Genomic DNA, 55905 nt, shown 5'->3' with positions numbered 1-55905 from the left:
GACCAGTTCATCACCAGTGGCGAGCACAAGTGGGGCCGTCTGTGCGGTCTGACCATGCTGCTGCCGCACGGTTATGAAGGTCAGGGTCCGGAGCACTCCTCGGCTCGTCTGGAGCGTTACCTGCAGCTGTGCGCCGAGCACAACATTCAGGTGTGCATGCCGACGACGCCGGCTCAGATCTACCACTTGCTGCGCCGTCAGGTGATTCGCCCGCTGCGCAAGCCACTGGTAGTCCTGACTCCGAAGTCGCTGCTGCGCCACAAGCTGGCCATCTCGACGCTGGAAGATCTGGCCGAAGGTTCGTTCCAGACCGTTATTCCGGAAATCGATGCCCTGGACCCGAAAAAGGTCGAGCGCGTTGTTCTGTGTAGCGGCAAGGTCTACTACGACCTGCTGGAAAAACGCCGTGCCGAAGGCCGTGACGACATCGCCATCGTGCGTATCGAGCAGCTGTACCCGTTCCCTGAGGACGACTTGAAAGAAGTCCTGGCTCCTTACACCAACGCCAAGCATGCCGTCTGGTGCCAGGAAGAGCCGATGAACCAGGGTGCCTGGTACTGCAGCCAACACCACTTGCGTCGCAGCGTCGCCAACCTCAACAAGTCTCTCGTACTCGAGTACGCGGGCCGTGAGGCTTCTGCTGCACCTGCATGCGGTTACGCATCGATGCACGCCGAGCAGCAGGAACAACTGCTGCAAGACGCCTTTACTGTTTAACGCCTTCGCGCACCTGAAACCGAATTTAAGGAACCACAGATAATGGCTATCGAGATCAAAGCCCCCACTTTCCCGGAATCGGTTGCCGATGGCACCGTTGCCACCTGGCACAAGCAACCGGGCGACGCGGTCAAGCGCGACGAACTGATCGTCGACATCGAAACCGACAAAGTCGTGCTGGAAGTGCTGGCTACCGCTGACGGCGTGCTGGGCGCAATCGTCAAGAACGAAGGCGACACCGTTCTGTCCGACGAAGTCCTCGGCTCCATCGTTGAAGGCGGCGCTGCTGCTGCCGCTCCGGCTGCCGCTGCTGCTCCGGCCGCTGCTGCCGCAGCTCCAGCTGCCGGCGCTGACGAAGACGCTATCGCAGCTCCAGCCGCTCGCAAGCTGGCCGAAGAAAACGGCATCAACCTGGCGTCCGTCAAAGGCACCGGCAAAGACGGTCGTGTAACCAAGGAAGACGTGGTTGCCGCTGTCGAAGCCAAGAAAGCCGCTCCTGCTGCAGCACCTGCCAAGGCTGCCGCTCCGGCTGCCGCTGCTCCTGTGTTCGCCGCTGGCGACCGCATCGAGAAGCGCGTACCGATGACCCGCGTTCGCGCCACCGTGGCCAAGCGTCTGGTTGAAGCTCAGTCGAACATGGCGATGCTGACCACTTTCAACGAAGTCGACATGACCGAAGTCATGGCGCTGCGTTCGAAGTACAAGGATCTGTTCGAGAAGTCCCACAACGGCGTACGCCTGGGCTTCATGTCGTTCTTCGTGAAAGCAGCCACCGAAGCGCTGAAACGCTTCCCGGCTGTCAACGCCTCGATCGACGGCGGCGACATCGTTTACCACGGCTACGCTGACGTCGGCGTTGCAGTTTCCAGCGATCGCGGCCTGGTTGTACCGGTCCTGCGTAACGCCGAACTGATGAGCCTGGCTGAAATCGAAGGCGGCATCGCCACCTTCGGCAAGAAAGCCCGCGACGGCAAACTGTCGATGGACGAAATGACCGGTGGTACTTTCACCATCACCAACGGCGGTACTTTCGGTTCGATGATGTCGACCCCGATCGTCAACCCGCCACAAGCAGCCATCCTGGGCATGCACAACATCATCCAGCGTCCTATGGCCATCAACGGTCAGGTCGTTATCCGTCCGATGATGTACCTGGCACTGTCCTACGATCACCGTCTGATCGATGGCAAAGAAGCTGTGACCTTCCTGGTGACCATCAAGAACCTGCTGGAAGATCCGGCTCGTCTGTTGCTGGATATCTGATAGAAGCAGCCATGAGCTGCAAGCCCAGGCTGTCGGAAAACCCGCAGCCTGGCTTGTCGCTCGCGGCTCGAAGCTTTTCGCTAAAGAGGATTTTTTGAATGTCGCAGAAATTTGACGTAGTAGTGATCGGTGCGGGCCCTGGCGGTTACGTCGCTGCCATCAAGGCCGCGCAGTTGGGTCTCTCCACTGCCTGCATCGAGAAGTACACCGACAAGGAAGGCAAACTGGCTCTGGGCGGTACTTGCCTGAACGTCGGCTGCATTCCATCCAAGGCCCTGCTGGACAGCTCGTGGAAATTCCACGAGGCCCAGGACGGTTTCGCGATCCACGGTATCAATCACGCTGGCGTGACCATGGACGTGCCCGCGATGGTCGGCCGTAAAGCCAACATCGTCAAAGGCCTGACCTCTGGCGTTGCGACCCTGTTCAAAGCCAACGGTGTGACCTCCATCCAGGGTCATGGCAAGCTGCTGGCCGGCAAGAAAGTCGAAGTCACCAAGCCAGACGGCTCGGTTGAAGTCATCGAAGCCGAAAACGTCATCCTGGCTCCAGGTTCGCGTCCGATCGACATTCCGCCAGCTCCGGTTGACCAGAATGTGATCGTCGACTCCACCGGCGCCCTGGAATTCCAATCGGTACCCAAGCGTCTGGGCGTGATCGGCGCTGGCGTGATCGGTCTGGAACTGGGTTCGGTCTGGTCGCGTCTGGGTGCAGAAGTGACTGTCCTGGAAGCCCTGGACACCTTCCTGATGGCAGCGGACACCGCTGTTTCCAAGGAAGCGCTGAAAACCCTGACCAAGCAGGGTCTGGACATCAAGCTGGGCGCTCGCGTAACCGGTTCCAAAGTGAACGGCGACGAAGTCGTTGTGAACTACACCGATGCCAACGGCGAACAGAACATCACGTTCGACAAGCTGATCGTAGCCGTTGGTCGCCGTCCGGTGACCACTGATCTGCTGGCTGCCGACTGCGGCGTGACCCTGGACGAGCGCGGTTTCGTGCACGTTGACGATCACTGCGCCACCACCGTACCGGGCGTCTACGCCATCGGCGACGTGGTTCGCGGCATGATGCTGGCGCACAAGGCCTCGGAAGAGGGCATCATGGTCGTCGAGCGCATCAAGGGCCACAAGGCCCAGATGAACTATGATCTTATTCCTTCGGTTATTTATACTCACCCGGAAATCGCATGGGTTGGTAAAACCGAGCAGGCCTTGAAAGCTGAAGGCGTTGAAGTTAACGTCGGCACCTTCCCGTTCGCAGCCTCTGGCCGTGCCATGGCTGCCAACGACACCGGTGGTTTCGTCAAGGTCATCGCAGATGCCAAGACAGACCGCGTTCTGGGCGTCCACGTGATTGGCCCAAGCGCTGCAGAACTGGTTCAGCAGGGCGCGATCGGTATGGAGTTCGGCACCAGCGCTGAAGACCTGGGCATGATGGTTTTCTCCCATCCGACCCTGTCTGAAGCCTTGCACGAAGCTGCTTTGGCAGTGAATGGCGGCGCCATCCACATCGCCAACCGCAAGAAGCGTTAAGACAATAAGAAACCACGGCGGAATGGCCCGTCGTGAGCCTTGCATGCAAGACTCACCGCGGAATATCCGCTGGACGCAGTCTTGCATAGCTGCACCGGGTATCCGGAAAGGCTATGCAAGCAGCAGTCACAGGTGGTGCGGCACTTGAATGAGTGCAGCACCGAATGCGCAGTACCTAACGAAGACGGTAATAAGCATGAATCTTCACGAGTATCAGGGTAAGCAGCTGTTCGCTGAATACGGCCTGCCAGTTTCCACCGGTTACGCGGTAGACACCCCGGAAGCAGCAGCAGAAGCTTGCGACAAAATCGGCGGCAGCGAGTGGGTTGTCAAAGCCCAGGTCCACGCCGGTGGTCGCGGTAAAGCGGGCGGCGTCAAGCTGGTTCGCAACAAAGAAGACGCCAAAGCCTTCGCACAGCAGTGGCTGGGCAAGCGTCTGGTGACTTACCAGACTGACGCCAACGGTCAGCCAGTCACCAAGATCCTGGTTGAATCGTGCACTGATATCGCTAAAGAGCTGTACCTGGGCGCTGTCGTTGACCGTTCGAGCCGTCGTATCGTGTTCATGGCTTCCACCGAAGGTGGCGTGGACATCGAGAAAATCGCTCACGACACTCCAGAAAAAATTCTGAAAGCCACTATCGACCCACTGGTTGGCGCTCAGCCATTCCAGGGTCGCGAGCTGGCATTCCAGCTGGGTCTGGAAGGCAAGCAAGTTGCCCAGTTCGCCAAGATCTTCGTAGGTCTGGCCAAACTGTTCCAGGATCACGATCTGGCCCTGCTGGAAGTGAACCCGCTGGTGATCAAGGCTGACGGCGATCTGCACTGCCTGGACGCCAAGATCAACATCGACGCCAACGCCATGTACCGTCAGCCTAAGCTGAAGACTTTCCACGATCCGTCGCAAGACGATCCGCGCGAAGCGCACGCTGCCAAGTTCGAACTGAACTACGTAGCGCTGGAAGGCAACATCGGTTGCATGGTCAACGGTGCTGGCCTGGCCATGGGTACCATGGACATCGTCAACCTGCATGGCGGCAAGCCAGCCAACTTCCTCGACGTGGGCGGCGGCGCTACCAAAGAACGCGTTACCGAAGCGTTCAAGATCATCCTGTCCGACACTAACGTCGCTGCAGTACTGGTCAACATCTTCGGCGGCATCGTTCGTTGCGACATGATTGCCGAAGGCATCATCGGTGCAGTGAAAGAAGTCGGCGTGAAAATCCCGGTTGTTGTTCGCCTTGAAGGCAACAACGCTGAGCTGGGCGCTAAAGTACTGGCAGAAAGCGGTTTGAACATCATCGCTGCTACCAGCCTGACCGACGCTGCTCAACAAGTTGTCAAAGCTGCGGAGGGCAAATAATGAGCGTCCTGATCAATAAAGACACCAAAGTTATCTGCCAGGGTATTACCGGTTCGCAAGGTAGTTTCCACACCCAGCAAGCCATCGAGTACGGCACCAAGATGGTTGGTGGTGTAACTCCAGGCAAAGGCGGCACCGAGCACCTGGGCCTGCCAGTGTTCAACACCGTGAAAGACGCCGTAGCTGCCACTGGCGCCACCGCCAGCGTGATCTACGTTCCGGCTCCTTTCTGCAAAGACTCGATCCTGGAAGCTGCCTTCGGCGGCATCAAGCTGATCGTGTGCATCACCGAAGGCATTCCTACCCTGGACATGCTGGACGCTAAAGTTAAGTGCGACGAGCTGGGTGTTACCCTGATCGGCCCTAACTGCCCAGGCGTAATCACTCCAGGCGAATGCAAGATCGGCATCATGCCAGGTCACATTCACTTGCCAGGCAAGGTCGGTATCGTTTCCCGTTCCGGCACCCTGACCTACGAAGCTGTGAAGCAGACTACTGACGCCGGTTTCGGTCAGTCGACTTGCGTCGGCATCGGTGGTGACCCGATCCCGGGTTCGAACTTCATCGACATCCTGAAGCTGTTCCAGGAAGACCCGAAGACCGAAGCGATCGTGATGATCGGCGAGATCGGCGGTTCGGCTGAAGAAGAAGCGGCTGCCTACATCAAGGCACACGTGACCAAGCCGGTTGTTTCCTACATCGCTGGTGTGACTGCTCCTCCGGGCAAGCGCATGGGCCATGCTGGCGCAATCATCTCTGGCGGCAAAGGCACTGCAGACGAGAAATTCGCTGCTCTGCAAGACGCAGGTGTTAAAACCGTGCGTTCGCTGGCAGACATCGGCAAGGCCCTGGCCGAGCTGACTGGTTGGGCTGTCAAGTAAGCCTCGTGCTTGGCTGACGCTTCACCAAACAAAGGCCACCTTCGGGTGGCCTTTGTCGTTTTCGAGGTCATGCGGTGTCAGGACCGGCCCCTTCGCGGGCAAGCCCGCTCCCACAGGGAGTTGTGCCGTATGCAATTTTTGCGAACGACCCGGTCAACTGTGGGAGCGGGCTTGCTCGCGAAGACGGACTTACAGGCGCCAACCATTTACATGCGAAAATGCGACACGCAAATGTCGTAGATCGGATAGTTCGCCCTCTAACAGTGCGTTTATCGGCCAAATTCGTTAATCTACGCGCCATTTTTGCGTCCGCGGCCCACAAGGCGGCAACGCGCTAAAAGGGTCGGTCTTATACGGACTGACAGCATTTCCCTCACCCATAGGGAAATCCCTCTCTAAATTCCGATTCAGTAGTGTGGTATTTCCTTAATGAAAGTGTTGAAAGGCCAGGACATCCTGGCACTTGGTTTTATGACGTTTGCCCTGTTCGTCGGGGCCGGCAATATCATCTTCCCCCCTATCGTCGGTTTGCAGTCCGGACCTAATGTCTGGATGGCGGCGCTGGGTTTCCTGGTCACCGCGGTCGGTCTGCCGGTGATCACCGTTGTGGCCCTGGCCAAGGTCGGTGGTGCAATGGATGCGTTGAGCAGCCCGATCGGTAAAATCGCCGGCGGCCTGTTGGCGGCGGCGTGCTACCTGGCCGTGGGCCCGCTGTTCGCAACGCCACGTACCGCGACGGTATCGTTCGAAGTGGGTCTGGCGCCGCTGACCGGCGAGAGCCCGCTGGCATTGTTCCTGTACAGCTCGGTGTACTTCCTGCTGGTGTTCTTCATCTCGCTGTATCCGGGCCGTCTGCTGGATACCGTAGGGCGCTTCCTCGCTCCGCTGAAGATCATCGCCCTGGCGGTGCTGGGCATTGCCGCATTCGCCCTGCCGGCCGGTGACATTGGCCAGGCAACCCCTGAATATGTGGCGGCGCCGTTTTCCCAGGGCTTCATCAATGGTTACCTGACCATGGATACCCTGGGCGCCCTGGTGTTCGGCATCGTCATCGTCAACGCCATCCGTTCCCGTGGCGTTGAGTCGCCAGCACTGATCACCCGCTATGCGATCATCGCCGGTCTGATTGCCGGTGTGGGCCTGGCGCTGGTGTATGTCAGCCTGTTCCGTCTCGGTTCGGGCAGCCATGAAGTGGCCGCAGGCGCTACCAACGGCGCGGCGGTACTGCATGCTTACGTGCAGCACACCTTCGGTTCGCTGGGCAGTGGTTTCCTCGCTGTGTTGATTTCGCTGGCGTGCCTGGTGACCGCGGTCGGCCTGACCTGTGCCTGCGCCGAATACTTCAGCCGAGTGCTGCCACTGTCCTACAAGACGCTGGTCATCATCCTGGCTGCATTCTCCCTGCTGGTGTCCAACCTGGGCCTGACCAAGCTGATTGCGTTCTCGATCCCGGTACTGACCGCGATCTACCCGCCGTGCATCGCCCTGGTGGCCCTGAGCTTCTGCAAGGACTTCTGGCACGAACAAGGTCGCATTGTCGGTCCGGTAATGCTGGTATCGTTCCTCTTCGGCCTGATCGACGCCCTGAAGGGTGCAGGTCTGGCGGACTGGATGCCGACGCAATTGGCCCACCTGCCGCTGAGCGAGCAGGGCCTGGCCTGGCTGGTGCCATCGGTGATGACACTGGTCGTCGCAGTTGTCTTTGATCGTCTGCTGGGCAAGCGCGAAGAAGCCTTGGCTTAAGTCGCTCCACGGCCCGCCACAAGCGGGTTTCGAGCAGAAACGGAAATGCCCCGTATCAATCGATACGGGGCATTTTTTATGGGCGTGAGGCAGTGTCTTTTTCCTTAAGCTAACGTCGAAGCACTTTGTGGGAGCGGGCTTGCTCGCGAATGCGGTTTATCATTCAACATGGATGTCGACTGACACTCCGCTTTCGCGAGCAAGCCCGCTCCCACAGGTTTTCGGTATTTCGCCCTTACATCACAAGGACCTGCATGTCGTTCATCCAAGCCAACCTGATCCACATTCTTGCCGCCGTCTGGTTCGTTACCTGCTGGGGCGGGTACACCCGTTATGCCACCTGGAAAGGCCGTGACACCGCGTGTCTGGCCAGTGTGCTGCACTTGTACCGTGAGGACTGGATGCGCCGCATGCTGCTGCGTGACAACCGCATCGCCGATGCCAGCGTGATCGGCAATCTGGAGCGCAATGCGTCGTTCTTCGCCTCAAGTACGCTGATTATCCTGGCCGGTATTCTCACCGTGTTGGGGGCTTCGGAGCGGGCGGTATCGTTGCTGGCAGATATCCCGATGGTGCAACAGGCGTCCCAGGGCATGTCGGAAATCAAGTTGCTGTGCCTGGCGCTGGTGTTTGTCTATGCGTTCTTCACGTTCAGCTGGTGCATGCGCCAATACAACTTTGCGGCGGTACTGGTGGGGTCGGCACCGATGGCCGGCGAGCGCCATGTGTCGGAGCAAGAGCGCAAGGCGTTTGCCTCCCGCGCGGCCCGCGTCATCTCCATGGCTGCCAACCAGTTCAACTTCGGGCTGCGTTCCTACTACTTCGGCATGACCATGCTGGCCTGGTTTGTCAGCCCATGGTTATTCATGTTGATGAGTGCCGGCGTCGTGTTTGTGTTGTACCGCCGCGAGTTTCATTCCGACGTTCTCGACGTGATGGTCTATACCCCTACAGAGGCGCCGTTGCCGGAGGTAATCAAAGAGGCTGCTTGATGAGTATTCCATTCTGGTGCGTGTTTATCAGTGCCGTGTTGATCTACCTGGCGCGAATCCCCGTTACCAGCGCCATGAAAGAGCAGGGCGGCTACGATAACCACCTGCCGCGCCAACAGCAGTTGCAACTCACAGGCCTGGGTGCCCGGGCAGTAGCCGCGCATCAGAATAGTTTCGAAGCGTTCATGTTATTCGCGGTGGGTGTGTTGATGGCGCATACCACGCAGACGGCGGGATGGCTGATCGACTGTCTGGCGATCATCTTTGTGGTTTCGCGGGTTATTTACCTGGTGTGTTACTGGAAGGACCTGGCCTGGCAACGCAGTATGGTTTGGCTGGTGGGATTAATCTGTTCGCTGTTGCTGATAATTAGTCCGACTTTTCGGACGATTTTGCTCTAACCGCTTTTTTGAAGACAAAAGAAAACCCGCACTTGGCGGGTTTTCTTTTGTCACGCTAAAAACCGGATTAGTTCTTAGGCGCTTCCGGAGCGGCCGGAGCGGCTGGAGCGGCTGGAGCGGCTGGAGCGGCTGGAGCGGTCGGAGCAGCCTCTTTCGCCGCGTCGTTCATTTTTTGCTGGGCTTGCTCAGCATTTTGGTTAGCATCTTGAGCTTTGTCCTCGGTTTTTTTGCCGCAGGCAGCGAGACCGAGGGAAGCGGTCAACATCAAGGCAATAGCTAAAGTCTTACGCATGGGGTGTTTCTCCTGATGAAAAGCATCTACTGGCCTTAAGAGCCCACGCATCAGGGTTAAGTTCCTTAATTCTTTCAGATATATAAGTTTGCTCTAGTGCGGAACTTTTACCCGAACCTCCACCGCACTCTACGAACATCAACAAGAGTTTTAATAAAATGGCTGAAAACCCCGTTTTTGAGCGTGCGATGCGCTTTCTGTCGGCGCTGCGACATTGTCAGGTACTTGGACTAAGCGTACACAGCGCCAGCAGCGAAGGGCTGACGATTGTGTTGCCGTACAGCCCGCAGATCGTCGGTAATCCCGAAACCGGCGTGATTCATGGCGGGGCGCTGACTTCGTTGATGGACACGGCCTGTGGCATGGCGACACTCTGCGTGCTCCCGGAGTTCGAAGTCTGCCCGACCCTCGACCTGCGCATCGACTATATGCACGCTGCCGAGCCGCATAAGAATGTCTACGGCTTTGCCCAGTGCTATCGGGTAACCACCGACGTGATTTTTGCCCGTGGCTTCGCCTATCAGGATGACCCCGGGCAACCCATTGCCCATGTGGTAGGCACTTTCATGCGCATGGGCAAGGGCATCAAAGGTACCAAGGGCTTTGCTGGCGCGGTTGCCGGAGGTGCGCAATGAGCGAGTCTCTGAAGGAGCAATTGCAAAAGGCCCACGAGCAGGGCGATTACGCCTCGCTGCTGGATCTGATTCCTTATGCCCGGCTTATCGGCGTCGAATGCTCAAGGGTGGGAGATGAGTTGCTGTTCAAGCTGCCAGCGAACAAGGACAACATTGGTAACCCTTTGTTGCCGGCGATTCACGGCGGTGTGATCGCCGGTTTCATGGAATTGGCCGCTGCGCTGCACTTGCTGGTGTTTACCGGAACGCCCGGGGTACCGAAGATCATCGACTTCTCCCTGGATTACCTGCGTGCCGGGCAGTTTCGCGATACCTGGGCCCGATGCCAGGTTTGCCGCCAGGGCCGCCGGGTTGCCAACGTGGCGATTACCGCCTGGCAAAGCACCGAGGCCGAACCCATTGCCACGGCCCGTGCACATTTCAAACTCGAGGAGCCCTTGAAATCCTGAACTCAGCCCCAAACTCTGAGAACAACCCGCCGCTGACCCTCAAGGTCGCGGCTTATGCCATCTGATTGGAGTTTGATGACCATGAGTGTGGAAACTCAAAAGGAAACCCTGGGCTTCCAGACCGAGGTGAAGCAACTGCTGCATCTCATGATCCATTCGCTGTATTCCAACAAGGAAATTTTCCTTCGCGAATTGATCTCGAACGCCTCTGACGCTGTCGACAAATTACGTTTCGAAGCCCTGGCCAAGCCAGAGCTGCTGGAAGGTGGTGCCGAACTGAAAATCCGCGTGAGCTTCGACAAGGACGCTAAAACCGTCACCCTCGAAGACAACGGTATCGGCATGAGCCGCGAGGATGCGATCACCCACCTGGGCACCATCGCCAAGTCCGGCACCGCCGATTTCATGAAGCACCTGACCGGCGACCAGAAGAAAGATTCGCACCTGATCGGCCAGTTCGGTGTCGGTTTCTACTCCGCATTCATCGTCGCCGACAAAGTCGACGTGTTCAGCCGTCGTGCCGGCAGCGCCGCCAGCGAAGGCGTGCACTGGTCGTCCAGGGGCGAAGGCAATTTCGAAGTCGCGACCATCGACAAGGCCGAGCGCGGTACCCGCATCGTCCTGCACCTGAAATCCGGTGAAGACGAGTTCGCCGATGGCTGGCGTCTGCGCAATATCATCAAGAAGTACTCCGACCATATCGCCTTGCCGATCGAGTTGCCGAAAGAAGTGGCAGCCGCTGAAGGCGAAGAGAAACCGGCCGTCGAGTGGGAAACCGTCAACCGCGCCAGCGCCCTGTGGACCCGTCCGCGTACCGAGATCAAGGACGAGGAATACCAGGAGTTCTACAAGCACATCGCCCACGACTTCGAAAACCCGCTGAGCTGGAGCCACAACAAGGTCGAAGGCAAGCTGGAGTACAGCTCGCTGCTGTACGTGCCGAGCCGTGCGCCGTTTGACCTGTACCAGCGTGAAGCGCCAAAAGGCCTGAAGCTGTACGTGCAGCGCGTGTTCGTCATGGATCAGGCCGAGTCCTTCCTGCCGCTGTACCTGCGCTTCATCAAAGGCGTGGTCGATTCCAACGACCTGTCGCTGAACGTGTCGCGGGAAATCCTGCAGAAAGACCCGATCATCGATTCCATGAAGTCGGCGCTGACCAAGCGCGTCCTGGACATGCTGGAAAAACTGGCGAAGAACGAGCCAGAGCAATACAAGGGCTTCTGGAAAAACTTCGGTCAGGTCATGAAAGAAGGCCCGGCAGAAGATTTTGCCAACAAGGAAAAAATCGCCGGTCTGCTGCGTTTCGCATCGACCACTGGCGACGATGGCGAACAGGTTGTCGGCCTGGCCGAGTACCTGGCGCGCGCCAAGGAAGGTCAGGACAAGATCTACTACCTGACCGGCGAAACCTACGCGCAGGTCAAGAACAGCCCGCACCTGGAAGTCTTCCGCAAGAAAGGCATCGAAGTGCTGCTGTTGACCGACCGCATCGACGAGTGGCTGATGAGCTACCTCAGCGACTTCGACGGCAAGAGCTTCGTCGACGTGGCGCGCGGTGACCTGGACCTGGGCAACCTGGACTCGGAAGAGGACAAAAAGGCCGCGGAAGAAGTCGCCAAGTCCAAGGAAGGTCTGGTCGAGCGTCTGAAGACTGCATTGGGCGAGTCCGTTGCCGAAGTGCGGGTTTCCCACCGCCTGACCGACTCCCCGGCGATCCTCGCCATCGGCGAGCAGGACCTGGGCCTGCAGATGCGTCAGATCCTCGAAGCCAGTGGCCAGAAGGTGCCGGATTCGAAGCCGATCTTCGAGTTCAACCCGGCTCACCCGCTGATCGAGAAGCTCGACAACGAGCAGAGCGACGAGCGCTTCGGCGACCTGTCGCACATCCTCTTCGATCAGGCAGCCCTGGCGGCTGGCGACAGCTTGAAAGATCCGGCGGCCTATGTGCGTCGCCTGAACAAGTTGCTGGTTGAGCTGTCGGCTTAACAACGTTGTATAAAAACCCGCTTCGGCGGGTTTTTTCATTCTGGTGTTCAAAATCAGGAGTCAGACATGAGCCAAATCACTGTACGTTCCGTTGCTTATCAGATTGACGGCCAGGCTTACGAAAGCCGCCTGGCCTTTGATGCCGACCATAAAGGCCCGCGTCCGGGATTGTTGATGGCGCCGAACTGGATGGGCGTCGGTGCCGGAGCCGAAGAGATCGCCAAATCGGTGGCGGCCAAGGGCTACGTGGTGCTGGTTGCGGACCTTTACGGCCAGTCGGTTCGTCCAACGAACAACGATGAGGCGGGCGCGGCGATGATGCCGCTGAAGAACGACCGGGCATTGCTGCGCAAGCGTATGCAGGCAGCGTTCGAACAATTGCAAAAGCAGGGCGAAGCGGCGGTCGATACGTCGAAACTGGCAACCTACGGTTTCTGCTTCGGTGGTTGCTGCGCCCTGGAATTTGCCCGTACCGGCGCGCCGGTGAAGGCCGCGGTGTCGTTCCACGGCACGCTGGACACGCCGAATCCGGCCGATGCGAAAAACATCAAGGGCAAGGTGCTGGTGTTGCACGGTGCCTCCGATCCACTGGTGCCGAAGGAGCAGTTGCCAGCGTTCGAAGATGAAATGAACGCGGCCGGTGTGGACTGGCAATTGCTGAGCTACGGCGGTGCGTTCCACTCGTTCACCGACCCGCACGCCAAGGTGCCGGGCATGATGATGTATGACGCGAAGATTGCCGCACGGGCATTCACGTCGATGCATAACTTGCTGGATGAAGTGTTCAAGGGCTGACCATGATTTGGTCGGTGTGAGTGCCGGCCTCTTCGCGAGCAAGCCCGCTCCCACATTGGAATGCTGTTCCCCTGTGGGAGCGGGCTTGCCCGCGATGGCGGTATAACTGGCGCCGAAAATTTTAAGGCAGTTCGATCCGCTCAACTTCCCCCGGCACCGTCGGCCAATCCCCCGCCGCCCAGCGCCGGCGCGCTTCATCGATAGCAGCTGGATCGCTCGCGACAAAATTCCAGTTGATCCGCCGTGGCCCGTCCAGTGGCGCTCCGCCAAACAGCACGGCATGACAGTCGCTCTCGGCGAACAGCGTCATCTCTTCCCCGGCCGGCAGCACCACTAGCGTGTAGGGCTCCAGCAGCTCGCCCTCCAGTTGCACCTCGCCGCTCAACACATACAGCGCACGTTCTTCATGTTCGGTGGGAATCAGCAAGGACGTCGCCGTTTGCAGGTGCAATTCTGCGTACAGCGTAGGAGAAAGCACCGGTACCGGCGATTCCAGGCAAAAGCCTGACCCGGCAATCATGCGAATCTTCACCCCCAGGTTTTCGCTGACCGGCAATGTGGACGCCGGATGGTGGCTGTAATGCCCTGGGCCCTGTTCTTTGTCCTTGGGCGAAGCCAGCCAGATCTGCAAGCCGTGCATCGTGAAGCCGCTTTCTTTAAGGGCCTCAGGCGTGCGTTCGACGTGGGCGATGGCGCTGCCGGCCGTCATCCAGCTGACATCGCCGGTATCGACAACCTGATCGGAACCGAGGCTGTCCTTGTGCTGGATCTGCCCCTGGAACAAGTAGGTGAGGGTCGACAGGCCGATGTGCGGGTGCTGGCGGATGTTCATGCCTTTGCCCCGCGGATAACGGGTTTCCAGCATGTGATCAAAAAACACGAATGGTCCGACGCTGCGGCACTTGGCGGATGGCAGCGGGCGGAGAATCGGCTGGCCTTCGACATCTTCGGTGCGGGGGCGGATCACGAGCGGAGTGTTCATGGTGCATTCCAGACTGAGCGGGTGATGCGGTCGAGCATAACCCGCTTGCGCAGCCCTTGCCGCTATTGGCTGAACGCGCCTTCGGACAAGTGCGTTTCGATGCTGACTTCAGTCGTGGTCATCAGCTTGTGGATCGGGCAGCGATCGGCCACGCGGTGCAGTTCCTCGCGTTGGGCGTCGGTGAGCACGCCCTTGAGGGTCAGCTTGACGTGCAGGGCGTACTTGCCTTTCTGTTCTTCACTGTTGTCGCGTTTGACCTCGACGCCGACACCGGTCAACGGGATGTCTTTTTTCTTCGCATACAGCTTCAAGGTCAGAGCCTTGCACGCGCCGAGTGCAGCGTCGAAGTAATCGTGTGGCTCGGGCGCCGAGCCTTCGCCGCCTGCGGTGGTCGGCACATCGGCAAAGAGTTCATGGTCATCGATTTGCACGCTGTGACGGAAACCTTCGGCGCAGACGGTGTTGACAGTAACGGTCATGGGAAACCTCGTAAGCAACGGGACATTTATTCGATCAAAAAAGACCTTGAAGGTATAGAGCATGGTGCCGGATGTGCGTTCCGGTTTTCTTGTACGGGTGGGTCTTTTCGCTGAATCGTTACCGTAGCAGTAATGGTGTTTTGATATCACTTTTTCGTCTTACGCAAATTTTCAACAGTCCGATACCGTCTAAAGAACCAGCTGCCTGATGCAGCGCTTTTGGAAGGAACCAGGGGAATGAGTATCAGAAGTCTCAATATTGCGCCACGCGCGAGTCTCGGTTTTGGCCTGTTGGCGTTGATGGTGTTTGGCTTGGGGGTGTTCGCTCTGCTGCAAATGTCGAATATGCGGGCGCAGTCCGATCAGGTCGATGACAACTGGCTGCCCAGTGTGATGGCGGTCGGTGATATGAGTCAGGACATGTTGCGACTGCGGGCGCTGACCATGCGTCTGCTGATCAATCGCGAGCCACAGGCACAGGCGCAGAACGTCAACAAAATCAACGAACTCAAAAGTGTTCTCGACGATGCCAAGCAACGTTATGACAAGTTGATCGTGCTGCCTGAAGATCGCGTGTTGTTCGATCGCTTCAAGGCTGCCGAGGGTAAATATCTGCAGTTCCAGAGTCAGGTGATGGCCCAGGCTACCCAGGGACGGGTGGAAGAGGCCGCGGCCATTCTCAATGGCGAGATGAACCCGCTGGCCGATGAGATCACGGTCACCCTCAGGGAGTTGGTCGAACTCAACAAGCACAACGCCAATCTGGCGACTGCAGCGGGACGCCTGGTGTTCAACCAGTCGCGGGTCTGGGTCGGGGTAATGATCGGTGTGACCGCGCTGATCACCATTGGCCTGGCACTGCTGTTGACACGCAGTATCGTGTTGCCGCTGTCACAGTCGTTGAAAGTGGCCGAGGTGGTCGCCGGCGGCGACCTCACTGCAGCTATCAGCATTACCGGCAAGGATGAGCCCGCGCGGCTGCTGCACGCGCTCAAGAGCATGCAACAGAGTTTGCGTGAAACCATCCAGCGTATATCCGATTCATCCAGTCAATTGGCCTCGGCTTCGGAGGAGCTCAGTAGCGTCACGGAAGACGCCACCCGTGGCCTGCATCAGCAGAGCCTGGAGATCGAACAGGCGGCCACGGCGGTCAACCAGATGACCGCGGCCGTGGAAGAAGTGGCGAGCAATGCCGCCGCAACGTCGCAGGCCTCGCGCGAGTCCGACCGCATTGCCCAGCATGGTCGCGAACAAGTGCATCAGACAGTACTGTCGATCGAGTCGCTGGCTGAAGATGTCACCACCAACGTCACTCAGGTCGAAGACCTGGCGCAGAAGGTGTATGGCATCACTACGGTGCTGGACGTGATTCGCGCGATTGCGGAGCAGACCAATCTGTTGGCGCTGAACGCGGCAATCGAAGCCGCGCGGGCCGGGGAGGCCGGGCGCGGGTTTGCGGTAGTGGCCGATGAGGTGCGGGCCCTGGCGCATCGCACCCAGCAATCGACCCGGGAAATCGAGCAGATGATTACCGGTATCCAGCAGGGCACCGATCTGGCTGTCAGCTCCATGCAGCAGAGCAACACCCGGGCGCGCTCGACGCTGGAGGCAGCGAAAGCGGCGGGCGTGGCCCTGGAAGATATCGCCTCGGCATTCACCGTGATCAATGAGCGCAATATCGTGATCGCCAGTGCCTCGGAGGAACAGGCGGCGGTGGCGCGGGAGGTGGACCGCAACTTGATGAATATCCGTGACCTGGCGCAACAGAGCTCGGCCGGAGCGAACCAGACCAGCGCGGCGAGTCAGGAATTGTCGCGGTTGGCGGTAGACCTGAATACGCTGGTGGCGCGGTTTTCGGTCTGAATGACAGGCGAGCGTAATACTGTTCAGTCAAGGATTCTGTAGGAGCGAGCTTGCTCGCGATGGTCGTTAACGATGGCGCGTGTTTACTGACTAAACACAGCGCTCTTGAGTCCATCGCGAGCAAGCTCGCTCCTACATATCGGTCCGGATCAGCTGCCTTTGACAGCCTTGCCGTTGACCGTGCCGTCCAGGAGCATGATGTTGTACTCCTTGCCGTCGGTTTCGACCTGTTGCAGGCGGACCAGCAGGTAATCCCAGTCCTTGGCGAACCACATCACGGTGATGCGTTTGCTTTGTGTCGGGTCGCGCACGCGCTCAACCTTGATCGCTTCGATCTGACCGGCCTTGGTGTCGACTTTTTCCGTGCCGAGCACGCGGAAATCATAGGTGTCGACTTCACCGCCATCGACCACCTGATAGCTCATGGTCTTTTTGCCGGCGGCCACGTCGTGCTGCAGTGCCAGTTGATAGGTCGACTTGTCGACCATGCCGCGGTTCAGTGGAACCTTGACCGGATCGCCACGATCGGTGCCGGTGACCATCTTGGCGTTCCAGTCGAAGTCCAGATCAGCCTTTTTCGCCTTGCCCAGACCACCACGTTCGAAGTGGTACGACTGCGGCAGCAGGGTGTCCTTGTCCAGGGTCAGGGTGCTTTCTTCGGTCAGGCTGGCGATCATCATCGACGCCTTGAAACTCAGTTTCCATTTGCCGTCGCTGGTTTTTTCCAGGCTGCGTTCGGCAGTGCCGCTCATGGGCAGCTGTTTCCAGTCGGCGGTGTAGCTGGCGGAGAAGGGTTGAAGGTCTGCCGCCTGGGCGAAGGGCAAGGCGAGCAGAGCGCAAGCGAAGAGCAGGGCGCGACGCATAAAATCTCCTAGTTTCGAATCAAGTGGCCGCTGGCCGCGAGTAACTGTCCATCCAGTAAAGCACCTTGCTCGCCGAGGGCTAGACGGCCTTCGGCAAACCAGCGTACGGCCATCGGGTAGATCAGGTGTTCCTGAACATGGACCCGCTGCGCCAGACTCTGCGGCGAATCCTGTAACTCTACCGGTATTACAGCCTGTACGACCAGTGGTCCGCCATCGAGTTCCTCGGTGACGAAGTGCACGGAGCAGCCATGCTCGGCGTCGCCAGCCTCCAGCGCGCGCTGATGAGTGTGTAACCCTTTGTATTTGGGTAGCAGCGAGGGATGGATATTGAGCAGGCGACCCTGATAGTGGCGTACGAAACCCGCGCTGAGAATGCGCATGAATCCGGCCAGTACCACGAGTTCGGGATTGAAGGCGTCGATCAGTTCGATCAGTGCGGCATCGAAGGCCTCGCGACCTTCGAAAGCCTTGTGATCCAGGGTGCGGGTGTCGATACCCGCGTCCCTGGCGCGTTGCAGGCCGTAGGCGTCGGCGCGGTTGGAAATCACCGCAGCGATGCGGACCGGGCTGTCGCCGGTCCGCGTGCTGTCGATCAGGGCCTGCAAGTTACTGCCGGTGCCGGACAACAGCACCACGACATCACAGGTCTTAGGCATCAGTGAGCCTTGAGGTTCTTTAGTTCAACCTGAGCCGCGCCTTCGGCGGCGGTGGAGATCTGGCCGATGACCCAAGGCTGCTCGCCCGCTTCGCGCAGAACGTTCAGGGCTGCTTCAACGTGCTCTTGAGCCACGCAGATGACCATGCCCACGCCGCAGTTCAGCACGCGGTGCATCTCGTTCTCGTCAACGTTGCCTTTCTCTTGCAGCCAGTCGAACACGGCCGGGCGGTTCCAGCTTGCTACGTCAACCACGGCTTGTGCGCCTTTTGGCAGCACGCGCGGGATGTTGTCCAGCAGGCCGCCACCGGTGATGTGGGCCATGGCTTTGACGGCGCCGGTTTCCTTGATCAGCTTGAGCAGCGGCTTCACATAGATGCGGGTCGGAGCCATCAGCAGGTCGGTCAGCGGCTTGCCGTCGAGCTGGGTGTTTTCGATGTCGGCGCCGGACACTTCGATGATCTTGCGGATCAGCGAGTAGCCGTTGGAGTGCGGGCCGGAAGACGGCAGGGCGAGCAGGGCATCGCCGGCGGCAACCTTGGAGCCGTCGATGATTTCGGATTTTTCCACGACGCCGACGCAGAAACCGGCCAGGTCGTAGTCTTCGCCTTCGTACATGCCCGGCATTTCAGCGGTTTCGCCGCCAACCAGCGAGCAACCCGACAGTTCGCAGCCAGCGCCGATGCCGGTTACAACCTGGGCAGCGGTGTCGACGTTGAGTTTGCCGGTAGCGTAGTAGTCGAGGAAGAACAGCGGCTCGGCGCCGCACACCACCAGGTCGTTGACGCACATGGCAACCAGGTCGATGCCGATGCTGTCGTGTTTGTTCAGATTCAGTGCCAGACGCAGCTTGGTGCCGACGCCGTCAGTACCGGAAACCAGCACAGGCTGCTTGTAGCCGGCCGGGATTTCGCAGAGGGCGCCGAAACCGCCCAGGCCGCCCATGACTTCCGGGCGCGCAGTGCGCTTGGCGACGCTCTTGATGCGTTCGACCAATGCTTCACCGGCGTCGATGTCTACACCGGCGTCCTTGTAGCTCAGGGAGGGTTGCTTGCTCATGATCCAGGCCTTTAGGGGGGGATTTCTGGGTAACGACCGAGTCCATCGGGACCGCTCAAACAGGCGAAGGCGAGGGCCATACGCGAATTTCAGGGTGCCCGGCTGTTGCCGGTCTGCGAAGGCGCGCGATTTTATCAGGCTTGAGCCGCAGCGGCCATCCTCAGGCCGACAGCAGGGCCATATCCGTTCAAAAAAAACCGTTGATGCGCGCTGTCGATGGCATCCTGCATGGCTGTATAAGGTATCGAGATTAACCGTCTATCGTTATGACAGTGCGAAAACATACCCCGGACGTGTGAATGTTTTGTATCGGGCGATGGTCACAGCCTTGCTCGATCGTCTTCATGCGGTCTGTTCCAGCCGCTCTTGTCGTCAGGAATCTCCCATGCGTTTTTGTAATTTCTTGTTTGCAGGTTGTTTGTCATTGGTCAGCCTGGTCGGTCATGCCGAAACCGTCAAAGGCCTTTACCAGGTACGCGAGCCGGTGAATGGCCAGTCGCCCGAGGAGCGCGACCAGGCCACTCAACGAGCGTTGGACACCTTGGTGTTGCGCCTGACCGGCGACCCCAAGGCCGCCCAGAGTCCGGGGCTGGCAGCGATTCGCAAGGACCCGCAACAGATCATCAGCCAATACGGCTTTGATGCCGGGCCGCCGGAAGTCCTGAAAGTCGATTTCGACCCGGGCACCACCGAGCAGGCCCTGCGCCGCGCCGGACTGGGCGTGTGGGGGGCCAGTCGGCCGTCGATCCTTGGCTGGTGGTTGAATGATTCCGCCGAGGGCTCAAGTCTGGTCGGCGACGGTCAGGCCAGCGCGGCACCGCTGCGTCGGGCTGCACAGCACCGAGGCTTGCCGCTGCGCCTGCCATTGGCGGATTTGAATGAGCAGATCGTCGCGACCGCGCCGAATCTGGAAGGTGCGGATCCCGCGCCTTTGCATGCGGCCTCGGAACGCTACAGCGCCGATGCCTTGCTCGCGGTACACGCCCAGGAAGAGGGTGGGCAGTGGCAAGCCAAGTGGCGTCTGTGGCTGGGCGATCAGAAGGAGGCCGGCACCGTGCAGGGTGCCGATCAGGCCGCGGTGGCCGATGCGGTGATGCTGGCGGTCAACGAGCGCCTGGCGCCGCGGTTTGTCGCCAGACCTGGTGCTTCGAGCACGCAATTGCTGGAAGTGCAAGGCATGAATCTCGAGCACTACGCATCCCTTGGGCGCTTGCTGGAGCCATTTGGCGGGCGCGTTCAAAGCGTCGAGGGCGACCGGATCGTGTACCTGGTCAATGGCAGCGCCGATCAACTGCGTGCACAGCTGTCGCTGGCGAGGCTGCAAGAGGCGCCGGCGGGGCAGGCCCCGACTCCGGCAGTGCCGGTTCAGCCTGCCGCCAGTGGTGCAGTGCCTGCCCCTGCCCCGGCGCCGGCCCCGACACCGCAACTGCGTTTCCGCTGGTAGTTTTTCTTTCTTTATATAGAAGCAATGGAGTGGTTCATGGCCGATACGCGGCGTTGGTTCTGGCTCGGTGGGGTGGTCCTGCTTTGCGCGTTTGTCTGGTTGTTGCACCCGATCCTGACGCCGTTCCTGGTGGCGCTGCTGTTGGCCTACCTGTTCGATCCGCTGGTGGATCGACTGGAGAGGGCGGGCCTGTCCCGAACCTGGGGTGTAGTGGCGGTGTTTACCCTGTTTACATTGATCTTCACCGCGTTGCTGTTGGTATTGGTACCGCTGCTCGCCAGGCAGTTGTTTCGTTTGTATGAACTGGCCCCGCAGATGCTCGACTGGATACAGCACACTGCGTTGCCTTGGGCGCAATCGAAGTTCGGCCTGTCGGACGGTTTCTGGAAGTTCGACAAGCTGAAGGCAGCCATCAGCGAGCATATGAGCCAGACCACCGATGTTGTCGGCGTGGTGCTGAGTCATGCCACTGCCTCGGGGCTGGCGTTGATTGGCTGGCTGGCGAATCTGGTGCTGATTCCGGTGGTGAGCTTCTACTTGTTGCGCGATTGGGACCTGATGATGGCCAAGATCCGCAGCCTGCTGCCCCGTGAGCGTGAAGAGCGCGCGGTGTCGCTGGCGGGTGAATGCCATGAAGTGCTCGGAGCGTTCGTTCGCGGACAGTTGCTGGTGATGGTGGCCTTGGGGGTGATCTACGCAGCAGGCCTGATGCTGGTCGGGCTGGAACTGGGTTTGTTGATTGGCCTGATTGCCGGTCTGGCGGCGATCGTGCCGTACATGGGGTTTATCATTGGCATTGGCGCGGCGCTGATTGCGGGGTTGTTCCAGTTCGGTGGTGATCTATACCCGATGCTTGGCATCGTCGCGGTGTTCATGGTCGGCCAGGCACTGGAGGGTATGGTGCTGACGCCGTTGCTGGTCGGTGACCGGATCGGTCTGCACCCGGTGGCGGTGATTTTCTCGATCCTGGCCGGTGGCGAGCTGTTTGGCTTTACCGGTGTGCTGCTGGCATTGCCGGTCGCCGCAGTGATCATGGTGCTGGTGCGTCATGTGCATGATTTGTATAAGGATTCTGAGATCTACTCGGGCGTCGACGAACCGGAGCTGTAAGGGTTGTCGACGGGCGATGGCGGGCTGCCCGGGTTGGTGCCGGGTCGGCCTGCTTGCATCGTGCGACTGTCACATGCACCGCCAAAGAATCTGTCACCAAACCGGGGCGTTAACGCAAACCTTTGATTTTGCTTGTGGTCTGTCGCATTGTGCGGTCCGCTTCACGGGTATAAACTTCGCAAACTTTACACAGAGGCCACTAACGGTTCCTTTGGAACTGTTCAGTCAGCATGAAACCGATTCAGCTGCCCCTAGGTGTGCGTCTGCGTGACGACGCCACCTTTATCAATTACTACCCAGGCGCCAATGCCGCTGCACTCGGCTATGTCGAGCGGCTATGCGAAGCCGACGCCGGCTGGACCGAAAGCCTGATCTACCTTTGGGGCAAGGATGGGGTAGGGCGTACGCACCTGTTGCAGGCCGCCTGCCTGCGCTTCGAGCAATTGGGGGAACCCGCGGTGTATCTGCCGCTGGCCGAACTGCTCGATCGCGGCATTGAAATTCTCGACAACCTTGAACAGTACGAACTGGTCTGTCTCGATGACCTGCAGGCGGTTGCCGGCAAGGCGGACTGGGAAGAGGCGCTGTTCCATCTGTTCAATCGCTTGCGCGACAGCGGCCGACGCTTGCTGATTGCCGCGTCGACCTCCCCGCGCGAGTTGCCGGTGAAGCTGGCAGATCTCAAATCCCGCCTGACCCTGGCCTTGATCTTCCAGATGCGCCCGCTGTCCGATGAGGACAAATTGCGTGCCTTGCAATTGCGCGCATCCCGTCGCGGGCTGCATCTGACCGATGAAGTCGGGCATTTCATCCTGACTCGCGGTACCCGCAGCATGAGTGCGCTTTTCGAGCTGCTGGAGCGTCTCGATCAGGCCTCCCTCCAGGCTCAGCGCAAGCTGACCATCCCGTTTTTGAAAGAAACCCTCGGCTGGTAAACCCGCTGAAACCGGGGCTTTGGCGGGTTTTGGCATATTTCAGGCGTCAGAAAACCCGCTTTCCTGCACGGTGGCAGGCTGCGTGTGAGTTTTAAATGGGCTTAAGCGCTTAGATGTAAACGAGAAACGGATAAGTCACAAAAAGATCGATTGAATTTGCAAATGAGGTTGATAGCGGGCATAGTCTCGGCTTCTTTACAACTTTCAGCCACGGTCGTGCCCATGCTCAATCGCTTCGCACCCCTCGTGCCTCTCGCACTCGTTACCCTGCTGTTCGGTTGCGCTGCCCACACTCCGGTGTCCCAGCAAGTGCCGCAACAACAGGTTCAAAACTCCGTTACTGCCCAGTCCTCCTCTCTTTTCCAGGAAGAGCTGGCTACCGAAAAAGAGCTCGCAGACTTCGCCGGTGGCAAGTCCTACCAGCTTCCGGTACTGGCCGACAGCATCCTCGAACGTGGCATGTCCCTGATCGGTACCCGTTACCGTTTCGGCGGTACCTCTGAAGCCGGCTTCGATTGCAGTGGTTTCATCGGTTACCTGTTCCGCGAAGAAGCGGGCATGAACCTGCCGCGCTCCACCCGCGAAATGATCAACGTGGACGCTCCACTGGTCTCGCGCAGCAAGCTTGAGCCGGGCGACCTGTTGTTCTTCGCAACCAACGGCCGTCGCGGTCGCGTCAGTCACGCCGGGATCTACCTGGGTGACAACCAGTTCATCCATTCCAGCAGCCGCCGCAGCGGTGGCGTGCGGATCGATAGCCTGGGTGACAGCTACTGGAGCAAGACCTTCATCGAAGCCAAGCGCGCCCTGGCAATGGCGCCTAATGCGTCGCCAATCGTCACTGCCCGCAAATAAGCGCACAGTTTGTAAGGCAAACTTAAAGTCTTACTTGAAGTTTGCCATATAACCGCTAGAATCCTGATGTATGAATGATGGCAAACCGCCTGCGTCCCGCGCAGGCGGTTTTCTTTTCTGCACTCCCGGCAGAAAAAGCCGCAGCCAGATCAGGATGCTCTGCTTATGACGACGTCGGCCCGCCTCGCAATCATGTTCTTCGCAGCGCTGCTCAGCGCTTGTGCCAGCCGTACACCGCCACCAGCGCCGGTGGTTCGTGCCCCCATCGTATTTGGCTCTTCACAAGCGTTTTCGCCCGAGGCGGAAGACGTGCTGTTTCGCGCGCTCGGTCTGGTGGGCACGCCTTATCGCTGGGGTGGCAATACGCCGGATTCCGGATTTGATTGCAGCGGCCTGATCGCTTACGTTTACCGCGATGTCGCCGGCATTTCCTTGCCGCGCACCACTCGCGAGATGATCGCCATGCAAGCGGCGAGTGTGGGCAAGGAAGGCCTGCAAACCGGTGACCTGATTTTCTTCGCCACCAATGGCGGTTCCCAGGTCAGTCATGCCGGCATCTACGTGGGGGAAGGGCGCTTTGTCCACGCGCCGGCCACCGGTGGCACCGTGAAGCTCGACAGCCTGTCCAAGACGTATTGGCAAAAGGCTTATCTGAGCGCCAAGCGTGTTCTGCAGCCTGAACATCTGGCGCGCAACCCGTAACTTCCGGAGCTGGTTGTCATGACTGCTCGCACCCTCAATCTCGACGATTCGCTGTATCAGTACCTGCTCGACGTCTCGCTGCGGGAAACCCCGCTGCTCAAGCGCCTGCGCGATGAAACCCAGGCGCTGCCCATGGCTCGCTGGCAGGTGGCGCCGGAGCAAGGGCAGTTTCTCGCTTTGCTGGTGAAACTGACGGGGGCCAGGCGCTTGCTCGAAGTCGGCACCTTTACCGGTTACAGCGCGCTGTGCATGGCGGCGGCATTGCCCGCTGACGGTTCGCTGATTTGCTGTGATATCCCCGGCGACTACAACGCCACGGCCCTGCGCTATTGGCAGGAAGCCGGGCTGGCCGGACGCATCGATCTGCGTCTGGCGCCTGCCCTGGAAACCCTCGGCAAGCTGGACCAGCCAGGCCAGTTCGATCTGATTTTCATCGATGCCGACAAGGCCAACTATCCGGGTTATCTGGAACACGCCCTGCGATTGCTGCGGGTTGGCGGGCTGGCGGTGTTCGATAACACCCTGTGGAGCGGGCGCGTGCTTGAGACCAATCCAGAGAGCGCGGACACCCGGGCGATCCAGGCGCTGAACCGGGCGTTGAAGGATGATGCGCGGGTGGATCTGTCGTTGTTGCCGTTGGGGGATGGTTTGACCCTTTGCCGCAAACGCTGAACCCCGTGGGAACGGGCTTGCTCGCGAATACAGGCTGTCAGTCGACTGATGTGTTGGCTGATACACCGCATTCGCGAGCAAGCCCGCTCCCACAGGTTCAGTGACTTACTTTGCTGCCGACACTCGCCATACCTTGTTCCCCACATCATCGGCCACCAACAGGTCACCCTGCCGGTCGATCACCACTCCCACCGGCCGGCCCATGGCTTCTTCCTTGTCGTTGAGAAACCCGCTGAGCACTTCAACCGGGTTTCCGACTGGCTTGCCAGCGCGGAAGGGCACGAAAATCACTTTGTAGCCACTGTGGGGCTTGCGGTTCCAGGAGCCGTGCTGGCCGATGAAGGCGCCTTCCCTGAATTGCGCCGGCAACTTGTTGCCTTCGGCAAACGTCAGGCCCAGTGACGCCGTGTGCGGGCCGACGGCATAGTCCGGGGCGATAGCCTTGGCCACCAGGTCCGGGTTTTGCGGCTCGACGCGAATATCGACATGCTGGCCGTAGTAACTGAACGGCCAGCCATAGAACGCACCGTCTTTAACCGAGGTGATGTAGTCCGGTACCAGATCACTGCCGATTTCATCCCGTTCGTTGACCGCTGTCCACAACGCACCACTGCGCGGTTCCCAGGCCATGCCGTTGGGGTTGCGCAGACCTGAGGCAAAGATCCGGTGCTGGCCGGTGGCGCGATCCACTTCCCAGATCGCTGCACGACCTTCTTCCTTGTCCATGCCGTTTTCCGCAACGTTGCTGTTGGAGCCCACAGTGACGTAGAGCTTGCTGCCGTCCTTGCTGGCGATGACGTTTTTGGTCCAGTGGTGGTTAAGCGGGCCGCCTGGCAGGTCAATTACCTTGATCGGTGGTGACTGGATCTGCGTATCGCCACTTTCATAGTGAAAGCGCAGAAGGCGATCGGTATCGGCCACGTACAGGTCATTGCCGACCAGCGTCATGCCGAAGGGCGAATTGAGGTTTTGCACAAACACCGTGCGGGTTTCTGCAACGCCATCGTGATCCTTGTCGCGCAGCAAAGTGATGCGGTTCGCGCTGGGCACGCGAGCCCCGGCACGCCCCATGACTTTCTTCATCACCCAGCCGCGAACGCCTTTGCCGTCTTCGGGTTTCGCTGGTGCGCTGGTTTCCGCCACGAGCACATCGCCATTGGGCAGCACATAAAGCCAGCGCGGGTGATCCAGGTCTTCGGCAAAAGCGGCCACTTGAGTGCCCGTTGCTGCGACGGGTTTCGCACCCTGTGGCCAGCCGATGGCCGGTGCGATGTTCACGGTCGGGATCAGGGTTTTGTTCGGTTCCGGCAGTCGGGGCGAAGGGCCGGTGCCATCGGAGACTTGCAGGCGGGAGGTCTCGCTGCAAGCGGCGAGCCCTCCTGAGAGCGCGATAACGAGAACGAGCGAGGGCGTGCGCATGCTGGTCTTCCCTATGAATGCCTTGTTCTAATCATAGAGAAGCGTTATCGACCGATGGTTCAACCCTTAGCCGCGTGTTTCCTTGAACAGCACCGCAATGCCGGGGTGATAGTTGCCAGCTTCGTTGCGCAATTTGCGGTAGGCATAAGGGAAATACCAGGCGACGGCGCAGGTGTGTTCCTTTTGCAGGTCGTCGACCATGTCCTGGAGTTCTTCCGGCGTTGCGCCTTGCTGGGCTTTTTGCGGGGCGACGAACAGGCAGCCGAGTTTCAGGTCGCTGGCATGGCTCACTCGCTTCGCATCGCTGGCGATGTCGACCAAGGCCTGGGTCAGGTTGAGGCTGTTGACCCGTGGCCAGCGCTGGCTGACCTGGATGTAGGCGCGGGTTTCGGGCGAGGCGAGGAACAGGTCGGCACGGCCGTTGCGGTCGCCTTCTTCGGTCTGTTTGCGGGTGGGGGTCTGTTGCAGCGTGACCATCTCGGCCATCCAGGCCGCGGCAGAGAGCAGTCCGAGATTGGCTTTTTCGTCATGCCAGTACGGTGTGTCGCCATCACCACGGACGGCGTTATAGCGGTCGATGCATTCGAACCAGCGCTCGAGCACCGGACGCAGGAATTCCAGCTTTGGATTGCTGATGATCATGCCTTGCATGGGCTCACCCTTGTTATTGTGTTGTGGGGTTGTGGCTCTTTGATATCACTGCTGCGAGCGTGGCACAAGATTGACGTCAGATTATTGATTGACGACAGTTATTCGGCAGGTGGCCGCCCGGCTTTAATTGACGCTCCACCCCCAACCCTCTAACCTTCGCGGCTTGTTTCAGGTGCTCTGTGACTTGGGTCGACAGAGTGAAACAGGGAAGCCGGTGAGTGAGTCCTTCTGTTTGTCGAAGGCCTGCAATTCCGGCGCTGCCCCCGCAACGGTAAATGAGTGAAAACTGTGTCTTATGCCACTGTGTCGATTCGATGCGGGAAGGCGCACAGTCCGGCCCCGCGGCCACTCATGAGCCCGGAGACCGGCCTGATTCATCCAGCGGCATCACGGTGGGCGATGCCAGGCTTGTTGCCTTCTTTTGCTGTGCCTGCCCGCCGTTATTCCTGCCTCAACGGAGAGCTCCCCCATGACTGATACCCCCGATCGTGACGAACGCCACCTGGCGCGCATGCAGCGCAAAAAAGCCGTGATCGACGAACGCATCGCCAATTCCCCGAACGAATGCGGCCTGTTGCTGGTGCTGACCGGTAACGGCAAAGGCAAGAGCAGTTCGGCCTTTGGCATGCTCGCCCGCGCCATGGGGCATGGCATGCAATGCGGCGTGGTGCAGTTCATCAAGGGCCGCAACAGCACGGGCGAAGAGCTGTTTTTCCGGCGCTTTCCCGAGCAGGTGCGTTTTCATGTGATGGGTGAAGGTTTTACCTGGGAAACCCAGGACCGTCAGCGCGACATCGCTGCCGCCGAAGCCGCCTGGGCGGTGTCGCAGCAACTGCTGCGCGATCCGTCTATTGGTCTGGTGGTGCTGGACGAATTGAACATCGCCCTCAAGCATGGCTACCTCGACCTCGATCAGGTGCTCAGCGACTTGCAGTCCCGGCCACCGATGCAGCACGTGGTGGTCACCGGTCGTGCCGCCAAGCCGGAAATGATCGAGATGGCTGACACCGTCACCGAAATGGGCGTGATCAAACATGCCTTCCAGGCCGGGATCAAAGCGCAGAAAGGCGTCGAGCTGTGAGTCGCACTTTATGAATAGCCCTCGTCAATGCCCGGCGGTACTGATTGCCGCGCCGGCTTCCGGCCAGGGCAAGACCACCGTCACCGCGGCGCTGGCCCGATTGCATCGCAATCAGGGGCGCAAGGTCCGCGTGTTCAAGTGCGGCCCGGACTTTCTCGATCCGATGATTCTCGAGCGCGCCAGCGGTGCGCCGGTGTATCAGCTGGACATGTGGATGGTCGGCGAGCAGGAGAGTCGCCGGTTACTGTGGGAAGCCGCGGCCGAAGCCGACCTGATTCTGATCGAAGGCGTCATGGGGCTGTTCGACGGTACGCCGTCGAGCGCCGATCTGGCGCGGCATTTTGGTGTGCCGGTGCTGGGTGTGATCGATGGCACCGCCATGGCCCAGACCTTCGGCGCATTGGCCCTGGGGCTGGCGCGTTATCAGCCGGACTTGCCGTTCGCCGGCGTGCTGGCCAACCGCGTCGGCACACTGCGCCATGCGCAACTGCTCGAAGGCAGCCTGACTGAAGGTTTGCGCTGGTACGGCGCGCTGTCCCGGGAAACCGGGATCGAACTGCCGAGCCGGCACCTGGGGCTGGTTCAGGCCAGTGAGCTGAACGATCTCGACCTGCGCCTCGATGCGGCCGCCGATGCCCTGGCCAGCAGCTGCGAGGTCGCGCTGCCACCGGCAGTCGAGTTCGCCGCACCGGATGCCATCGCCGCCGAACCGTTGCTGGCCGGTGTGCGCATTGCCGTTGCCCGGGATGAAGCCTTTGCATTCACCTACGGTGCGAGCCTGGACTTGCTGCGGGCGATGGGCGCCGAGTTGTCATTCTTCTCGCCGATCCGCGACCGTGCGTTACCAGAGGCCGACAGCCTGTACCTGCCGGGTGGTTACCCGGAGCTGCACCATGTTGCGCTGGCGCAGAACACCACGATGCTCGATGCGATCCGCGCCCACCACCAGGCAGGCAAACCACTGCTCGCCGAGTGTGGCGGCATGCTGTATCTGCTCGATTCGCTGACCGATGTCGAGGGCACTCGCGCCGAACTGGTGGGCTTGCTGGCCGGTGATGCGGTCATGCAAAAGCGTCTGGCGGCGCTGGCGTTGCAAGCGGTGGAACTGCCGGAAGGTTCGCTGCGCGGGCACACCTACCACCATTCGCTGACGACTACTGAATTGACACCGATTGCCCGTGGCTTGAGTCCTAACGGTGGGCGAGGGGCGGAAGCGGTTTATCGTGAGGGGCGGATGACTGCCTCCTATGTGCATTTCTATTTTCCGTCCAATCCGTCGGCGATTGCCGCGCTGTTTGCGCCTGACCGAAAGGGCGCCTTCGCGAGCAAGCCCGCTCCCACAGGGGATCGAGTTTCATCAGGCCACTCACTTTCAAATGTGGGAGCGGGCTTGCCCGCGAAGAGGCCATGACGGATAACGGATTTTCCGAGGCCGAACGCGCAGCGGTCTATCGCGCCATCGCCGAACGCCGCGACATGCGCCACTTCAGCGGCGGCACCGTCGAGCCTGAATTGCTCCGGCGCCTGCTCGAGGCTGCACACCAGGCACCCAGTGTCGGTCTCATGCAGCCTTGGCGCTTCATCCGCATCAGTGATCGCACCTTGCGCGGGCAAATCCAGGCCCTGGTGGAAGAAGAACGCATCCGCACCGCCGAAGCCCTCGGCGAGCGCAGCGATGAGTTCATGAAGCTCAAGGTGGAAGGCATCAACGATTGCGCCGAGGTACTGATCGCCGCACTGATGGACGAGCGCGAGCAGCATATCTTCGGCCGCCGCACCTTGCCGGAAATGGACATGGCCTCACTGTCCTGTGCCATCCAGAACCTGTGGCTGGCGTCCCGCGCGGAAGGGCTGGGCATGGGCTGGGTGTCGCTGTTCGAACCCCGGGCACTGGCGGACCTGTTGCGGCTGCCGCCGGGCGCCAAACCGCTGGCGGTGCTGTGTCTGGGACCGGTCAAAGAGTTCTACCCGGCGCCGATGCTGGTGCTTGAAGGCTGGGCGCAGGCGCGTCCGCTACATGAATTGCTGTACGAAAATTTCTGGGGAGTGAGTCAATGAGTGTGGCGTTGTTGAGTGTCGCCGCGGTTGCGCTGGATGCGCTGCTGGGTGAGCCCAAACGCTGGCATCCGCTGGTGGCGTTCGGCCGTTTTGCCGAGCGCATCGAGCAACGTTTCAACGGTGGTGGTCGCGGTTGGCGCAGCCATGGCGTCACTGCGTGGGTGATCGCCGTGTTGCCGCTGACGCTGCTGGCCACGGCATTCTCCTGGGCGCCTTATGTCGGCTGGATCGTCGAGATACTCGCGCTCTATTGCGCTCTCGGCATGCGCAGCCTCGGCGAGCACGTCGAGCCTGTGGCCAAGGCCCTGCGCGGTGGTGATCTTGATGAAGCACGCAAACGTGTGAGCTATCTGGTCAGCCGTAAAACCAGCGAACTGGATGAAACTGAAGTTGCCCGTGCCGCTACCGAGTCAGTATTGGAAAACGGTAGCGATGCGGTGTTCGCGGCGTTGTTCTGGTTTGCCGTGGCGGGTGTGCCGGGCGTGGTGCTCTACCGCCTGAGCAATACGCTGGATGCGATGTGGGGCTATCGCAATGAGCGCTTCGAGCGGTTCGGCTGGGCGGCGGCGAAGATCGACGACGTGCTCAATTACATTCCTGCGCGTCTGGTGGCACTGACTTACGCGCTGCTGGGCAAAACCCGGCTGGCGTTGAAATGCTGGCGCACCCAGGGCCCGACCTGGGACAGCCCGAACGCCGGCCCGGTGATGGCGGCGGGTGCGGGTGCGCTGGGTGTCGAACTGGGCGGGGCGGCGATTTATCACGGCGAACTGCATCAGCGTCCGCAGTTGGGCGAAGGCGTGCCGGCGGATGCCGACTCCATTGACCGGGGCTGGCAATTGGTCCAGCGCGGGGTATGGTTATGGCTGCTGATTCTCTGCATGGGGGCTGAGTTTTATGCTTGAGCACGGTGGGCGGCTGCGCAAGGCAGCGCTCGAGTACGGCATCGATGAAGCTGACTGGCTGGACCTGTCCACGGGGCTGGCACCCTGGCCGTTCCCGGTGCCGGATATTCCGCTGCGGGCCTGGGCCCGTCTGCCGGAGACGGACGATGGCCTGGAGCAAGCCGCCTGTGATTACTACGGTACCTTGCAGGCGCTGCCGGTGGCCGGCTCGCAGATGGCGATCCAACTGCTGCCGCGATTGCGTCGGGCGGGCAAGGTCGGCGTGTTGTCGCCGTGTTATGCCGAGCATGCCGAAGCGTGGCGTCGCAACGGCTACATCGTGCGGGAAGTGCTGGAGCAGGAAGTCGACTTCTTTATCGACAGTTTCGACGTGCTGGTAGTGGTCAATCCGAATAACCCCACAGGCCTGAGCCTTACGCCCAGTCGCTTGCTCGACTGGCACACGCGACTGGCCCAACGCGGTGGCTGGCTGGTCGTGGACGAAGCGTTCATGGATAACACGCCGCGACTGAGCCTGGCGCCGTTTGCCCATCAAGTCGGGTTGATCGTGTTGCGCTCCTTCGGCAAGTTTTTCGGCCTGGCCGGCGTGCGCCTGGGCTTTGTGCTGGCGGAGCGCAAGTTGCTCAAGTTGCTGGCTGAACAAGTGGGGCCGTGGGCCGTGAGCGGGCCGACCCGGGTGGTGGGCCACGCCTGCCTGCGCAATACCGAAGAGCAGACCCGGCAACGGATACGCGCGGATGACGCCAGCGAGCGCCTTGCGTCGTTGCTGGAGCAACATGGGTTCCAGCCGCAGGGCGGTTGCGCGCTATTCCAGTGGCTGGTCACCGAACGCGCCGAAGAGCTGCATGAGTTCATGGCTCGGCGCGGCATTCTCCTGCGGTTGTTCGCGCACAACAGCAGCCTGCGATTCGGCTTGCCCGGTGACGAAGCCGCCTGGGTGCGACTGGCGCAGGCGTTCGAAGATTTCGCCAAGGAAAACCAATGACCACGCTGATGGTGCAGGGCACCACGTCGGATGCCGGTAAAAGCACACTGGTGACCGCGCTGTGCCGTTGGGCCACGCGCCAGGGCACCAGGGTGGTGCCGTTCAAGCCGCAGAACATGGCACTCAACAGCGCGGTGACCGCCGACGGTGGCGAGATCGGTCGCGCCCAGGCGGTACAGGCCCAGGCCGCGCACCTTGAACCGCACACCGACATGAACCCGGTGCTGCTCAAGCCCAACAGTGACACCGGTGCCCAGGTGATCATCCATGGTCGCGCCGTCACGACCATGAACGCCGTTGCCTATCACGACTACAAAGCCATCGCGATGCAAGCGGTACTGGCCTCCCACCAGCGCTTGAGCGCGGAGTATCCGCTGGTGATGGTCGAGGGCGCGGGCTCGCCGGCGGAAATCAATCTGCGGGCTGGCGACATCGCCAACATGGGCTTTGCCGAAGCGGTGGATTGCCCGGTCGTGCTGATCGCCGATATCAATCGCGGCGGGGTTTTCGCCCATCTGGTGGGCACCCTTGAACTGCTGTCGCCGAGCGAACAGGCGCGGGTCAAAGGATTCGTCATCAATCGTTTCCGTGGTGATATCGCGTTGCTGCAACCCGGTCTCGACTGGCTCGAAGAACGCACCGGCAAACCGGTAATCGGCGTGTTGCCGTACGTGATGGACCTGCACCTGGAGGCCGAGGACGGCATCGATCAACGCCAGACCGATAAAGCCGACCAGGTACTGAAAGTGGTAGTACCGGTGCTGCCGCGCATCAGCAATCACACCGATTTCGATCCGCTGCGCCTGCATCCGCAAGTGGACCTGCAATTCATCGGCCCCGGCCAGGCGATTCCACCCGCCGACCTGATCATTCTTCCTGGCTCGAAAAGCGTGCGCAGCGACCTCGCGTACCTGCGGGCCAATGGCTGGGAAACCGCAATCGCCCGGCACCTGCGTTACGGCGGAAAACTGCTGGGGATTTGTGGCGGCCTGCAGATGCTCGGCGAGCAAGTGCATGACCCGCTGGGTCTCGAAGGTGCGCCGGGTTCCAGTGTCGGTTTGGGGCTGCTGGCGTTCCAGACTCTGCTCGAACAAGAGAAGCAGTTGCGCAATGTGCGTGGGCGTCTGGCGCTGGAAGATGCGCCGGTTGCGGGTTATGAAATTCATGCCGGCGTGACCACCGGGCCGGCGCTGGAAAATGCCGCCGTGCAACTGGATGACGGTCGCTGTGACGGTGCGCAAAGTTTGGACGGGCAGATTTTTGGCACCTACCTGCACGGGTTGTTCGAATCGCCGGCGGCGTGCAGTGCGCTGTTGCGCTGGGCCGGGTTGCAGGATGTGCAGGCCGTGGATTACCACGCCTTGCGCGAGCGCGATATCGAGCGGCTGGCGGATCTGGTGGAGAAGCATCTGGATACCGGGCTGTTGCGGGAACTCTGTGGAATCTGAGGTGGAAGCTCTGGCCTCTTCGCGAGCAAGCCCGCTCCCACGGTTGACCGCGTTCTAAATGTGGGAGCGGGCTTGCTCGCGAAGACTGAAGTGGCCACACCGCTCATTTGAAAGGATGTAACCATGCTGCAACTGATCCTCGGCGGCGCCCGCTCCGGCAAGAGTCGCCTGGCTGAAAAACTCGCCACCGACAGCGCTCTGGCCGTGACCTACATCGCCACCAGCCAGCCGCTGGATGGAGAAATGAGCGAGCGTGTGGCCCATCACCGCGCCCGTCGTCCTGTCGAATGGGCATTGATCGAAGAGCCCGTGGAACTGGCTCGGGTGCTGCGCGAATCCGCCCGTACCGACAGTTGCCTGCTGGTGGATTGCCTGACCCTGTGGCTGACCAACCTGCTGATGCTCGACGATGCCGAGCGCCTGACAGCCGAGCGTGATGCCCTGCTGGACTGCCTGGCGTCGCTGCCGGGTGAAATCATTTTTGTCAGCAACGAGACCGGAATGGGTGTCGTGCCGCTGGGCGAATTGACTCGCCGTTATGTCGATGAGGCCGGTTGGCTGCATCAAGCTCTGGCTGAGCGCTGTCAGCGTGTCGTCCTGACCGTCGCCGGCCTGCCCCTGACTCTGAAAGGAACTGCGTTATGACTCAATCCTGGTGGCTGAACCCGAGCAAGCCGGTCGATACCCAAGTGGTCGAACAGGCACTGGCGCGGCAACAGCAGCTGACCAAGCCGGCCGGCTCACTCGGTCAGCTGGAATCGGTGGCGGTGCAACTGGCGGGTTTGCAGGGGCGGGTCAAGCCGAGCCTGGAGCACGTATGGATCGCGATTTTTGCCGGCGACCATGGCGTCGTCGCCGAGGGCGTGTCGGCGTTTCCCCAGGAAGTCACCGGGCAGATGCTGCACAATTTCGTCAACGGCGGTGCGGCGATCAGCGTACTGGCGCGGCAACTGGGCGCTTCCCTTGAGGTGGTGGACCTGGGCACGATAACGCCGTCGCTGAACCTGTCGGGTGTACGCCACCTGAACATCGGCCCGGGCACGGCGAACTTTGTCCAGGGGGCGGCCATGACCGGGGCGCAGGGGCAACTCGCCTTGCAGGCCGGCCGTGACAGCGTGCAGCGAGCAATGGCCAGCGGTGCGCAGCTGTTTATCGGTGGCGAAATGGGCATCGGTAACACCACCGCCGCCAGCGCCCTGGCGTGTGCCTTGCTCGATTGCCCGGTGGGCCATCTGACCGGACCCGGTACCGGGCTCAACGCCGAAGGGGTCAGCCACAAGGCCCAAGTGATCGAGCGTGCCTTGGCATTGCATGGCGTGCAGCGTGACGATGCCTTGCAAACCCTGTTCAACCTCGGCGGTTTCGAGATCGCCGCGCTGGTCGGTGCCTATCTCGCCTGTGCCCAGGAGGGTGTCGCGGCGCTGGTGGACGGTTTCATCTGCAGTGTCGCGGCTCTGGTTGCGGTGCGCTTGAATCCTGAATGCCGTCAGTGGCTGTTGTTCGGTCATCGTGGCGCCGAGCCGGGCCATCGTCATGTGCTGGAAACCCTGAATGCGCAACCGTTGCTCGATCTTGGCCTGCGGCTTGGCGAAGGCAGTGGTGCGGCATTGGCCGTGCCGCTGCTGCGTCTGGCTTGCGACCTGCACGGGCAAATGGCGACCTTCGCCGAGGCCGCCGTGGCAGATCGTCCGGCATGACCTTGCACCTGGATCTGTTGCGCCACGGTGAAACCGAACTCGGCGGCGGGCTGCGTGGCAGCATCGATGATGCGTTGACCGACACGGGCTGGGCGCAGATGCGCGCCGCCGTGGTCGGCCGAGGCCCATGGGATCGGCTGGTCAGTTCGCCGTTGCAGCGTTGTGCGCGGTTCGCCGAGGAGCTCGGTGCGCAATTGGCTGTGCCGGTGCAACTGGACAACGACCTGCAAGAGTTGCATTTCGGCGCCTGGGAAGGGCAGAGCGCGGTGGCGTTGATGGAAACCGACGCACAGGCGCTGGGCTTGTTCTGGGCCGACCCCTATTCGTTCACACCGCCTCAGGGTGAACCGGTCGCAGACTTTTCGGCACGGGTGCTGGCTGCGCTGGAGCGGTTGTATGCGAGCTTTCCCGGTGAGCGCATTTTGCTGATCAGCCACGGCGGAGTGATGCGACTGTTGCTGGCACAGGCTCGCGGGCTGCCGCGAGAACAACTGCTCAACGTCGAGGTCGGCCATGGCGCGGTGTTTTCGCTGACGCTGGAATCCGCTGGCTTGTTGAAGGAAGTGCTCTGACCATGCTGCCGTTCTGGATCGCCCTGCAATTTCTCGGCAGCCTGCCGATTCGCCTTCCCGGCATGCCCGAGCCTCGGGAACTGGGGCGGTCGCTGCTGTTTTATCCGCTGGTGGGATTGCTCTTTGGCGCGATTCTGTGGGCAGTGAACTGGCTGTTGCTCGGCACGCCGACGTTGTTGCATGGGGCGTTGCTGCTGAGCGTTTGGGTCTTGCTCAGTGGCGGGTTGCATCTGGATGGCCTGGCGGACAGCGCCGATGCCTGGCTCGGCGGCTTTGGCGATCGTGAGCGTACGCTGACTATCATGAAAGACCCGCGCAGCGGTCCGATCGCCGTGGTGACGCTGGTGCTGGTGTTGTTGCTTAAATTCAGCGCGCTGCTGGCGTTGATCGAGCAACCGCATTCGCTCGCCTTGATCATCGTGCCGTTGATAGGGCGCAGCGCATTGCTCGGCCTGTTCCTGACCACACCGTACGTGCGCGCCGGTGGCCTGGGTCAGGCGCTGGCCGATCATCTTCCGCGTTCGGCGGGCAGGCAGGTGTTGGCGGTCAGCGCGCTGGCCTGTGTGGTGATCGCCGGCGTCAGTGGTGTGCTGGCGCTGGTGCTGGCAGTAGTGGGGTTTGTCTGGCTGCGCCAGGTGATGTTGCGGCGCCTGGGTGGCACGACGGGGGACACAGCAGGGGCAATGCTGGAGTTGCTGGAAGTTGCAGTGCTGGTAGGCTTGGCGCTGTTCTGACTGTTACTCCGGTTCTGTAACTTGATTTAAACGACTCGCGGGTATATACACGCACCATGCTCGATTCCCAATGTTTATGCATCAACCTGCGTCGCGCCGCCCGTGGCGTCAGCAGGCATTATGACGGCGCTCTCGACGGCTTCGGGATCAACGTTGCGCAGTATTCTTTGCTGTGCAATCTGCAGCGTCTGGATCAGCCGAGCATCTCGGTCCTGGCCGAGGCCATGGGTCTGGATCGCAGCACCCTGGGGCGCAATTTGCGGGTGCTGGAGGGGGACGGCCTGGTGACGCTGGTCGAGGGCGAGGACATGCGCAATCGCATCGTCCTGCTGACCGAGGCCGGGGCAGAGCGTCTCAAGGCTGCCTTGCCGGCCTGGGAAGCCGCACAGCAGCGTTTGATCGATCGCCTGGGAGCCGAGAAGCGCGAAACCTTATTGAAGCTGCTGGACGAACTGGCGTGATGCCGGTTTTTCCGATCTTAAGCGGGTATATACCCGCTATTGGAGAATAACAATGACATCGATGTGGCGTACTTGCGGCTGGGTTCTGTTGGGGAGTGCGCTGATCCTTGCGTTGTCTCTGGGGGTTCGACATGGCTTCGGGCTGTTTCTGGCGCCGATGAGCGCCGAGTTCGGCTGGGGCCGTGAAGTGTTTGCCTTCGCCATCGCCTTGCAGAACCTGATCTGGGGCCTCGCTCAGCCATTCACCGGTGCATTGGCCGACCGCTTCGGCGCGGCGAAAGTGGTGCTGATCGGTGGCGTGCTGTACGCGGCCGGGCTGATTTGCATGGGGCTCTCCGATTCCGCGGTGACCTTGTCGCTGAGCGCCGGCCTGTTGATCGGCATCGGACTGTCCGGTACGTCGTTCTCGGTGATCCTGGGTGTGGTCGGTCGCGCAGTGCCGCCGGAAAAACGCAGCATGGGCATGGGCATCGCCAGTGCTGCCGGTTCGTTCGGCCAGTTCGCGATGTTGCCCGGCACACTCGGTTTGATCGGCTGGCTTGGCTGGTCCGCGGCGCTGTTGGCGCTGGGCTTGCTGGTGGCGCTGATCGTACCGTTGGTGAGCATGCTCAAGGACAAGCCGCTGCCAGTCCTGGGTCACGAACAGACCCTTGGCGAAGCACTGCGCGAAGCCTGCTCTCACTCCGGATTCTGGCTGCTGGCGTTCGGCTTTTTCGTGTGCGGATTCCAGGTGGTGTTCATCGGAGTGCACTTGCCGGCCTATCTGGTGGATCAGCATCTCCCGGCGACGGTCGGCACCACGGTGCTGGCGCTGATCGGCCTGTTCAACATCTTCGGTACCTACACCGCTGGATGGCTCGGCGGGCGGATGTCCAAGCCGCGTTTGCTCACCGGTTTGTACTTGCTGCGGGCAGTGGTGATTGCGTTGTTCCTGTGGGCGCCGGTGACCACCATGTCGGCCTACCTGTTCGGCATGGCCATGGGCTTCCTGTGGCTGTCGACGGTGCCGTTGACCAACGGTACGGTGGCGACCTTGTTTGGTGTGCGAAACCTGTCCATGCTGGGTGGGATTGTTTTCCTGTTTCACCAGCTCGGTTCGTTCCTGGGCGGCTGGTTGGGTGGCGTGGTGTACGACCGTACCGGCAGCTATGACTTGATCTGGCAGGTCGCGATTCTCTTGAGCCTGTTGGCCGCCGCCCTGAACTGGCCGGTGCGTGAACGGCCGGTGGCGCGCCTGCAAACACAAATGAGTGCGACATGAACAGCCTTTGGCCACGGATCACGATTCTTGCCGTCTGCGCGTTGCTGCTCGCCGTGGTGTGGTGGGGCTGGCATCAGGGCGGGCTGGCGCTGATGCAGTTGGGCATGGGGACTTGCTAGCGCGATGGCGGGGCGAGTAACGTCGAATCCAGACGAATTCCCAAGGGTGTCCCGAGATGCTGATGCGCTGGCTGGCAGTTCCCGCGTTACTGGTCGCTTTTTCCGGGTGGGTTCACGCGGCGGATTGCCCGGATCTGTTGCAGGGCTCGTTGCCCAAGCTGCGTGCCAAGGAATCCATCGATTTGTGCCAGCGCTTCGCCGGTAAACCGTTGGTTGTGGTCAATACCGCAAGCTTCTGTGGCTTTGCTCCGCAGTTCAAAGGCCTTGAGGCGCTGAACCAGCGCTTCAAGGGGCAGGGACTTGAGGTAATTGGCGTTCCGTCCAATGACTTCAAGCAGGAGTCGAAGGATGGCGCCGAGACTGCCAAGGTCTGCTACGTCAACTATGGCGTGACCTTCACCATGACCGAACCGCAAAAGGTTCGTGGCGACGATGCGACGCACTTGTTCAAAGTCCTCGCCAGTCAAACCAGCGCGCCGAAGTGGAATTTCTACAAGTATGTGGTGGATCGCCAAGGCAAGGTGATCGCCAGTTTCTCCAGCCTGACCAAGCCGGATGATCCCGAGTTCATTGCCGCGGTGGAGAAAGCCCTGGCTTCGCCACCGCGGGTTGCGACCCCCTGACCTGTAGGAGCGAGCTTGCTCGCGAAAATCTCAAGGCGCCTCCTTCATCCAGTCAGCACGCGTCATCGTTCGCGTCCATCGCGAGCAAGCTCGCCCCTACAAATGAAAAGCCCCGCCTCCGTGAGGAGAGCGGGGCTTTTTTGATTCCGATGGCGAGCGGTTCAGGCTCGCCGGGAATCATCAGAAGCGGTAGGTCGCACCGAGGCCGAAACCGTTCGCGTAGTTTTCATACTTGGCGTTGTAGCTCTGGCCACGGTTGTTGCTGTTGTTGACCTTGACCGACTCTTCGCGCAGGTACGAATACGCCAGGTCGATGGTCAGGTCGTCGGTCGGGCTCCAGCCGGCGCCCACGCTGAAAATCTTGCGATCGCCAGTCGGGATGCGTGGGGAACGGTCTACGTTGTTGGTCGGTGCCTGGTCGACAGACAGACCGGTACGCAGTACCCATTGCTTGTTCAGCTGGTAGGACGCGCCGATGGCGTGAGCCCAGGTGTCGTGCCAGTTCTGTTCTTCGGTGATGGTGCCGAACTGGCCGTTCAGAACAGCCGGAACACCCGTGTTTTCAACGGTGATGTCCTTCAGGCGGCTCCAGCGGGTCCAGGTGCTGCCTGCGTACAGAGTCCATTTGTCGTCGAGCTGGTGAGTGACCGAGAGGTCCACCGATTCAGGGGTGGTCACATCCAGCGAAGCGTCGAACTTCTGGTTCGGGTTCTGGCCGATCAGGCTCAGCACGTTGTAGTTGACCTTGGTGCTGCCCTCGAGCTTGTACTTCACTTTCGAGTGGTAGGTCATGCCGACGCGAGTGCTGTCGGTGGCTTGAACCAGCACGCCGATGTTGTAGCCCAGCGCGGTGTCGTCACCTGTGATCTTGACCTTGCCGTCTGGCGCGGCCTGGGTGATCGACAGGTTCGACTCCAGGGTGCCGTCAATGCGGTTGATGGTCGGGCCAAAACCGATGGAAACCTTGTCGTTGAAGGCGTAGCTGACAGTCGGTTGCAGGGTGACGATCTTGACTTCGCTCTTGCTGCCGAAGTAACGACCGGCAAAGCCGTTTTCATAATCGGTTACCAGACCGAATGGTGCGTACACGCCCACACCAAACGCCCACTGGTCATCTATTGGCTTGACGTAATAGCCCATCGGCACGCCCATGAAGGGGACCATGTCACCCTTGTTGGTGCCGCCGTTTGGACGGGAGCTGGCATCACTGATGTCGGTGTGCGCGTCGATAAATGCAACACCGCCGGTCACTTGTTCACGTTTGAGGCGAGACATGCCGGCAGGGTTGCCAAAAATAGTGGATGCGTCGTCGGCAGAGGAAGATCGCCCGGCAAAACCTGTACCCATCCCGCTGATGCTTTGTTCGTTGAGGGCAAAGCCACTTGCGAAAATCTGGGCGGATGCCATGGCAACGGCGAGACTGATGCTGGTTTTGAGCATTACTTTTTTCATTATTAGAACTCCTGGTGATCACCGGGGCGAAAATTACCAACATTTTCGTCCCGGCGCCATAGGCTGTATGCCTTGATTTAGAGCGGTTTTGTAGGACAATCCGACCAGAATCGCGGCGTGATGCGCGAACTTTGGATCCAGAGGTGTCAGCAGGCTACCTGATTCAGGGGTGAAACACAGGTTTGCCAGGCGCAGGTGAAATCACGCAGGCGCCCCTGGGGCTGAAATGTCTGGCGCCAGATTCTGGCCATACCCAACAAATCATCCGGGGCGGGGAGGGGGGTATTCTGTTCTTCCACCAGCAGCCAGGCGATGGCTGTGGCGTATCGCAGGTTGACGGTCAACTCGAGGTGCGGGCCACTCAGAAACGCATGCTGGCTGGCCAGGCCGCGGACCAGGCTCGCACGTTCCGGATCAAGGGCCAGATAATGGTCCCAAAGGGCTTGGTGGCGGGGCTCGGCGATGCGGTACAGGCCGTGCCCACGGCGGTCATGCAGAGCGGAACCAAGGGCGGACTGGCTGGCGGCAATGCCCAGCAGCAGGGATTCGGCAGTAGCGCTATGTTGTCCGAGATAGATCAATGTCGGACGAATCACATAGCGGCACAGTTCGCTGGCAGCGATACCCATAAAACCCTCGAAACCTGAATTGGACGGCGATACCTGAAAGGGGGGCTTGGCAGCTGTGAATCGGCTCAGGCTCGCCGCAAGCGGGTCAAGCCGCTTGAGTTGAAGTGTAGTGTCATATTCGCGCCGTAAAGGCCTGTTTTTAAAATATTTCCAGCGAGCAGTTATAACCGTTATACCGGATTGTGCTTAGTCGTGGTTCGAGGGGAGGGAAACATCGGGCAATAAAAAGCCCCGCTTTTCGGGCAGGGCTTTCGGGGTTTTCAGCCTTTCTGGCGTTTCAGGCAACCAGTGCCTGACGGGTACGCTCGATCACGGCCTGCAGCGGCTCGGCGCTGGAGTATTGATCGGGGTACAGGCGTTCGCTGTGACGAGCGATGCCGTGTTCGTTGACCAGGGTGAAGCTGAAGCAGCCTTTGCGGGCAGCCATGATCAGGCAGTTCATTGGTGCAAAAGCGTTGGTTAGGGTGCGAATGGCATCCTGAGTCTGGATTTGAGTAGACATTATTGGGTGTTCCTACAAATGACACGGATAAGAACCGTGCAACGTTAAAACGTTCCAGTAACGTCGATCACCATTGACCGAACGAAGAACCCGACTGGAACAAAGCAGCCAGTTTGAAGCGCTTATAAGTTGGCGCGCTTGGGCTGGCAGGTAGGTACTTAGGAGGGCAGGCAACACATCAAGGGCAAAGGTTCTGGGCCCGGGGTGAAGATCCTGATCAATTTGCAGGTTGGTTCGAGCAGAGTAAGCAGGCGGGACAACAGCCTTTGCTTTCGATTCAAAGGTTGTGTTTGCGCAAGATTTACCTGGAAACCATCGAGGTGGTCGATCCCGCTTGTTCGGTAGAGGCTTCCGTCGGGAAGGCTGACCGGGGGGATTTGTTCGACCAGAATTGACTTTCAGCTTGGTACTAACGCCGCGGATACTAACGGATTGAACTGGTTAAGGGAAGTGTGCTAGCAAAAAGAATTTCCCGGCAGGTGCCTGATCTGGCTGTTTTGCCCTGTAGAGGTGAGCAAAAAGCTGCGCTGCCTGCGATTGATGCGCCCTGTTTCAGGACAAAATCCGACCACCGGTCATCGAGGTTTGTAGCTGCACAGCGGTCTAAATTCCGGGTTTGCCAGGGTTTATCCCCAGGCTTGAAAAAAAATGCGCCGAAAAAGTGCATCGATATAACCGTCGCAAAGGCACTTGTGCACATTAGTTGCGCAGCCTGTCACCCCGCTGTCATCTCATGTTCAAGCACGATAGCTGCCTGTAACCAAAATTTAAGTCAATGAAAAACATCGCTTTTTTTTACTGGTGAAAAAATCGTCAGTTTGACTGCGAGCCCCATTCCACAGGGCTTTGAGCGGGTTCAAGGGCGGTTGTCCACTGAGTTATCCACAGCTTCTGTGGATTGTCCCGAGCGCTTGCTCTAGGACGGGCGTGCCGGGATATTTTCAGCTTTACCTGTAAGAAAAAGAGAGTAAAGTTGCGCGCCTTCCGATCTGCCCCACAGTGCTTTATGAAGTTTCGCTCAGCCCCTGTTTCCTCTTCCTCCACATCACCCTCTGTTGCCCCTACCAAGCGCTTTTCCATGCGCGTGGCAGAGTGGCTGTTGGACAGTCCGCATCTGGGCGAAAACCGTAACGTCAAACACATCGCCGGACGTCTGCTCAAGCAGCCGGCCCGTGAAGGCGTGGTGGCTGCGCAAAGTCGCCTTGGCCAGTTGATGTGCCGGGAATGCGGGAACGCCCGGGACCGCCGGATCGGTCAGGACCTGCTGCGTCAGGCCGCTCGGGCAGGCGATCGCCGCGCTCAACAGGAACTGGGGTTGATCGAAGACTGAGCTGTCCAAGATCAGGCGCCTTGGTTAACCTTCAGGCTTTATCCGAATGGCAGGAGTGGCTATGGCAATGGACTTGACCAGCATATTGCTGGGTCTGGCAGCGGCTGGGTTGCCGTTGCTGGTATTGGCCTGGCAACTTCAGCGTCGGGCCAGTACCACGCTGGCTGACGTTGCGCTGCTGCAAGAACGTCTGGCCATGGCGCAACTGGCGCAGGACGGATTGAATGCACAACTTGAATCCAGCCGCGATGAAGTCGGCGATCTGACCCAGGCCAATGCCGCCAAGCAGGCTGATCTGGCTGCGCTGCGTCGTGAAGTCGAACTGCTGCAGATCGAGCGCGACGACGCCCGGGACGCCGCCCATGCGTGGAACATCGAGCGCGCCGGCAAAGAAGCCGAATTGCGCCGCCTGGATGCCCAGGCCGCCTCGCTCAACGCCGAATTGCGCGAGCAACAGGACAGTCATCAGCAACGCCTCAACGACTTGCAAGGTTCACGGGACGAGTTGCGCGCGCAGTTTGCCGAGCTGGCGGGGAAAATTTTCGATGAGCGCGAGCAGCGTTTTGCCGAAACCAGCCAGCAGCGCCTGGGGCAGTTGCTCGATCCACTCAAGGAGCGCATCCAGTCCTTCGAGAAACGTGTCGAGGAAAGCTATCAGAACGAGGCTCGTGAGCGTTTCTCCCTGGCCAGGGAGCTGGAGCGTCTGCAGCAGCTGAATTTGCGCTTGAGCGATGAAGCCACCAACCTGACCCGCGCCTTGAAAGGACAGAAGACCCAGGGCAATTGGGGTGAACTGATCCTTGAGCGCGTGCTCGAACATGCGGGGCTGGAGAAGGGCCGCGAGTACCAGACTCAGGTCAATCTCAAGGGGCCGGACGGCGAGCGCTTCCAGCCGGACGTGATCATTTATCTGCCGGGCGACAAGCAGGTGGTGGTCGACTCCAAGGTCAGCCTGACGGCCTATCAGCAATACGTGGCGGCTGAGGACGAGGCTATCGGCCAGATCGCCATCAAGCAACACGTGCTGTCGTTGCGAAATCACGTCAAGGGCCTGGCCGGCAAGGATTACAAGCGCCTCGATGGCTTGCACAGCCTGGATTTCGTGTTGCTCTTCGTGCCGATCGAGGCGGCGTTTTCTGCCGCGTTGCAGGCCGAGCCGACGCTGTTTCAGGAGGCATTCGACCGCAACATCGTGATCGTCAGCCCCACCACGTTGCTGGCGACCCTGCGCGTCATCGACAGCCTGTGGAAACAGGAGCGCCAGAGCCAGAATGCCCGGGAAATCGCCGAGCGGGCCGGGTGGCTGTACGACAAGTTCGTGCTGTTCATTCAGGATCTGGACGAGGTCGGCAATCGCTTGCAGCAACTGGACAAGGCCTACAGTTCGGCACGCAACAAGCTGACAGAGGGACGAGGCAACCTGGTCAGCCGCAGTGAACAACTCAAACTGCTGGGCGCACGGGCGAGCAAGAGCCTGCCGGCGGACTTGCTGGAGCGGGCGATGACGGATGTCGATGGGTTGGTAGAGCTGCCTGAGTAACTTCCAGCCCAAGGCTGCGTCGGAACGCCGCTGCCTCCTGTGGGAGCGGGCTTGCTCGCGAAGAGGCCGGCACATTCAACATCTCTGTCGCCTGACACTCCGACATCACCACGTCACTCAAACCCTACAACGGCAAATACCGGCTCAACAACGCACGCAACGCTGCCGGCTTCACCGGTTTGGCCAAATAGTCCAGCCCCGCGGCATGCACCTGATCAACCGTCTCCGGCCGGCCATCGGCGCTGATCACCACCCCGGGAACCGGCTCGCCCATCTGGGTGCGCAACCAGGCCATCAAGTCGGTTCCGGTCTCGCCATGATCGAGGTGGTAATCCACCAGCGCCAATTGCGGGCGCACGCCTTCGGCCAGCAGCGATGCGCACTCTTCGCGATTACGCGCGGTCCAGACCTGGCAACCCCAGCGGCTGAGCAGGCTGTTCATGCCGATCAGGATGCTGTCCTCGTTGTCGATACACAGCACCTGCGCGCCATTGAGCAATTTGCCATTGAGCTCGGCGACTTTGACCGGCGCTGCGGTTTGCGCCCTGGCCAGCGGCACGCTGACGCTGAACACGCTACCGCGTCCCGGCCAGGAGCGAACGCGCAGGGTATGACCGAGCACGCGACATAGCCCGTCGGCAATCGCCAGCCCCAGGCCGAGGCCTTTTTCGGCCCGTGTCTGGTGGCTGTCGAGGCGCTTGAACTCTTCGAAAATCACCTGCTGTTTATCTTCCGGAATACCTGGCCCACGGTCCCAGACTTCCAGGCACAGTTGTTCTTTGCGCCGACGAACCCCCAGCAGCACCGGCCCCTTGCCGTAGCGGAAAGCGTTGGTCAGGAAGTTCTGCAGGATCCGCCGCAGCAGTTTGATGTCGCTGTCGACCCGCAGCGCGCTGCCGCGAACCCGGAACTCCAGTTTTTGTTCTCGCGCCAGTGCCTTGAATTCGGTACCGAGGGTGTCGAACAGTTCGTTCAGTACAAATGGCTGGCGATTCGGATTGATCTTGCCGTTCTCAAGGCGGGAAATGTCCAGCAGGTCGCTGATCAAGTCCTCGGCCGAACGCAGCGAGCTGTCCAGGTGCTCGACCAGTTTCTGCGCTTCGCCGGACAAACCGTCGTCCTGATGGGAGAGGGCGGCGGAGAACAGCCGCGCCGCGTTCAGCGGTTGCATCAGGTCATGGCTGACCGCCGCGAGGAAACGGGTCTTCGACTGGTTGGCCGCCTCGGCGTTGCCCTTGGCTTCGGTCAGGGCAACGTTGAGCTGCGACAATTCGTGGGTCCGTTCGGTCACCCGTTGCTCCAGGCCTTCGTTGGCCTCGGTCAGCGCCTGCTCGGCTTCGCGGAACGCGGTGATGTCGGTGAAACTCATGACGAAGCCACCACCCGGCATCGGGTTGCCGATCAGCTCGATCACCCGGCCATTGGGGAACAGTCGTTCGGACGTATGCGCGCGGCCCTGACGCATCCAGTGCAGGCGACGCGCGACGTGAACCTCGGCTTCGCCGGCACCGCACAGACCGCGTTCGGCATTGTGGCGAATGATGTCGGCAATGGGCCGGCCGACACTGATCAAGCCGTCCGGATAGTTGAACAGCTCCAGGTATCGACGGTTCCAGGCCACCAGTTTCAGCGACTGGTCGACCACGCTGATGCCCTGGGTAATGTTCTCGATGGCGCCCTGCAGCAAGGCGCGATTGAATTGCAGCACCTCCGAGGCTTCGTCGGCGATGCGCACGACGTCCTCCAGTTGCATCTCCCGACCTTCAATGGCGGCTTTTACCACCGCGCGGGTCGAAGAGGCACCGAGTACACCGGCCAACAGGCGTTCGGTATGGGCGATCCATTCACTGTCGGCGTTCTGGTTCGGGTTGAAGCCTTTGCCCTGGCGATAGGCAAAGCGGATGAAGCTTTGACGGGCGCGCTCTTCACCGACGAAGCGCGCCGCCAGTTGCAGCAGGTCGTCGATCTGCACCGCCAGCATCGAGCGTGCGCTGGGGCGGGCACTGATTTCCTGGCCGATGAAGCGGCCTGCTTGCCAGTGCTCGGAAACCCGGGTGCGCGATAGCACCGAAACCCAGGCGAACAGCGTGAAGTTGCCTGCGAGTGACAGCACCACGCCTTGGGTCAGCGGGGTGATCGGCAGGTTCAGTGGATTGCTGTGCAACCAGGCCAGTCCCGGGAATGTGCTCAGGGACAGGCCGAGGCTGAGGGCGGCAATCGGCAGGATCAAGGTGTAGAACCACAGGAACGTGCCCGCGGCGAGGCCAGCGAAAACGCCGCGGCGGTTGGCCTGTTTCCAGTACAGCGCACCGAGCATGGCGGGGGCCAGTTGGGTCACGGCCGCGAAGGCAATCTGGCCAATGGTCGCCAGGCTGGCGGTCGAGCCCAGCAGGCGGTAACTGACGTAGGCCAGCAGCAGAATGACCACAATGCTGACGCGGCGCACCGACAACATCCACTGGCGGAACACTTCGAACGGGCGCTCGGCGTTGTTGCGACGCAGCAGCCAGGGCAACAGCATGTCGTTGGAGACCATGGTCGACAGCGCCACGCTGGCCACGATCACCATGCCGGTGGCCGCCGATGCGCCACCGATAAACGCCAGCAGGGCCAGCGCCGGATGTGCCTGGGCCAGGGGCAGGCTGATGACGAACGAGTCCGGCAGCACTGAACTGGGCAGCATCATCTGGCCGGCCAGGGCGATTGGCACGACAAACAAGGCAGCGAGGGCGAGGTAGGCCGGAAACACCCACTTGGCAAGGCGCAGATCCTGGGGGTCGATGTTTTCCACAACAGTCACGTGGAACTGCCGTGGCAAGCAAATGATCGCCATCATCGCCACGCCGGTCTGCACCACCATCGACGGCCAGTTGATGGTTTCCTTCCAGTACTGCTCAAGCCGCGGCGCAAGCATGGCCTGGTCGAACAGGTCGTCGAAACCGTCGTACAGGCCGTAGGTCACGAACGCGCCGACGGCGAGAAACGCGAACAGCTTGACCAGCGACTCGAAGGCAATCGCCAGCACCATGCCGCGGTGGTGCTCCGTGGCGTCGAGGTTGCGGGTACCGAAGACGATGGTGAACAGCGCCAGCACCAGCGACACGATCAGTGCGGTGTCCTGGGCACGGGTGCCCATGGCGTCGGCTCCGGCGCCGATCAGCAGGTTCACGCCGAGCACAATGCCCTTGAGCTGCAGCGCGATGTAGGGCAGCACGCCGACCAGGCAAATCAGCGCCACCACCACCGCCAATGGCTGGGATTTGCCATAGCGTGCAGCGATGAAGTCGGCGATCGAGGTGATGTTCTCCTGTTTGCTGATCATCACCATTTTTTGCAGGACCCACGGCGCACCGATCAGCAACAGGATCGGCCCGAGGTAAATCGGCAGGAACGACCAGAGCTGTTCGGCGGCCTGGCCCACGGCGCCGAAGAACGTCCAGCTGGTGCAATAGACCGCCAGCGACAGGCTGTACACCCAGGCACGCACACGCGGCGGCAAGGGCGCGCTGCGACGGTCGCCATAGAAGGCGATGGCGAACATGATGGCCATATAGGCCAGGGCGACGGCGGCAATCAGCCCGGTGGACAGCGACATGGGGACTCCAGACAAAAGACTCCCGGGCCTGCGCCCGGACAGACAGTCTCGCACGACCGCCAGCGTTAGTCAGTGTCGACCAAGGTCGTGGCGTGGCGGGGTGTCGCAGGGGGATTTGCGATGTCTGGACTGGCCCCTTCGCGAGCAAGCCCGCTCCCACAGAGGCGGTGAACGCAGGGCAAATGTGGGAGCGGGCTTGCTCGCGAATGGCGGTATTACGGAATCAACGCAATTTCGATCAAGCGATGCAGTTCTTCAAGTTCCAATGGCGCCTCGGAAAACAGGATGCGAAACACCGTCGGCGCGGCGATCAGATTGATCAGCCGATCGACACTGGGCTTGGGCGCATCCGGATAGCGATCCAGAATCGTCTGCAGTTGCCCGCCAATGATCGTTGCGCAGTAACTCGGCTTCAGCGCCGCCTGCACGTCGCACAGCATGTTACGGCCGGGTTCGGAGCTCATCTCGTCCAGGTACTGTTCCGCCCAGGCCCGCACATCACCGTGAAGGCTGCCGGTATTGGCCGGTTCGTTGTCAGGCTGCATGCGGGCGAGGGCGACGTCGGCCAGCAGCGCCGACACATCGCCCCAGCGCCGATAGATGGTTGACGGCGTGACGCCTGCGCGCGCAGCTATTTGCGGGACGGTCACGCTTGCGCGGTCCTGTTCCTGCAGGAGTTGGCGCACGGCCGAATGAATCGACTCTTGTACCCGTGCGCTGCGGCCGCCGGGGCGTAATGTGGGAGCTGTCATCCTGTGTTTCCTGTATCGCGTCGGGTCCCGTTGCAGGCACTCGGTCCTGAAAGCCATGCCTGGGACCTTAACACAAAGAATTTGCTTTAAGAGGGATCCAGTAGCACACTCCGCAAAAGCAAAAAATTAGCTTTTGCGGAGTGTGTCCATGCCCGGTTCTCGTTCAAATCGTTCCAGCCTGTGGTTTCTGGCAGTGACCTTGCTCAGTTTTCTGGCGGCCTCCACTGCGCCGACGCCGCTGTATCACCTGTACCAGGAGCAGATGCAGTTTTCTGCCGCGACGCTGACCCTGATCTTTGGCGTGTACGCCCTCAGCCTGTTGGCGGCGTTGCTGACGGTCGGCTCGCTGTCGGATTACCTGGGGCGCAAGCCGGTGATTTTTACTGCGGTGATTCTGAACATTCTGGCGATGCTGCTGTTCATTCACGCCGACAGCGCCACCTGGCTGATCAGTGCCCGAATTCTGCAAGGTTTTGCCACCGGGATGGCTACCGCCGTGCTGGGCGCAACACTACTGGATACCGACCGCGAGCGGGGGCCGCTGGTCAATAGCGTTGCACCGTTGACCGGCATGGCTATAGGTGGGCTGGGCTGCGGTGCGTTGGCCGAGTACGCCCCGGCTCCGTTGCATCTGACTTTCTGGCTGCTGCTGGCGTTGTTCGTGATGCAGGCGTTTTATGTCTGGCGCTTGCCGGAAAGCGTCTCGCGGCAGGCCGGGGTTTGGGCGTCATTGCGACCGACTCTGCATGTGCCACTGCAAGCGCGCTCCACTTTGTGGCGAGTACTGCCGCTCAATACTGCCCTGTGGGCCCTCGGCGGTTTCTACGCATCCCTGGCGCCTTCGTTGGTGCGCACCGCCACGGGCTCGACCTCGAACATGATTGGCGGCGCGACCGTGGCCGCCTTGACGCTGACCGGCGCGCTGATGATCTACAGCATGCGCAACCGACCCGCCGGCAAGGCGTTGTTATTGGGTGCCAGCATGATGCCAACGGGTGTCGTGCTGATTTTGCTGGGGGTGCACAGTGCCAGCCTGCCGCTGTTCTTCCTTGGCACACTGGTCGCAGGATGTGGTTTCGGTTCCGGTTTTCTCGGCACCTTGCGTAGCCTGGTGCCGCTGGCCTTGCCCCATGAACGTGCCGGGCTGGTGTCGGCGTATTACGCGCTCAGCTATCTCGCCTTTTGCCTGCCATCGCTGCTGGCCGGGAACCTGAGCCGGACCCTCGGCCTGGTAGCGACCACCGATGGGTATGGTGCGGTGTTGATTGTTCTGGCCCTTGGCGCTTTGGCAGGTTTGATACGCCCGCGTTCAGGCAGGGCGTGTGAGGCCAATCCATGACATTGCGACACGGGCATGCCTGATTGAATATCTATAAAGTAGATAAGATATAGAGAAATTACCCGTTATATAGATATTCTATTCGGATCTAACATGGGCTCTACCTCACGAGAGGACAGGAGTACGCCATGACATGCGCCAATAGCATCAAGCCCGGAATCAAACCTTTCAGTCACTTGCAGCATCCCCGCGAAGTGATCCGCCAGTTCACCCCTAACTGGTTCGCGGCCACCATGGGTACCGGCGTGCTGGCGTTGGCGCTGGCGCAATTGCCGGTCGCCATACCCGCCTTGCACGCCTTCGCCGAAGCCCTCTGGTTGTTCAACATCGCGCTGTTTCTGCTGTTTACGGCGATGTACACGGCGCGTTGGCTGCTGTTTTTCGACGAAGCACGACGGATCTTCGGCCACTCCACGGTCTCGATGTTTTTCGGCACCATCCCGATGGGCCTGGCGACCATCATCAACGGCTTCCTGGTGTTCGGCTTGCCACGCTGGGGTGAAGGCGTGATTCACCTCGCCGAGGTGCTGTGGTGGCTGGATGTGGCGATGTCGCTGGCTTGCGGCGTGCTGATTCCCTACATGATGTTCACCCGTCAGGAGCACAGCATCGACCAGATGACAGCGGTCTGGTTGTTGCCGGTGGTCGCGGCAGAGGTGGCGGCCGCCAGCGGTGGCCTGTTGGCACCGCATCTGGCCGACGCTCATTCGCAACTGGTGGTGCTGGTGACCAGCTACGTGCTCTGGGCCTTTTCCCTGCCGGTGGCCTTCAGCATCCTGACCATCCTGTTGTTGCGCATGGCCCTGCATAAACTGCCCCACGAAAACATGGCCGCCTCTAGCTGGCTGGCCCTTGGCCCGATCGGCACCGGTGCCTTGGGCATGCTGGTACTGGGCGGCGATGCACCGCTGATTTTCGCGGCCAACGGGTTGCCGGGCATCGGTGAGATTGCTGCAGGATTGGGTCTGGTGGCCGGCATCACCCTGTGGGGCTTCGGCCTGTGGTGGATGCTGATGGCGCTGCTGATCACTGTGCGTTACCTGCGTGCCGGCATTCCATTCAACCTCGGCTGGTGGGGTTTCACCTTCCCGTTGGGCGTCTATTCTCTGGCGACGTTGAAGCTGGCCAGTACCTTGAGCCTGACGTTTTTCAGTGTGTTCGGCTGTGTGCTGGTGGCGTTGCTGGCCGTGATGTGGCTGATCGTCGGCAAGCGCACAGTGCTGGGCGCCTGGCGTGGCGAGCTGTTTGTCTCGCCTTGCATTGCCGGATTGAAGAAATAACCGGTCAGGATTAGGTAATGTGTGGCCTGGATCGGCTTTTGATAATCCAATAAGAATCCAGGCCACTCGCTACCTAACATCAGGGACACATGGAAGATGAGTCACCCCTCACAGTTCACCTTGCTGCGCACCCGGCGCTTCTTGCCGTTCTTCATCACCCAGTCCCTCGGGGCGTTCAACGACAACGTGTTCAAGCAGTCGTTGATCCTCGCCATTTTGTACAAGCTGACCATCGAAGGTGACCGCTCTATCTGGGTCAACCTGTGTGCGCTGCTGTTTATCCTGCCGTTTTTCCTGTTCTCGGCCCTGGCCGGCCAATTCGGGGAAAAGTTCGCCAAGGACGCGTTGATCCGCCTGATCAAGCTAGGGGAAATCGTCATCATGGCGGTCGGCGCCGTCGGCTTCCTGTTCGATCACCTGTCGTTGATGCTGGTGGCGCTGTTCGCCATGGGCACCCATTCGGCGCTGTTCGGGCCAGTGAAGTACTCGATCCTGCCGCAGGCCCTGCGTGAGGATGAGCTGGTAGGCGGCAACGGCCTGGTGGAAATGGGTACCTTCCTGGCGATCCTCGCCGGCACCATTGGCGCCGGGGTCATGATGTCTTCGGCGCATTACGCGCCGGTGGTGTCCACGGCGATCATCGGCATTGCCGTGCTCGGCTACCTGGCCAGCCGCAGCATTCCTCGTGCTGCTGCCGCCACACCGCAAATGCGCCTGAACTGGAACATCTTCAGCCAGTCCTGGGCCACGTTGAAACTCGGCCTGGGGCAAACTCCGGCGGTGTCGCGCTCGATTGTCGGCAACTCGTGGTTCTGGTTTGTCGGGGCGATCTATCTGACGCAGATCCCGGCGTATGCCAAGGAATGGATGCACGGCGACGAAACCGTGGTGACGCTGATCCTGACGGTGTTCTCGGTCGGCATCGCCTTGGGTTCGATGCTGTGCGAGAAGCTCTCCGGACGCAAAGTCGAAATTGGCCTGGTGCCGTTCGGATCGTTCGGCTTGACTGTCTTCGGTTTGCTGCTGTGGTGGCATTCCGGTGCAATCCCGGACAGCGCCACCGGTCATGGCTGGATTGAAATCCTCGGTTTCGGCCACGCCTGGCTGGTGTTGCTCGACATCCTCGGCCTGGGCGTTTTCGGCGGTTTCTATATCGTGCCGCTGTACGCGCTGATCCAGTCACGTACCGCCGAGAACGAGCGGGCGCGGGTGATTGCCGCCAACAACATCCTCAACGCGTTGTTCATGGTGGTGTCGGCGATTGTCTCGATCGTCTTGCTGAGTGTGGCCAAGCTGTCGATCCCGCAACTGTTCCTGGTGGTCTCGTTGCTGAACATCGGCGTCAACGCTTACATCTTCAAGATCGTCCCCGAGTTCACCATGCGTTTCATGATCTGGCTGCTCAGCCATTCCATGTACCGCGTCGAGCACCGCAACCTGGATCTGATCCCCGATGAGGGCGCGGCGTTGCTGGTGTGCAATCACGTGTCCTTCGTCGATGCCTTGCTGATTGGCGGCGCGGTGCGTCGGCCGATTCGCTTTGTTATGTATTACAAGATCTACAACCTGCCGGTGCTGAACTTCATCTTCCGCACCGCAGGGACGATTCCTATCGCGGGGCGTCATGAAGACATCCAGATCTACGAAAAGGCCTTCACGCGCATTGCCCGGTATCTGAAGGACGGTGAGCTGGTGTGCATCTTCCCCGAGGGTAAATTGACCGCCGATGGCGAGCTGAATGAGTTCAAGGGCGGCTTGACGCGAATTCTCGAAGAGACGCCGGTGCCGGTGATTCCGCTGGCCTTGCAGGGGTTGTGGGGGAGTTTCTTCAGCCGCGATCCGGGCAAGGGGCTGTTTCATCGCCTGTGGTCGCGAGTGACCCTGGTGGCAGGGCCGGCGGTGGCGGTTGAGGCGGCGGAGCCTGCCAGGTTGCAGGCGTTGGTGGGGGAGTTGCGCGGGGCCGTAAGATAATCGGTGATTCTACCGGCCTCTTCGCGAGCAAGCCCGCTCCCACAGGTTTTGTGTTGTGCCACACATAGTAGGCACACCTACAATCCCTGTGGGAGCGGGCTTGCTCGCGAAGGCGATAGTGGCTTAGGCGCTGACCTTCAGGCCAACGAGCCCTGTAATGATCAGCGCCACACTGGCCAGCCTCACCAGCGCCATGGATTCGCCAAACAGAATGATCCCGGCGATCACCGTGCCAACGGCACCGACACCGGTCCAGATCGCATAGGCCGTACCCAGCGGCAATTCCTTCATGGCAAGGCCGAGCAGGCCAAGGCTGACAGCCATGGCCGTAACGGTCAAAACAGTGGGGAGCGGGCGGGTGAAGCCGTCGGTGTACTTGAGGCCGACGGCCCAGCCGACTTCGAACAGGCCGGCGAAAAACAGAATGATCCAGGACATGAAGACCTCCATCGTCTGACGGGGTCGTCCCCAGATTAATGACTCGATCGAGCTGCGGGGTCGTCCCCGCGATGCGCAATATAGTGCCCAGTATTAACCCGGGGATCAAGATCGCGGATCAAGATCGCGGATCAGTCAGTGGCTTGTTGGGCGGCGATTTCCCGCTCCTGTTTCTCGCTCATGCGACGAAAGTAAGTCGACAGCAGAGCCCCGGAAATATTGTGCCAGACACTGAACAATGCACTGGGCACCGCCGCCAGCGGCGAGAAGTGCGCACTGGCCAGGGCCGCGCCCAATCCGGAGTTCTGCATGCCTACTTCCAGGGCCAGGGACTTGCGCTGTGCCAGAGGCAACTTGAACAGGCGCCCGGTGAAGTAACCCAGCAAGTAGCCAAAGCTGTTGTGCAGCATGACCACAGCCATGATCAGCAGGCCGGACTCGGCAATCTTCGCCTGACTGGCGGCAACTACCGCAGTGACGATGATCACGATGCTCACCACCGACACCAGCGGCAATACGTCCACTGCGTGCCTGACCTTGTCGCCAAGCAGCCGTTGGGCAACCACGCCCAGCACGATCGGCAACAGCACTACTTGCAGGATCGACCAGAACAACTCCATGAACGACACCGGCAACCACGCCGAGGCCAGCAGCCAGATCAGCGCCGGCGTCAGCAGCGGAGCGAGGAGGGTGGTGACGGCGGCGATGGCCACCGACAGCGCCAGATCGCCGCGGGCCAGCCAGGTCATCACGTTTGACGAGGTGCCGCTTGGGCAGCAGCCCACCAGAATCACGCCGACGGCGATCTCCGCTGGCAAGTGGAACGCCTGGCAGAGCAACCACGCCACGCCGGGCATGATCACGAAATGTGCAACTACGCCCAGGGCCACGCGCCATGGATGGCGAGCGACTTCGGCGAAGTCTTCGAGTTTGAGGGTCAGGCCCATGCCGAACATCACCAGCCCCAGTAAGGGCACGATGGCGCCTTTGAGGCCGAGGAACCATGCCGGCTGCAGAAATGCCACGGCAGCGAAAATCAGAACCCAGTAAGCAAAGGTGTTGCCGACAAAGCGACTCAATGCAGCCAGTGCGCGCATGACTTGATCCTTATTTTTACGTAACACCACAAAACCCCTGTAGGAGCGAGCTCGCTCGCGATGGTGTGTCAGTCACCCCTCTTTATCTGACACACCATCGCGAGCGGGCTCGCTCCTACAGGAGAGATCACTGGTCCTTAGATCCCCTGCGGAGTCTCTTCGCCACCCAGCGCTTCAACCAGCGCCGGCAGGAAGTCGCCGAAGGTCAGCATCATCAGGGTGAAGCTGGCGTCCAGTTGGCCCAGGGCTTCGTCGCCGCCGTCCTGTTCCGCCTGGTCTTGCAGCAGGTCTTCGAACTTCAGGCGCTTGACCACCATTTTGTCGTCGAGGACGAACGACAGTTTGTCCTGCCAGGCCAGGGACAGTTGAGTGACCACTTTGCCGGTGCTCAGGTGCAGCTGGATTTCTTCGCTGGTCAGGTCCTGGCGCTTGCAACGCACGATACCGCCGTCTTCGTGGGTGTCGCGCAGTTCGCACTCGTCCAGCACAAAGAAATCGTCTGCGGCTTTCTGCGTGGTGACCCACTCGGTCATGGTCGCCGTCGGGGACATTTTCACGGTCAGCGGGCGCACCGGCAGGGTGCCGATCACTTCGCGCAAGGTCGACAGCAGGTCTTCGGCGCGTTTCGGGCTGGCCGAGTTGACCAGGATCAGGCCCTGTTTCGGCGCGATGGCGGCGAAGGTCGAAGAGCGACGGATAAAGGCGCGGGGCAGGAAGGCCTGGATGATTTCATCCTTGATCTGATCGCGTTCCTTCTTATAGACCTTGCGCATTTGCTCGGCTTCGATCTCTTCGATCTTTTCCTTGACGGCGTCACGCACAACGCTGCCCGGCAAAATACGTTCTTCCTTGCGCGCGGACACCAGCAGGAAGTCACCGCTGACGTGCACCAGCGGCGCATCTTCGCCTTTGCCGAACGGCGCGACGAAACCGTAGGTGGTCAACTCCTGGCTTGCACATGGGCGCGCCAGTTTGGTGGCCAGTGCAGTTTCCAACGCCTCGGCATCAACAGGCAGATCTTGGGTCAGGCGATAGATAAGCAGGTTTTTGAACCACATGGGGTGAGTCTCTCCTTTATACAAAGGCGGGCATTATTGTCTTCGCCGTGCCATAGGCCAACCTTTCTCTAAGCCTTTGGAAGGCCTGAGAAAATTATTTTAAAAAGTGCTTGCCAGAGGTTGGGTCGCTCCGTAGAATGCGCGCCACACCGAAGCGAAGGGTGATTAGCTCAGCTGGGAGAGCGTCTGCCTTACAAGCAGAATGTCGGCGGTTCGATCCCGTCATCACCCACC

Annotated in this window: 54 protein-coding genes, 1 tRNA gene, 1 pseudogene and 1 riboswitch (1 of these 57 only partly in view); of the genes and pseudogenes, 40 read left to right on the top strand and 16 right to left on the bottom strand. The window is 60.4% G+C overall.

Annotation, left to right across the window (positions count from 1 at the left end; translation table 11 throughout):
* The 8 genes from ACCD00_RS14075 to ACCD00_RS14040 form a co-directional block, all read left to right on the top strand.
* Positions 1-717, top strand: partial view of a 2-oxoglutarate dehydrogenase E1 component gene (locus ACCD00_RS14075; RefSeq protein WP_413425349.1) — the final stretch only. It extends 2115 nt beyond the left edge of the window; only the last 717 of its 2832 coding nucleotides appear in the window; its start codon lies off the left edge, out of view; its stop codon occupies positions 715-717.
* Between the two features lie 42 nt (positions 718-759).
* Complete coding sequence (odhB, locus tag ACCD00_RS14070) at positions 760-1980, top strand: 2-oxoglutarate dehydrogenase complex dihydrolipoyllysine-residue succinyltransferase (RefSeq protein WP_007977514.1); 1221 nt, start codon at positions 760-762, stop codon at positions 1978-1980.
* Between the two features lie 98 nt (positions 1981-2078).
* Positions 2079-3515, top strand: a complete 1437-nt coding sequence (gene lpdA, locus ACCD00_RS14065; protein WP_077047447.1) for a dihydrolipoyl dehydrogenase — start codon at positions 2079-2081, stop codon at positions 3513-3515.
* Positions 3516-3711: 196 nt separating this feature from the next.
* The gene (gene sucC / locus ACCD00_RS14060; protein WP_003223015.1) at positions 3712-4878 is read left to right on the top strand and encodes an ADP-forming succinate--CoA ligase subunit beta; all 1167 of its coding nucleotides are present in this window, start codon (positions 3712-3714) and stop codon (positions 4876-4878) included.
* Positions 4878-5759, top strand: a complete 882-nt coding sequence (gene sucD / locus ACCD00_RS14055; protein WP_003223019.1) for a succinate--CoA ligase subunit alpha — start codon at positions 4878-4880, stop codon at positions 5757-5759. Before sucC ends, sucD begins: the two co-directional genes overlap by 1 nt.
* Before the next feature lie 429 nt (positions 5760-6188).
* A complete protein-coding gene (brnQ, locus tag ACCD00_RS14050; protein WP_413425346.1) occupies positions 6189-7502 on the top strand; it encodes a branched-chain amino acid transport system II carrier protein in 1314 nt (437 codons plus the stop codon).
* Between the two features lie 254 nt (positions 7503-7756).
* Complete coding sequence (locus ACCD00_RS14045; RefSeq protein ID WP_413425344.1) at positions 7757-8494, top strand: DUF599 domain-containing protein; 738 nt, start codon at positions 7757-7759, stop codon at positions 8492-8494.
* On the top strand, positions 8494-8895 hold the full coding sequence (locus ACCD00_RS14040) for an MAPEG family protein (protein ID WP_413425342.1): 402 nt from the start codon (positions 8494-8496) through the stop codon (positions 8893-8895). The genes ACCD00_RS14045 and ACCD00_RS14040 overlap by 1 nt, the downstream gene beginning before the upstream one ends.
* Positions 8896-8962: 67 nt before the next feature.
* On the opposite strand, the gene ACCD00_RS14035 is transcribed toward ACCD00_RS14040, so the two are convergent.
* Positions 8963-9187, bottom strand: a complete 225-nt coding sequence (locus tag ACCD00_RS14035) for a hypothetical protein (RefSeq protein WP_413425340.1) — start codon at positions 9185-9187, stop codon at positions 8963-8965.
* Positions 9188-9345: 158 nt separating this feature from the next.
* Between ACCD00_RS14035 and ACCD00_RS14030 the strand changes: the two genes are divergently transcribed.
* From ACCD00_RS14030 to ACCD00_RS14015, 4 genes are all read left to right on the top strand, one after another.
* Complete coding sequence (locus ACCD00_RS14030) at positions 9346-9822, top strand: PaaI family thioesterase (RefSeq protein ID WP_413425338.1); 477 nt, start codon at positions 9346-9348, stop codon at positions 9820-9822.
* Positions 9819-10271, top strand: coding sequence for a PaaI family thioesterase (locus tag ACCD00_RS14025; protein ID WP_413425337.1), 453 nt, complete (start codon positions 9819-9821; stop codon positions 10269-10271). The genes ACCD00_RS14030 and ACCD00_RS14025 overlap by 4 nt, the downstream gene beginning before the upstream one ends.
* Positions 10272-10352: 81 nt before the next feature.
* A complete protein-coding gene (gene htpG / locus ACCD00_RS14020) occupies positions 10353-12257 on the top strand; it encodes a molecular chaperone HtpG (RefSeq protein WP_413425336.1) in 1905 nt (634 codons plus the stop codon).
* Between the two features lie 66 nt (positions 12258-12323).
* The gene (locus tag ACCD00_RS14015) at positions 12324-13052 is read left to right on the top strand and encodes a dienelactone hydrolase family protein (RefSeq protein WP_413425334.1); all 729 of its coding nucleotides are present in this window, start codon (positions 12324-12326) and stop codon (positions 13050-13052) included.
* Positions 13053-13173: 121 nt separating this feature from the next.
* On the opposite strand, the gene ACCD00_RS14010 is transcribed toward ACCD00_RS14015, so the two are convergent.
* Positions 13174-14034 (bottom strand): pirin family protein, encoded by an 861-nt coding sequence (locus ACCD00_RS14010; protein WP_413425332.1) that lies wholly within the window; start codon positions 14032-14034, stop codon positions 13174-13176.
* A 62-nt stretch (positions 14035-14096) separates the two neighbouring features.
* Positions 14097-14513 carry an OsmC family protein gene (locus tag ACCD00_RS14005; protein WP_413425330.1) on the bottom strand — a complete coding sequence of 139 codons (417 nt, stop codon included), beginning with the start codon at positions 14511-14513 and terminating at the stop codon, positions 14097-14099.
* 237 nt (positions 14514-14750) lie between these two features.
* Here ACCD00_RS14005 and ACCD00_RS14000 point away from each other — a divergent pair.
* Positions 14751-15521, top strand: a pseudogene (locus tag ACCD00_RS14000) (MCP four helix bundle domain-containing protein); the annotation flags it as partial.
* Positions 15513-16376 (top strand): methyl-accepting chemotaxis protein, encoded by an 864-nt coding sequence (locus tag ACCD00_RS13995; protein WP_413425356.1) that lies wholly within the window; start codon positions 15513-15515, stop codon positions 16374-16376. The pseudogene ACCD00_RS14000 and the gene ACCD00_RS13995, both read left to right, overlap by 9 nt.
* A 149-nt stretch (positions 16377-16525) precedes the next feature.
* On the opposite strand, the gene ACCD00_RS13990 is transcribed toward ACCD00_RS13995, so the two are convergent.
* From ACCD00_RS13990 to purM, 3 genes are read right to left on the bottom strand one after another with little or no spacing between them, the layout of a single operon-like run.
* Positions 16526-17239, bottom strand: a complete 714-nt coding sequence (locus ACCD00_RS13990; RefSeq protein ID WP_413425328.1) for a DUF3108 domain-containing protein — start codon at positions 17237-17239, stop codon at positions 16526-16528.
* 8 nt (positions 17240-17247) lie between these two features.
* Positions 17248-17898 carry a phosphoribosylglycinamide formyltransferase gene (gene purN / locus ACCD00_RS13985; RefSeq protein ID WP_057399406.1) on the bottom strand — a complete coding sequence of 217 codons (651 nt, stop codon included), beginning with the start codon at positions 17896-17898 and terminating at the stop codon, positions 17248-17250.
* The gene (purM, locus tag ACCD00_RS13980; protein ID WP_008049708.1) at positions 17898-18956 is read right to left on the bottom strand and encodes a phosphoribosylformylglycinamidine cyclo-ligase; all 1059 of its coding nucleotides are present in this window, start codon (positions 18954-18956) and stop codon (positions 17898-17900) included. The genes purN and purM overlap by 1 nt, the downstream gene beginning before the upstream one ends.
* Before the next feature lie 385 nt (positions 18957-19341).
* On the opposite strand from purM, the gene ACCD00_RS13975 reads away from it, so the two are divergent.
* The 6 genes from ACCD00_RS13975 to ACCD00_RS13950 all read left to right on the top strand — a co-directional run bounded on the left by ACCD00_RS13975 (position 19342) and on the right by ACCD00_RS13950 (position 24674).
* The gene (locus tag ACCD00_RS13975) at positions 19342-20400 is read left to right on the top strand and encodes a DUF2066 domain-containing protein (protein WP_413425326.1); all 1059 of its coding nucleotides are present in this window, start codon (positions 19342-19344) and stop codon (positions 20398-20400) included.
* 36 nt (positions 20401-20436) lie between these two features.
* Positions 20437-21510 (top strand): AI-2E family transporter, encoded by a 1074-nt coding sequence (locus ACCD00_RS13970; protein WP_413425324.1) that lies wholly within the window; start codon positions 20437-20439, stop codon positions 21508-21510.
* A 230-nt stretch (positions 21511-21740) separates the two neighbouring features.
* Positions 21741-22445, top strand: coding sequence for a DnaA regulatory inactivator Hda (gene hda, locus ACCD00_RS13965; RefSeq protein WP_007898944.1), 705 nt, complete (start codon positions 21741-21743; stop codon positions 22443-22445).
* Between the two features lie 222 nt (positions 22446-22667).
* Positions 22668-23300: a C40 family peptidase gene (locus tag ACCD00_RS13960; RefSeq protein ID WP_413425321.1), complete on the top strand. Its 633-nt coding sequence runs from the start codon at positions 22668-22670 to the stop codon at positions 23298-23300.
* A gap of 165 nt (positions 23301-23465) precedes the next feature.
* The gene (locus tag ACCD00_RS13955) at positions 23466-24002 is read left to right on the top strand and encodes a C40 family peptidase (RefSeq protein ID WP_413425319.1); all 537 of its coding nucleotides are present in this window, start codon (positions 23466-23468) and stop codon (positions 24000-24002) included.
* An 18-nt stretch (positions 24003-24020) separates the two neighbouring features.
* Complete coding sequence (locus tag ACCD00_RS13950; protein ID WP_413425317.1) at positions 24021-24674, top strand: O-methyltransferase; 654 nt, start codon at positions 24021-24023, stop codon at positions 24672-24674.
* 105 nt (positions 24675-24779) lie between these two features.
* On the opposite strand, the gene ACCD00_RS13945 is transcribed toward ACCD00_RS13950, so the two are convergent.
* Together ACCD00_RS13945 and ACCD00_RS13940 are read right to left on the bottom strand one after the other, a co-directional pair.
* The gene (locus tag ACCD00_RS13945; RefSeq protein WP_413425315.1) at positions 24780-26093 is read right to left on the bottom strand and encodes a PQQ-dependent sugar dehydrogenase; all 1314 of its coding nucleotides are present in this window, start codon (positions 26091-26093) and stop codon (positions 24780-24782) included.
* Between the two features lie 66 nt (positions 26094-26159).
* Positions 26160-26744 carry a hypothetical protein gene (locus ACCD00_RS13940; protein WP_413425313.1) on the bottom strand — a complete coding sequence of 195 codons (585 nt, stop codon included), beginning with the start codon at positions 26742-26744 and terminating at the stop codon, positions 26160-26162.
* 153 nt (positions 26745-26897) lie between these two features.
* A riboswitch (cobalamin riboswitch) is annotated at positions 26898-27132 on the top strand.
* Positions 27133-27213: 81 nt separating this feature from the next.
* Between ACCD00_RS13940 and cobO the strand changes: the two genes are divergently transcribed.
* The 14 genes from cobO (at position 27214) to ACCD00_RS13870 (ending at position 38688) form a co-directional block, all read left to right on the top strand.
* Complete coding sequence (gene cobO, locus ACCD00_RS13935) at positions 27214-27825, top strand: cob(I)yrinic acid a,c-diamide adenosyltransferase (RefSeq protein ID WP_008017892.1); 612 nt, start codon at positions 27214-27216, stop codon at positions 27823-27825.
* 10 nt (positions 27826-27835) lie between these two features.
* Positions 27836-29236 carry a cobyrinate a,c-diamide synthase gene (locus tag ACCD00_RS13930; protein ID WP_413425311.1) on the top strand — a complete coding sequence of 467 codons (1401 nt, stop codon included), beginning with the start codon at positions 27836-27838 and terminating at the stop codon, positions 29234-29236.
* Complete coding sequence (gene bluB / locus ACCD00_RS13925) at positions 29233-29883, top strand: 5,6-dimethylbenzimidazole synthase (RefSeq protein WP_413425309.1); 651 nt, start codon at positions 29233-29235, stop codon at positions 29881-29883. Before ACCD00_RS13930 ends, bluB begins: the two co-directional genes overlap by 4 nt.
* A complete protein-coding gene (gene cbiB / locus ACCD00_RS13920; protein WP_413425307.1) occupies positions 29880-30788 on the top strand; it encodes an adenosylcobinamide-phosphate synthase CbiB in 909 nt (302 codons plus the stop codon). Before bluB ends, cbiB begins: the two co-directional genes overlap by 4 nt.
* Complete coding sequence (gene cobD / locus ACCD00_RS13915; protein ID WP_413425305.1) at positions 30781-31773, top strand: threonine-phosphate decarboxylase CobD; 993 nt, start codon at positions 30781-30783, stop codon at positions 31771-31773. Before cbiB ends, cobD begins: the two co-directional genes overlap by 8 nt.
* Complete coding sequence (locus ACCD00_RS13910; protein WP_413425303.1) at positions 31770-33221, top strand: cobyric acid synthase; 1452 nt, start codon at positions 31770-31772, stop codon at positions 33219-33221. The genes cobD and ACCD00_RS13910 overlap by 4 nt, the downstream gene beginning before the upstream one ends.
* Positions 33222-33344: 123 nt before the next feature.
* Positions 33345-33866, top strand: a complete 522-nt coding sequence (cobU, locus tag ACCD00_RS13905; protein ID WP_413425301.1) for a bifunctional adenosylcobinamide kinase/adenosylcobinamide-phosphate guanylyltransferase — start codon at positions 33345-33347, stop codon at positions 33864-33866.
* Complete coding sequence (gene cobT / locus ACCD00_RS13900; protein ID WP_413425299.1) at positions 33863-34918, top strand: nicotinate-nucleotide--dimethylbenzimidazole phosphoribosyltransferase; 1056 nt, start codon at positions 33863-33865, stop codon at positions 34916-34918. The genes cobU and cobT overlap by 4 nt, the downstream gene beginning before the upstream one ends.
* Complete coding sequence (gene cobC, locus ACCD00_RS13895; protein WP_413425297.1) at positions 34915-35490, top strand: alpha-ribazole phosphatase family protein; 576 nt, start codon at positions 34915-34917, stop codon at positions 35488-35490. Before cobT ends, cobC begins: the two co-directional genes overlap by 4 nt.
* Before the next feature lie 2 nt (positions 35491-35492).
* Positions 35493-36224 carry an adenosylcobinamide-GDP ribazoletransferase gene (locus ACCD00_RS13890; protein ID WP_413425295.1) on the top strand — a complete coding sequence of 244 codons (732 nt, stop codon included), beginning with the start codon at positions 35493-35495 and terminating at the stop codon, positions 36222-36224.
* A gap of 56 nt (positions 36225-36280) precedes the next feature.
* The gene (locus ACCD00_RS13885) at positions 36281-36685 is read left to right on the top strand and encodes a MarR family winged helix-turn-helix transcriptional regulator (RefSeq protein ID WP_008017903.1); all 405 of its coding nucleotides are present in this window, start codon (positions 36281-36283) and stop codon (positions 36683-36685) included.
* Positions 36686-36737: 52 nt separating this feature from the next.
* Positions 36738-37946: an MFS transporter gene (locus ACCD00_RS13880; RefSeq protein WP_413425293.1), complete on the top strand. Its 1209-nt coding sequence runs from the start codon at positions 36738-36740 to the stop codon at positions 37944-37946.
* The gene (locus tag ACCD00_RS13875; protein WP_413425291.1) at positions 37943-38065 is read left to right on the top strand and encodes a hypothetical protein; all 123 of its coding nucleotides are present in this window, start codon (positions 37943-37945) and stop codon (positions 38063-38065) included. The genes ACCD00_RS13880 and ACCD00_RS13875 overlap by 4 nt, the downstream gene beginning before the upstream one ends.
* A gap of 56 nt (positions 38066-38121) precedes the next feature.
* A complete protein-coding gene (locus tag ACCD00_RS13870) occupies positions 38122-38688 on the top strand; it encodes a glutathione peroxidase (RefSeq protein ID WP_413425289.1) in 567 nt (188 codons plus the stop codon).
* A gap of 180 nt (positions 38689-38868) precedes the next feature.
* On the opposite strand, the gene ACCD00_RS13865 is transcribed toward ACCD00_RS13870, so the two are convergent.
* The 3 genes from ACCD00_RS13865 to ACCD00_RS13855 all read right to left on the bottom strand — a co-directional run bounded on the left by ACCD00_RS13865 (position 38869) and on the right by ACCD00_RS13855 (position 41271).
* Positions 38869-40140, bottom strand: a complete 1272-nt coding sequence (locus ACCD00_RS13865; protein ID WP_413425287.1) for an OmpP1/FadL family transporter — start codon at positions 40138-40140, stop codon at positions 38869-38871.
* Positions 40141-40286: 146 nt separating this feature from the next.
* Positions 40287-40769, bottom strand: a complete 483-nt coding sequence (locus ACCD00_RS13860; RefSeq protein ID WP_057715794.1) for a hypothetical protein — start codon at positions 40767-40769, stop codon at positions 40287-40289.
* A gap of 277 nt (positions 40770-41046) precedes the next feature.
* Entirely contained in the window at positions 41047-41271 is a 225-nt protein-coding gene (locus ACCD00_RS13855; RefSeq protein WP_008051046.1) for a hypothetical protein, read from the bottom strand.
* Between the two features lie 1006 nt (positions 41272-42277).
* Here ACCD00_RS13855 and ACCD00_RS13850 point away from each other — a divergent pair.
* Both ACCD00_RS13850 and rmuC read left to right on the top strand, forming a co-directional pair.
* Positions 42278-42601 carry a hypothetical protein gene (locus ACCD00_RS13850; RefSeq protein ID WP_057399384.1) on the top strand — a complete coding sequence of 108 codons (324 nt, stop codon included), beginning with the start codon at positions 42278-42280 and terminating at the stop codon, positions 42599-42601.
* Between the two features lie 175 nt (positions 42602-42776).
* Positions 42777-44141 (top strand): DNA recombination protein RmuC, encoded by a 1365-nt coding sequence (gene rmuC, locus ACCD00_RS13845; protein ID WP_413425354.1) that lies wholly within the window; start codon positions 42777-42779, stop codon positions 44139-44141.
* Positions 44142-44265: 124 nt separating this feature from the next.
* Here rmuC and ACCD00_RS13840 read toward each other — a convergent pair whose 3' ends face one another.
* Both ACCD00_RS13840 and ACCD00_RS13835 read right to left on the bottom strand, forming a co-directional pair.
* Entirely contained in the window at positions 44266-47736 is a 3471-nt protein-coding gene (locus ACCD00_RS13840) for a NahK/ErcS family hybrid sensor histidine kinase/response regulator (protein WP_413425284.1), read from the bottom strand.
* Positions 47737-47951: 215 nt separating this feature from the next.
* The gene (locus ACCD00_RS13835) at positions 47952-48488 is read right to left on the bottom strand and encodes a TetR/AcrR family transcriptional regulator (RefSeq protein ID WP_413425282.1); all 537 of its coding nucleotides are present in this window, start codon (positions 48486-48488) and stop codon (positions 47952-47954) included.
* Positions 48489-48636: 148 nt separating this feature from the next.
* On the opposite strand from ACCD00_RS13835, the gene ACCD00_RS13830 reads away from it, so the two are divergent.
* The 3 genes from ACCD00_RS13830 to ACCD00_RS13820 all read left to right on the top strand — a co-directional run bounded on the left by ACCD00_RS13830 (position 48637) and on the right by ACCD00_RS13820 (position 53078).
* Complete coding sequence (locus ACCD00_RS13830; RefSeq protein ID WP_413425280.1) at positions 48637-49827, top strand: MFS transporter; 1191 nt, start codon at positions 48637-48639, stop codon at positions 49825-49827.
* A 128-nt stretch (positions 49828-49955) separates the two neighbouring features.
* Positions 49956-51107, top strand: a complete 1152-nt coding sequence (locus ACCD00_RS13825; RefSeq protein WP_413425278.1) for a TDT family transporter — start codon at positions 49956-49958, stop codon at positions 51105-51107.
* Positions 51108-51203: 96 nt separating this feature from the next.
* Complete coding sequence (locus ACCD00_RS13820; protein WP_413425276.1) at positions 51204-53078, top strand: MFS transporter; 1875 nt, start codon at positions 51204-51206, stop codon at positions 53076-53078.
* A gap of 123 nt (positions 53079-53201) precedes the next feature.
* Here ACCD00_RS13820 and sugE read toward each other — a convergent pair whose 3' ends face one another.
* The 3 genes from sugE to rdgC all read right to left on the bottom strand — a co-directional run bounded on the left by sugE (position 53202) and on the right by rdgC (position 55671).
* A complete protein-coding gene (gene sugE / locus ACCD00_RS13815; RefSeq protein WP_085716911.1) occupies positions 53202-53516 on the bottom strand; it encodes a quaternary ammonium compound efflux SMR transporter SugE in 315 nt (104 codons plus the stop codon).
* Between the two features lie 131 nt (positions 53517-53647).
* A complete protein-coding gene (locus ACCD00_RS13810) occupies positions 53648-54613 on the bottom strand; it encodes a bile acid:sodium symporter family protein (protein ID WP_413425274.1) in 966 nt (321 codons plus the stop codon).
* Positions 54614-54750: 137 nt separating this feature from the next.
* The gene (gene rdgC / locus ACCD00_RS13805) at positions 54751-55671 is read right to left on the bottom strand and encodes a recombination-associated protein RdgC (RefSeq protein ID WP_413425272.1); all 921 of its coding nucleotides are present in this window, start codon (positions 55669-55671) and stop codon (positions 54751-54753) included.
* A gap of 159 nt (positions 55672-55830) precedes the next feature.
* On the opposite strand from rdgC, the gene ACCD00_RS13800 reads away from it, so the two are divergent.
* Positions 55831-55903: transfer RNA gene (locus ACCD00_RS13800), tRNA-Val, on the top strand.
* The last annotated feature ends 2 nt before the right edge of the window (positions 55904-55905 follow it).

Origin of the sequence: Pseudomonas sp. Pseusp3, assembly GCF_047304225.1 — a bacterium.
Lineage (GTDB): Bacteria > Pseudomonadota > Gammaproteobacteria > Pseudomonadales > Pseudomonadaceae > Aquipseudomonas > Aquipseudomonas fluorescens_CD.
The sequence above is the reverse complement of the archived record's forward strand: the minus strand, read 5'-3'. Positions and strand labels throughout refer to the sequence as shown.

Bases quoted from the DNA above. Each gene is read 5' to 3' on its own strand.
- ACCD00_RS13890 (WP_413425295.1), top strand. From the start codon at position 35,493: ATGCTGCCGTTCTGGATCGCCCTGCAATTTCTCGGCAGCCTGCCGATT.
- odhB (WP_007977514.1), top strand. From the start codon at position 760: ATGGCTATCGAGATCAAAGCCCCCACTTTCCCGGAATCGGTTGCCGAT.
- ACCD00_RS13875 (WP_413425291.1), top strand. From the start codon at position 37,943: ATGAACAGCCTTTGGCCACGGATCACGATTCTTGCCGTCTGCGCGTTG.
- ACCD00_RS14045 (WP_413425344.1), top strand. From the start codon at position 7,757: ATGTCGTTCATCCAAGCCAACCTGATCCACATTCTTGCCGCCGTCTGG.
- ACCD00_RS13860 (WP_057715794.1), bottom strand. From the start codon at position 40,769: ATGGGTATCGCTGCCAGCGAACTGTGCCGCTATGTGATTCGTCCGACA.
- purN (WP_057399406.1), bottom strand. From the start codon at position 17,898: ATGCCTAAGACCTGTGATGTCGTGGTGCTGTTGTCCGGCACCGGCAGT.
- hda (WP_007898944.1), top strand. From the start codon at position 21,741: ATGAAACCGATTCAGCTGCCCCTAGGTGTGCGTCTGCGTGACGACGCC.
- cbiB (WP_413425307.1), top strand. From the start codon at position 29,880: ATGAGTGTGGCGTTGTTGAGTGTCGCCGCGGTTGCGCTGGATGCGCTG.
- ACCD00_RS13855 (WP_008051046.1), bottom strand. From the start codon at position 41,271: ATGTCTACTCAAATCCAGACTCAGGATGCCATTCGCACCCTAACCAAC.
- sucD (WP_003223019.1), top strand. From the start codon at position 4,878: ATGAGCGTCCTGATCAATAAAGACACCAAAGTTATCTGCCAGGGTATT.
- ACCD00_RS13970 (WP_413425324.1), top strand. From the start codon at position 20,437: ATGGCCGATACGCGGCGTTGGTTCTGGCTCGGTGGGGTGGTCCTGCTT.
- purM (WP_008049708.1), bottom strand. From the start codon at position 18,956: ATGAGCAAGCAACCCTCCCTGAGCTACAAGGACGCCGGTGTAGACATC.
- ACCD00_RS13975 (WP_413425326.1), top strand. From the start codon at position 19,342: ATGCGTTTTTGTAATTTCTTGTTTGCAGGTTGTTTGTCATTGGTCAGC.
- ACCD00_RS13835 (WP_413425282.1), bottom strand. From the start codon at position 48,488: ATGACAGCTCCCACATTACGCCCCGGCGGCCGCAGCGCACGGGTACAA.
- ACCD00_RS14025 (WP_413425337.1), top strand. From the start codon at position 9,819: ATGAGCGAGTCTCTGAAGGAGCAATTGCAAAAGGCCCACGAGCAGGGC.
- ACCD00_RS13930 (WP_413425311.1), top strand. From the start codon at position 27,836: ATGAATAGCCCTCGTCAATGCCCGGCGGTACTGATTGCCGCGCCGGCT.
- ACCD00_RS13910 (WP_413425303.1), top strand. From the start codon at position 31,770: ATGACCACGCTGATGGTGCAGGGCACCACGTCGGATGCCGGTAAAAGC.
- ACCD00_RS14015 (WP_413425334.1), top strand. From the start codon at position 12,324: ATGAGCCAAATCACTGTACGTTCCGTTGCTTATCAGATTGACGGCCAG.
- ACCD00_RS13865 (WP_413425287.1), bottom strand. From the start codon at position 40,140: ATGAAAAAAGTAATGCTCAAAACCAGCATCAGTCTCGCCGTTGCCATG.
- ACCD00_RS13950 (WP_413425317.1), top strand. From the start codon at position 24,021: ATGACTGCTCGCACCCTCAATCTCGACGATTCGCTGTATCAGTACCTG.
- rdgC (WP_413425272.1), bottom strand. From the start codon at position 55,671: ATGTGGTTCAAAAACCTGCTTATCTATCGCCTGACCCAAGATCTGCCT.
- cobO (WP_008017892.1), top strand. From the start codon at position 27,214: ATGACTGATACCCCCGATCGTGACGAACGCCACCTGGCGCGCATGCAG.
- ACCD00_RS13960 (WP_413425321.1), top strand. From the start codon at position 22,668: ATGCTCAATCGCTTCGCACCCCTCGTGCCTCTCGCACTCGTTACCCTG.
- cobC (WP_413425297.1), top strand. From the start codon at position 34,915: ATGACCTTGCACCTGGATCTGTTGCGCCACGGTGAAACCGAACTCGGC.
- ACCD00_RS13995 (WP_413425356.1), top strand. From the start codon at position 15,513: ATGCAACAGAGTTTGCGTGAAACCATCCAGCGTATATCCGATTCATCC.
- ACCD00_RS14005 (WP_413425330.1), bottom strand. From the start codon at position 14,513: ATGACCGTTACTGTCAACACCGTCTGCGCCGAAGGTTTCCGTCACAGC.
- ACCD00_RS13945 (WP_413425315.1), bottom strand. From the start codon at position 26,093: ATGCGCACGCCCTCGCTCGTTCTCGTTATCGCGCTCTCAGGAGGGCTC.
- ACCD00_RS14040 (WP_413425342.1), top strand. From the start codon at position 8,494: ATGAGTATTCCATTCTGGTGCGTGTTTATCAGTGCCGTGTTGATCTAC.
- cobD (WP_413425305.1), top strand. From the start codon at position 30,781: ATGCTTGAGCACGGTGGGCGGCTGCGCAAGGCAGCGCTCGAGTACGGC.
- ACCD00_RS13840 (WP_413425284.1), bottom strand. From the start codon at position 47,736: ATGTCGCTGTCCACCGGGCTGATTGCCGCCGTCGCCCTGGCCTATATG.
- ACCD00_RS13810 (WP_413425274.1), bottom strand. From the start codon at position 54,613: ATGCGCGCACTGGCTGCATTGAGTCGCTTTGTCGGCAACACCTTTGCT.
- ACCD00_RS13940 (WP_413425313.1), bottom strand. From the start codon at position 26,744: ATGCAAGGCATGATCATCAGCAATCCAAAGCTGGAATTCCTGCGTCCG.
- cobU (WP_413425301.1), top strand. From the start codon at position 33,345: ATGCTGCAACTGATCCTCGGCGGCGCCCGCTCCGGCAAGAGTCGCCTG.
- bluB (WP_413425309.1), top strand. From the start codon at position 29,233: ATGACGGATAACGGATTTTCCGAGGCCGAACGCGCAGCGGTCTATCGC.
- ACCD00_RS13830 (WP_413425280.1), top strand. From the start codon at position 48,637: ATGCCCGGTTCTCGTTCAAATCGTTCCAGCCTGTGGTTTCTGGCAGTG.
- ACCD00_RS14030 (WP_413425338.1), top strand. From the start codon at position 9,346: ATGGCTGAAAACCCCGTTTTTGAGCGTGCGATGCGCTTTCTGTCGGCG.
- ACCD00_RS13880 (WP_413425293.1), top strand. From the start codon at position 36,738: ATGACATCGATGTGGCGTACTTGCGGCTGGGTTCTGTTGGGGAGTGCG.
- ACCD00_RS13820 (WP_413425276.1), top strand. From the start codon at position 51,204: ATGAGTCACCCCTCACAGTTCACCTTGCTGCGCACCCGGCGCTTCTTG.
- ACCD00_RS13955 (WP_413425319.1), top strand. From the start codon at position 23,466: ATGACGACGTCGGCCCGCCTCGCAATCATGTTCTTCGCAGCGCTGCTC.
- ACCD00_RS13990 (WP_413425328.1), bottom strand. From the start codon at position 17,239: ATGCGTCGCGCCCTGCTCTTCGCTTGCGCTCTGCTCGCCTTGCCCTTC.
- htpG (WP_413425336.1), top strand. From the start codon at position 10,353: ATGAGTGTGGAAACTCAAAAGGAAACCCTGGGCTTCCAGACCGAGGTG.
- ACCD00_RS14010 (WP_413425332.1), bottom strand. From the start codon at position 14,034: ATGAACACTCCGCTCGTGATCCGCCCCCGCACCGAAGATGTCGAAGGC.
- ACCD00_RS13825 (WP_413425278.1), top strand. From the start codon at position 49,956: ATGACATGCGCCAATAGCATCAAGCCCGGAATCAAACCTTTCAGTCAC.
- ACCD00_RS14035 (WP_413425340.1), bottom strand. From the start codon at position 9,187: ATGCGTAAGACTTTAGCTATTGCCTTGATGTTGACCGCTTCCCTCGGT.
- sucC (WP_003223015.1), top strand. From the start codon at position 3,712: ATGAATCTTCACGAGTATCAGGGTAAGCAGCTGTTCGCTGAATACGGC.
- cobT (WP_413425299.1), top strand. From the start codon at position 33,863: ATGACTCAATCCTGGTGGCTGAACCCGAGCAAGCCGGTCGATACCCAA.
- ACCD00_RS13885 (WP_008017903.1), top strand. From the start codon at position 36,281: ATGCTCGATTCCCAATGTTTATGCATCAACCTGCGTCGCGCCGCCCGT.
- brnQ (WP_413425346.1), top strand. From the start codon at position 6,189: ATGAAAGTGTTGAAAGGCCAGGACATCCTGGCACTTGGTTTTATGACG.
- sugE (WP_085716911.1), bottom strand. From the start codon at position 53,516: ATGTCCTGGATCATTCTGTTTTTCGCCGGCCTGTTCGAAGTCGGCTGG.
- ACCD00_RS13850 (WP_057399384.1), top strand. From the start codon at position 42,278: ATGAAGTTTCGCTCAGCCCCTGTTTCCTCTTCCTCCACATCACCCTCT.
- lpdA (WP_077047447.1), top strand. From the start codon at position 2,079: ATGTCGCAGAAATTTGACGTAGTAGTGATCGGTGCGGGCCCTGGCGGT.
- ACCD00_RS13870 (WP_413425289.1), top strand. From the start codon at position 38,122: ATGCTGATGCGCTGGCTGGCAGTTCCCGCGTTACTGGTCGCTTTTTCC.